The sequence below is a fragment of the Spiribacter salilacus genome, from assembly GCF_009649225.1.
GTDB classification, from domain to species: domain Bacteria; phylum Pseudomonadota; class Gammaproteobacteria; order Nitrococcales; family Nitrococcaceae; genus Spiribacter; species Spiribacter salilacus.
Genome location: NZ_WJPP01000002.1, coordinates 340,839 through 396,805, shown reverse-complemented (window position 1 = coordinate 396,805; position 55,967 = coordinate 340,839). Strand labels below are relative to the sequence as shown.

Below are 55,967 nucleotides of genomic sequence, written 5' to 3'. Positions count from 1 at the left end.
CCGTGGCACTGGAGCGAATGATCCATGGATACTTTATGACAAACAACAAGCGGAGCTTGGTCGTGCAGACTGGCTGATTGTTGCGGGCAGCGGCATTGCCCATCCGCGCTGGTCAGAAACTTTTGGTGGCCCGCCGCCCCTGGTTGAGGCGGCTGCACAACTTAATGATCCTGCGCTCAACGAGTCATTGGCGGTGATTGCGAAACAGACAGCAGCCCCAGTGCTTGCGGTGTTGTTCTATGCGACCGGTGCGGCGGCGCAGGCGTGGCAAAGGCTGTCTTTTGATGTGGCCACCATTCGGGATCATGATGTTTTAGCAAAAATTTCGATCCAGCCCTGTGGGCCGACAGGTTGCTCGGTGGTGCTTTATTCCACAAGCCGCTTTGCGCGTGAAAATACCGGCGTTTATGGTTCTTCATCTAGCGCCGCCCGGGTGGGGGATGCCTCCTCCAGTGCGGATCGTGAGGAAAGTATTATCGATGCGATGCTCGCAGGGCTTGGGCGCATTCCAGGTATGCCGATAATTGAAAAATCGGCTTATCCCTTCGGCCCTCTGTTGCACCGGTGGGGCAACGCCTTTCCGCAGGGCGAGCCGCTCCCGGCGGCTTTATCCATATGCCGTGATGCTCGAGTGGCGTTCTGTGGTGACTATGTGAGTACGCCTGCCAGAATGGGCAGTTATGAATGCGCATTGCTATCTGGTTTTAACGTGGGGCTGCTTATAAGCCCAGCCTTATGTTCAAATTAAGCCTTGTGCTGGCAGCCCTGCTCTGGGTTAGCCTCATCACGGCCTGTGCAAGCAGGACGGAGGAGCCGATGGCTTATGCAGACTCGGCCGCAGAGGGCCGCTTTGTGACGTTGCCGCAAGGGCGCCTGCATGCCATCGTGCGAGGTGAAGGGCCCGATCTCATCATGATCCACGGCGCCAGTGGTAATGCGCGCGATTTCAGTTTTGATCTTGTCGATCGAATGGCAGATGAGTTTCGCGTCATTGCCTTTGATCGGCCGGGGTTTGGATATTCGGATAGTTTTGGCGACGCGCTCAGCCCAATGCAGCAGGCCGAGCTGTTACGCAGTGCAGCGCTTCAGCTTGAGGTGGAAAACCCAATCATCCTTGCCCACTCCTATGGTGGTGCGGTTGCGCTGGCCTGGGCGCTGCAGGCGGAGAGCGAGGTTGCAGGTCTGACGCTTCTAGCCCCAGCCTCGCATCCGTGGCCCGGAGAGCTTGGGCTTTGGTATCGGCTGTCAGCCTCGGCATTGGGGCAGCATGTCATCTTGCCTATGGTGGCCCGACTTGCCCCCCGCGCCTTTATCGAGCGCGCCCTGCCACGTGCTTTTCGCCCCAACCCAGTCCCCGAGGGCTATCTCGATCATTTGGGTGTTGAGCTAACGCTGCGCACCAGCCAGCTGCAGATTAACGCGCAGCAGGTAGACAGCCTCAGAGATCACCTTGTGGCCATGTCCCCGGGGTACCCCGCGTTGTCCCTGCCAATCGAGATCATACATGGCACCGAGGACCGCACGGTGGGCCTGCAATACCATTCCGAACGCCTTGCCGCAGACGTCGAAAGCGCTCATCTCACCCGCGTAGAGGGCATGGGCCACATGCCTCATCACGCTAACCCCGTGCTGGTTGCGAATACGATCCGCCGCACCGCCGAGCGCGCTGGTAGTAAGTGAAGTAACTGGCGCCAAATTCAAGTTACTTGACAAACGCTGTGTGAGTGCTACTACTGTTATTGACGCAAGAACGTCGAATATTTACACCCTTGGGGGGATTTAGATATGAACATTTCAAGAAGGAAGTTTTTGGCTGGTGCATCAGCCTTAGGTGCCGTTTCATTCTTGCCAACGGCTGGGTTGCCATTCATTAAAACTGCTGCGTCGCAGGACGTGAAAACATTGGTATTTGCGGCGGCGGGCACTGTAACGAGTAGTTGGGACCCAACCTCGCATACGGTAGCGCCTCAAATTACCGCAGAGGGTTTCATTTTTAATCGGCTGACTAACTGTCCGATGACTCCTGAGGACCCCAGTGAAATACTGCCAGACCTCGCTGTCGAGTGGCGTTCTGTTGATGAGTTCACGTTAGAGTACAAGCTTCGTCAGGGCGTTAAGTTCCATGATGGAAATGAGCTGACGGCAGAAGATGTAAAAGCAACCTATGAATACGGCAGCGATCCTAGTCGCCCGGCATCGGCATGGTATCCAGGCCGTGTTGATGTTGAAGTTGTAGATCGTTACACCGTTCGCCTCAACACAGAGGCATATGGATATCCAGCATTGAACTTCTGGTATGTCTCATCCTTCTTGCCGATTTTGTCGGCACGGGATATTGCCAATCCAGATCGGCTTCGGTCACGTCCTAATGGCACCGGGCCATTTCGGTATTCGGAAACCCAGGGCGATCGCATTATATTCGAAGCGTTCGATGAATATTATGATGGGAAACCGAATATTGAGACGGTCGTCTGGGCATACGTGCCAGATGCCAACACTCGCGTGTTAGGTCTGTTAAATGGTGAATACCACCTGACTGAGCGGCTAGAACCCGAGCAGTATGTGTCACTAACAGGCGAGTCTGGCATCACGACTGATCGCAGTCTCTCTAGTGAAAATAAGTACCTGCATTTCCGCTGCAATAAACCACCATTTGATAATGAGCTGGTTCGGCAGGCTGCGGTTGCAGCCATCGATCGAGACCAAGTATTACAGTTGGTCGCAGAAGCGGGACAGGCATCAGATTGCCATATCTCGCCAGTTAAATTTGGATATATCGACGTACCGAACTATCCGACATTCGATCCAGCACGTTGTCAGGAGTTACTGGCGGCTGCCGGTTATCCGAATGGGCAAGGGCTGCCTGAAATCGAGTTCATTACTTCGGTCGGTTTTTATCCAAAAACCCGTGAGTATGGAGAACTTGTAACGGCGATGCTTCAGGCGCAGGGCTTCCCAGTCAAGCTCACAACATTAGAGCCAGCGGCTTGGGAAGAGCAGCTGTATAGAGGTTCTGATGGGCAAGGACCTGGGCACATCATCGATGTTGGATGGATTACGGGTTCGCCAGAGCCAGATTTGGTTTTGCGCCCGAATTATCACTCCGATTTTGCGCTCATTAATGGCATCGACGATGCAGAGCTTGATGCTGCTTTGGATAGGCAGCGCGGCGCGGTATCGATTGATGAGCGGCTGAAGTTGCTGCAAGAAGAAACGCTGCCGATGTTGGCAGATAAAGTGCCAGCAATTTCGTTATTCTCGTCGGTCTTCTTACGGGCCATGTCGGATCGAGTGTCTGGCGTTAAGTTCTATCCAAACGGACCGATAGACTTAAGTAAAGCAACGTTGAGCTAAGGCTTAATGCGTTCTGGGGCGCCGCAAGGCGCCTCAGAACATCTTCTACTAGGCCCGTTTTATAGGCTAATTGGTATGGCGTTTGCTATAGAGTTTTTTGTTCGCCGCATCCTTCAAGGCGCGGTCATTGTGTTTCTGGTTTCGTTTGTCATCTTTGCGCTGTTGCGGGTGGTGTCTGGTGACCCGGTTCGCATTATTTTGGGGCCAATGGCCTCATCTGCCGCAATTGAGGAGACAGCGGAGCAATTAGGTCTTAGAGATCCGATTCCAATTCAGTATGGCCGTTTTGTTGCTGGCGTTGTCCAGGGTGATTTTGGTCACTCGTTTATACGTGGTGTGCAGGGCGGTAGCACTGGGGGTAGTCAGGATTCCGAAGGGCTTGATACCGACAACCGCGCGCCAGTATTTGATTTAATTATGACGGCACTGCCCTATACCGCAATTCTAGCGGGTGGGGGTGTGTTTTTGGCGCTATTGATTGCGCTACCCATCGGGATTTTTGCGGGCCGCAATAGTGGCCGATGGCCCGATCGATTCGCTTTGTACGTGAGTTCTCTGTTTATATCGCTGCCCAACATCTGGATTGGGGTTGTTTTAATTTTCCTGTTCTCCACGAAGGCGGGATGGTTACCTGCGATTGGTTACGAAGGCTTGGCTTACGCGATACTGCCGGCAATCGTGATTGCCATTGAGATATCCCCCGTTCTAATTCGGGCAATTTCTGTATCGGTTTCGGATAATTTGCGCGCGCCCTATTTTGCACTTGGTTTGGTGCGGGGGTTGTCGAGTAACTATATGTTTAGAGCGCACGTGTTGAGAAATTCTGCGGTGCCGCTAATGAATCTATTTGGTGCCCAAGTCATTGGAATGCTGTTGGGTGGGCTTTTTGTTGTGGAGTACATCTTTAGCTACCCCGGCATTGGCTTATTGACCATTAACGCGATTTTTCAGCGTGACTTCCCGATCGTTCAAGCCATCTCAATACTGGCGGCTGTTGCGCTGGTCTTGATCAATATGTTTGTCGATTTTTTCTCATCGCTGATTGATCGGCGATTGAAGTTTTAAAAGAGAACTAACAATGACAGACACCGTTAGCAACGCAACAACTGGCATGCGCACCTCACAGAGAATGCTGGCGCATGCATGGGCATTTAAAGAGATGAAATTTGCCCTTGGGGTCTTTTTATTTCTCATCGTGCTGGCTGCAGTAGGCCCCGTCATCATCCCGGCATCAGCTATCGATATGAATGTTGGTCTTCGTTTCCTTCCGCCAATCTTTTTTGAGGGTGGGCAATGGCCGCATATTTTCGGTACTGATCAACTAGGCCGAGATCTATTTCTGCGCTCACTAATCGGGCTACGAAATGCCTTAATGCTTAGCGTGGTCGCGGTCATTTGTATGTTTGTGCTCGGTTGCGGCTTGGGTATCTACGCAGGCTATAAAGGCGGCTGGATCGATACCGTGATCATGCGCATCACCGATGTCCAAATGTCTATCCCTGTCATTATTTTGGCCATTACGGTGCTAGGGATGAGTCGGCCAACGCCATTTAGCATCATTATGGTGTTGGTAATTGCGAGTTGGCCTGTGTATGCGCGTGTTGCTCGTAGCGTGGCACTCGCAGAAAAAGAAAAGGAGCACATCCGCGCTGCAAGGATTATTGGCGCTGGTGATTTGCGGATTATGCTCCGGCACATGGCACCGCAAATTCTGCCACCCATTGCCTTTGTAGCAGTGCTCGATATTGCACGAATGATGATTTTTGAAGCGATTTTTGGGTTTATTGGCATTGGTATTCAGCCACCAACCCCAACCTTTGGGACCATCATCTCTTCGGGTACTCAGTATTTGCTTAATTCGTGGTGGATTACCGTTGCGCCAGGTGTGCTGTTGGCAGTGACGTTAACCAGTCTAAATTTGGTTGGTGGGGTGCTCGAGCGCTCAAGAAACCATGTCTTGCAGGGTGGTAGATAAAATGACGACGCGTGATGTTCTGCAAGTTTCTGGATTATCGATTAGGAATGCCAACCTGCCAAAGGCGGCGCCGGTACTCCAGGATGTCTCGTTTTCAGCGGCGCCTAAGTCTGTGGTGGGGATTATTGGAGAGAGTGGTGCAGGAAAAACGGTGCTTGCCAAGGCGCTAGTTAATTGGGTGGCTTCGCCCTTAGAGATTTCTTCCGGCCAGCTCTTTTTTGAAGGCGTTGATCTACTGAAGCAACCTGCCGAGCGGTTTAATGCCATGCGTGGCCGCGAAATTTCTTACATTGGCGCTGATCCAACCAGTGCGTTGGATCCCACCGTGCCCGTGGGCAGCCAGATCGTGAAAAAGTTGGTCACCGTAAAGCCAACGCTCAGTAAACGAGAAGCCAAAGAGTTTGTGATTGAAACGTTTCAAGCGGTTCGCATCCCATCGGCAAGTAAGCGGTTCAACGATTACCCGTTTCAGTTTTCTGGTGGGATGATGCAGCGTGCGTTGATTGTTGATGCCCTTGTTACCAACCCAAAATTACTCATCGCCGATAATATTACGCAGCCTCTCGATGTTACGGTGGCAGCGCAGATTTTGAGATTGCTCAGACAGCTGCAGCAGGACTTTGAGACGGCGATCGTGTTTGTGACTGCGTCCCTTGGTACCGCGGTCGACATCGCAGACAAAGTCTTGGTCATGAAAGAAGGCCGAGTTGTTGAAAGTGGCGGTACGTCTGGATTGTTGGCAAATCCTCAGGATGACTATACCAAGCAGCTAATTCATCAAGTTCCTGATATATGGGGTGCTGAGCCTTTTCACAGCGAGCAAATTGATGAGCATCCTATTCTGTCGATTCGTGATGTATCCAAAACCTATCAACTGGCAGACCCGGATGTGGTGTTCGGAAAGCAAGCTGTGCAAGCAGTGCGAGGCGTTTCGTTTGATGTTCGCCGAGGTGAGAATTTTGGCGTTATTGGTGAATCGGGTTGCGGAAAATCCACGCTTAGTCGTTTGTTAAGCGCCCTTGAGAGCCCAGATACGGGAGAGGTGTTGTTCAACGGCACATCATTGTCTTCTATGAGTAGCAAGCAACTGCTCAATTGGCGCCAGAAAATGCAATTGATTCTGCAAGACCCTTATAACTCCATTCCAAGTTATATGACCATCGGCGACATCATTGCTGAGCCTTTGCGGATTCATAATCTCGAAAAAGGCAATGCGCTATGGACGCGCGTCAAAGCCGTGATGACAGAAGTTGGGCTAAACCTTGATCTAATACATGACTTACCGGCCGGGCTAAGTGCGGGGCAGCGTCAGCGAGTGAGTATTGCTCGGGCGCTGGTGCTAGAGCCTGAAGTGCTGATATTAGACGAAACCCTTTCCGCGCTAGATCAGGTTGAGCAATCTAAATTGCTGGCGCTATTTGCAGATATCAATCGACGCCGAAGCATCACGTGTATTTACATCTCGCATGATCTGGCAATGGTTAGACGTATTTGTGATCGAATTGGGGTGATGTATTTAGGGAAAGTGGTAGAGCTAGCGGATAATGAAAGTTTGTTTAGTAAGGCCGGCCACCCCTATACCCGCGCGCTTTTGAGCGCTGTGCCGGTACTAGAAGAAAAGCCATTCGAAGAGTCAGTTTATTTGCTTGATGGCGAGCCACCAGACCCCATCAATATTCCTGCAGGGTGCAGTTTTAGAACACGTTGCCCGTTTGCGATTGACCAGTGCGCTCAAGAAGAACCAAACCTAGAAGTTTATGAAGAAAAAGGCAGCGCCGCTGCATGCTACGTCGGTTATGCAAAATTGCCTTAGAGGAAAATATGAAAGAAAACACCCAAGAGCTCCAGGATTTTTTTGTAAAAAAACACGAGACGTTAACAAAGTGGCGGCAACATCTACATCAGTACCCCGAGGTTGGGTTTACTGAGGTTGAAACGAGTGCCTTTATTGCCGAGATTTTACAAAATATGGGGCTGAGCGCTGACCAGGGTATCGGCGGTACCGGTTTAGTGGCCACGCTTGAAGGTGACCGGCCAGGCCCAACGGTTGGTTTGCGGGCAGATATGGATGCATTGCCAATATTGGAGCAGACCGGTCTGCCCTATGCATCAAAGTATGATGGCATTGCGCACTCCTGTGGGCATGATGGGCATATGGTTATGCTGTTGGGCGCTGCTGAGTATTTGGCAAAGACACGCAATTTTCCCGGTACGGTGCGGTTTATTTTTCAGCCAGCAGAAGAAGCGCTTGGGGGCGCGTTGGCAATGCTCAAGGATGGGCTGTTAAAGAAATGGCCGCTCGACCAGGTATTTGCCGTACATAACTGGCCGGGCATACCTGTTGGTCAAATGGCTGTGCAGCCGGGAGCTGTGATGGCATCGTCTGATCTGTTTAGGATTGAGCTTAACGCCAGTGGTTCTCATGCAGCTTTACCTCATCAGGGCACCGATGCAATCGTTGCTGCCGCTACGATGATTTCTTCAATTCAGACTATTACGTCTCGCTCGGTTAACACGCAGCATCCGCTTGTGGTGTCGGTCACCCAAGTGCATGGTGGAGATGCGGTGAATGTTTTGCCTCACCAGGTCATCCTTAAAGGAACAATCCGTACCTTAGATAATGACACGCTTCAGTTTACCCATCAGCGGCTCGCCGCGATTGTGGACAGCACCTCAAGTATGTATGACATTGAATGTACCCTCAGTACCGAAAAAGCGTTCCCAGTCACAATAAACACCCCTAACGAGGCTGCATTTTCAAAAGCAGTCGCGGGAAGCCTTTTAGGTGATGAAAATGTGATCACTGAATATCTGCCAAGTATGGCTTCGGAAGATTTTGCCTACTTACTTGAAGAAGTGCCGGGCAGCTACGCCTGGGTTGGTAATGGCCGAGATGTGCCCTTGCATCATCCGGAGTTTGATTTTAATGACGACATTCTGCCGATTGGCGCAAGTTATCTGGCAAGTCTAGTAACTAACGCCGGCGATTTAGATAGGAGAGAGAAAGATGCGCTTGAAAGATAAAAAAGCCCTACTGATTGGTGCAGCAACAGGTATAGGCCGGGCAACTGCCCTTGATTTTCACCAAAATGGGGCAAGCCTTGTTATTGCCGATATCAACAAATCGGGTGCTGATGCTGTTGCTAACGAACTCGGTGAGAACGTTTCAAGCATCTACTGTGATGTTGGCTCTGAGGAGAGCGTTGCAGAGGTAGTAAAGGAGGCAGAGGCTCGACTTGGCGAAATAAATACGATCGTGGTTTTTGCCGGGCAAATGAAAACAGGCGAAATCAAATCGTTTGCTGCGGCTGATTGGGACAGCCTCTTCCAAGTGAATGTAAGGGGCACGTTCTTTGTTGCTAAGCATGGGTTGCCAGCAATAATTAAAGCGGGTGGCGGCGGCAGCTTTATTACAACATCATCCTTAGCAGGGCTGCGTGGGGCAGCGGGAATGGCAGCGTATGCATCGGCGAAGGGCGCGGTTCTAGCGTTCACAACCGCATTAGCACAAGAAATGGCGCCGCATAATATTCGGGTCAACTCTGTTCTGCCCGGGTGGATTGATACCCCATTTAATGAGTCTGCAATCAAACTAATGGGTGGTGCCGAGAAGCATCAGAGCATTGTTGAACGGCTTGTTCCCTTAGGCCGACAAGGCACCCCCGATGAAGTGGCGCCCATTTATACATTTTTGGCATCGGAAGAATCTCGGTATATTACGGCCAAACAAATGATGGTTGATGGGGGCATGGCTCACTGAGATGAAATCGACACAAAGCGAGTTCGGTGATTTATCGCGAGAAAAGCTCGGCTTGAAGTTAAAAATGGCAAGACGAGCAAAGGGCCTAACCCTCAAAGAGTTAGCGATGCGCTGTGGCTGCTCTGAAAGTCTGTTGTCTAAAGTTGAGAACGGGCATGCGCTTCCGTCAATCAAAATAACTCACCGGCTCGTGCACAACCTAGACACAAACATCACCTGGCTATTCGACGAATCCATTCCGCACAATGAACCAGTGCTTAGAGAAGGCCAGCGGCCTGTGATTACCTTAGATTACTACCCGGGTGATCACGCCGGAATCCGCATCGAGCGAATCATCCCTTACCGCGAAGGCCATATGCTTCAGTCCAATATCCATCATATTGAACCGGGGGCAAAAAGTGGTGAAGCATTTGTGCATGAAGGCGAAGAAACGGGCTACATTCTAGCTGGTGAGGTGGTTCTTGAGCTTGATGATGTGACCTACCACTTACAAAAGGGCGATGCATTTTGCTTCCCCTCTGACATCCCCCACTCCTACAGCAACCCGGGCGCCTGCACCGCTAGCATTCTTTGGACTTGCACACCGCCAACGTTCTGAAGCGTGGAGCGAACCGAAATTGATTGCTACACCCGGGGTCAACGCAATTCACTGAACACTTCAGGGTGTTGTTCCGCAGTTGGACATTGCCCTTGTTATATTGCTTTACCTCCTCGAGCCCCTCGAGAATTTCCGCTCCGATATTGCGCTTACTCACGAGGTATGAGCGTCGGCTGGATGGCCTATGCATACTTCAATCGCCCTTGCGGTTCCGGGACCGGCCGGCCAAGCTCCCTTGCCGTCTCGATCCACTCCTCAATCACCTGCTGAGCGTTCACCACGGCCAGTTCATAGCTTTCGCCGTCCGCCATGCAACCTGGCAACTCCGGAACCTCGACGACAAAGGACTGGTCCTCGTCGCTCCAATAGATGATCAGCTCGTACTTAATTGACATCAGTCTCTCCGGTATTCCCCCATCTATAACCGAGGCGATAAGTAGAGCTCATCACGCCTTGAAATTTCGTGTTGCCATGCCGAGGTTTTAGCACCCATTATGCCGGCGCCACATGGCGGGATCGTGGCCGTCAGGTACGTCGTCACAGGCAGATGAGGCGTCGTATCCCCGCAGCTTGTTATAACGTTTTACCTGGTTGGGTGAGATCACGTCCATGGTTTCTAGATGAGCGGCCAGGTGGGCGTAACGCAGATCGCTGCGTCGTTGGGCGATGGTGTCGAGGTGCTCCCGCAGCCTTTCGGGCGAGAGCTGACCTGACTGAAAAGCTGCTTCTAAAGACGCCTCGGCCTCGATAAACCTCTCACCCGCTTCAATGGCCCGGGTGCGCATCCGTTCATAGATGTCATTGATGGCGTTTTGCTGATTGTCTTCTAGCTCAATTTCATCCGCTAATTCCATCAGGTGAGTTGGCCCTGGAACGCCGTTCAGCTCCGCCGCCAGAGCCAACCCCCAGCCGCCGCCGCGGCGCAACTCGGCCAGATCGTCTTCAGAAAGGCTCTTGATGGCCCGATTCTCCTGGCCGCTATAGGGCGAGTGGGCATGTTGAGCCGACCCCAGACTGGGCGGTGCTATCAACATAAGCGCAATTAGTAAGCGTTGTACCGTCTTCATTACGACTCCTCCCAACCAAAAGGGTTTTGTGTGCTTTGGCCCGGCGGTTTTCGATACGCGAAGCGTATTGTTAAGCCGGGCTAAAGCACACTAAACCGTTCCCGTGAGGCCCACGTTGTTCTTCTCCAACACCCGATCTGCCCGATAGCTCGAGCGCACCAGTGGGCCAGAGACCACTTCCAAAAAGCCCTTTTCCAGACCGATTTCGCGGAAGCGGTTAAATTGCTCGGGCGTTACGTAGCGTTCCACCGGCAGGTGATTAACGGTGGGCCGAAGGTATTGGCCGAAGGTGACGATGTCTACGCCAATGGCGCGCAGGTCATCCATCGTTTTGATGATTTCCTCATCGGTTTCGCCAAGGCCGAGCATTAGGCTGGTTTTGGTCAGCACATCGGGGCGGCGAACTTTGGCATGCGCCAGCACATCAAGGGTTTGCTGGTAGCCAGCGCGGGGGTCTCGCACAGGGTGGGTGAGCCGCTCAACGGTTTCCACATTTTGCGCAAAGACTTCAAGGCCGGTGTCGACAACCGTGTTAATGGCTTCGGTGCTGCCATTAAAATCAGGGGTGAGTGCTTCAACCGCGGTGCTGGGGTTTTGGCGTTTGATCTCTCGAATGCAGGCGGCGTAGTGGCCAGCGCCGCCATCGGGCAGGTCATCGCGGTCTACTGAGGTGAGTACAACGTACTTTAACCCCATCAGTGAAACGGTTTCGGCCGCGCCTGCTGGCTCTTCGGGGTCTAGCCAGCCGCGCGGGTTGCCCGTGTCTACCGCGCAGAAGCGGCAGGCACGCGTGCAGACATCGCCCATGAGCATGATGGTGGCGGTGCCCGCGCTCCAGCATTCGCCCATGTTGGGGCACATTGATTCTTCACAAACGGTGGCTAAGCGGTGTTCGCGCACCGTGTTGCGCACTTTTTGAAAGGTCTCGCCCGTTGGGATTTTTACGCGCAGCCAATCGGGCTTGTCGCCACGGGTGAGGGGCGCCGCGGCCCGGTTGGTTTTCATGCCATTTTTGATGGCGCGCACGCCATTTGGCTTTGAGACTTTTTGGCCGCTAACGACCACCGGTATACCTTTTAGCTCGCTCATTCTGACTCCGCCTATGCTCTGTCAGTCTTTCCCATAAGGGTTGTTCATTACTGAAAACCAGTTGGCATGTGATTTATCGGCCTTTTTGCGCCAAGCTTCCACTTCTTCGCGGCTGAACTCTTCACGCAGTTCATCGTCGCTAACTGAGCGTGGGTCGTCTGCGCAGTCTTGAGCATCTGGCTTAGTTTTCTTTTCGTCTGCCATCAAGCGGGTTTCCATTTTGTCCTGTTATAGTAATAGGAGTATACGCGTTCACATGGGGCTGACTCTATGTCTGGTGAAGCACAACTGACAGTACAGCAGGAACTTGATCTGCGGGGGCTGAATTGTCCGCTGCCGATTTTGCGCACTAAACAAGCACTGCGGGAGTTAACGCCGGGCGATTGTGTGCGTGTTGTGGCCACCGATCCTCATTCTGTGATCGACTTCACGGGGTTTTGTGACACCACCGAGCATGAGCTAATTGCCCATGAGCAGGCCGAAGGTGAATTCACATTTACGATCCGTAAAGGCCCGCACCCTGCCTAAGCTTGGTTAACGCCGACTCTAAGACTACCGCTAAGCGGCGTTTTAAAGACGGCGCTGGGTGATATTTAAGGGCAATCAATTCCATTTTTTCGCGGCGCTCGAGCAGTAAATCGTCGCTGGTGCCAAGATCATCCACCAAACCGAGTTCCAGCGCTTTTTCGCCCAGCCAGTGCTCGCCCGTGGCCACCTTTTCGATGTCGAGGCGGGGTCGATAGCGGGTGATATGCGCCTTAAAGAGTTGGTGCACCTCTTGTAAGGATTCACGGAAATGCGCGCGTCCTTCATCGGTATTGCGACCAAAAACGGTCAGGTCGCGCTTGTTTTCGCCAGCGGTATGCAGCTCAAAGTCAATATCGTGGCGTTTGAGCAGGCCATGAAAGTTTGGCAGCTGCCCCACCACGCCAATCGAGCCAACAATCGCAAAGGGCGCAGCCACAATCCGATCGGCCACGCAGGCCATCAGATACCCACCCGAAGCGGCTACACGGTCTACGCTAATCGTCAGCCGAATGTTCTTATCACGCAGCCGGGCCAGTTGGCTGGCAGCTAAGCCGTAGCCTGGCACCATGCCACCGGGGCTTTCTAAACGCAGGAGCACCTCATCATCACTCCGCGCATTGGCCAATACCGCAGTAATTTCTTCGCGTAGCGAATCGGTGGCCGTGGCGCGCAAATCGCCGTTAAAGTCGAGCACAAATAGCCGGGGTAGGCGGCCTTCGCCCGTTCGGGTTTTGCGCTGTTTTTTGCGCTCACGCCAACGTTTTAAAAAAGAACCTGCCTGCCGGCCAGACTCGGTAATGCGCCGGCCCATTTCTTGGTAGCGCTGATTAAGCGGTGTGACTTCAAGGGATTCTTTGCTTCGGCCCCGGCCGCGCCCAGTGCTGCCGCTGAGCATTCCGATTAAAATACCGGCGGCAATCAGCAAAGTAACAACGCGTGCTAAAAAAGCGGCATAGTCTTGTATAAATTCCATCCCTAAAGTGTACGCGATATGAGTGACGAAGCGACAATGCTGAGCTTACGTGAGCTAGATCAGCACAACCAAGTTCCCAAGGGCACGAGTTTTAGAGCGTTTAAGCGTATCGAGCCACAGCTTACCGAAGGTATTGATTTTGTTCTAATTGACCCCAATAGCCAAAAAGGACAGGCACTGCTCGCCAACGGCAAGGCTTATTCCAGCAGCCGAGTCATTATATTGGTGACTGAGCAGACCTATGCCGCGATGCAGCAGGCTGCTAATCTTTAGCGGTTATGGTCACCTTAAATACGGTTATTGACTGGTTGCGCCCCTGGGAGCCTTCGGCCCCGGTCATCATCGTGTGCGCAGCGGCAATCAGCTTGTATGCAATTGGGATGATGCGGGGGGCTAAGCCCGGGTTTTGGCCTGCGCTGTCTTTTTTTCTGGGTATGGGGCTGATGTATGTGGTAACCCAAACCCAGTTTGACTACTACTCGCAGTACTTGTTTTCAGCGCATCGTTTTCAGCATCTCATCTTGCATCATCTAGGCCCTTTTTTAGTGGCCTTATCAATGCCAGCTGCCGTATTGGCAGCGGGGTTACCGGCATCGGTTAGGGCTTGGCCGCAGGGCCGAGCAGCGCCAGTTTTTTCGGTGTTGCGGGTGCTCTATAACGGGATTCAGCAACCGTTTTTGGCGGCATTTTTGTTTGTGGGCATTTTGTATTTTTGGCTCACGCCCAGTATTCACTTCTACGCCATGCTCAGCCTCGATTTATATTGGCTGATGAACTGGACAATGGCCCTTGATGGGCTGTTGTTTTGGTGGCTAATTTTTGAGCGGGGGCGGGCTGGCGTTACGCCACGCTTAAGCCCTGGTAAGCGTATTTTATTGCTGGGCATGATTATTCCACCGCAAATTGCGCTGGGCGCCTACATCACCTTTAGCCGGCAGAACCTGTTTGATATTTATGATGTCTGTGGCAGAGCGTTTCCAATTTCGCCGCTGTTGGATCAACAAATTGGCGGTTTGATTACCTGGATTCCTGCTTCAATGATGAGTGTGGTTGCCGCGATTATTGTGCTGGCCTTTCGATTGGAGAAAACGCATGCCCGGTCTTAGTCATCTTAAACGCGGTTTGCTGATTGGGTCTTTTGCCTTGGTGTTGCTGCTTAGCGGCTGTATTGGTGGCGACTATGCCACCAAAGGAGTTTACGGCCTGCTGCCTGATCTTAAGTTTGACTTGGTTTCAGAAACGGGCCAACGAATTACTGAGGCTGATTTAAAAGGCTCTACTGTGGTGGTGTTTTTTGGTTTTACGCATTGCCCTGATGTCTGCCCCACGGCAATGGCGCGCTTGGCCGCAGCGCTAGATCGGGTAGATCAGTCGATTGGTGAAGAGGTGAATGTGCTGTTCGTTTCGGTTGATCCGGGCCGTGATTCACCAGAAATGCTGGGTCGATACACCGATTTTTTTAGCGAATATATTATTGGTGCAACTGCTACCGAGCCTGAGCTGCGGGAGATGACCAAACGCTATCGGGCCACATTCGGGTTTGATGAGCCTGATCAGTTTGGTAACTATAACGTCTCGCACCCCAGCGCGATGTATGTATTTGATGGCTCGAGCCGCGCCCGAGCCATCTTCCGGCCTGCCGATACCATTAGCGATATGGCAGAAGACTTACGCCGAATCAGCGGCAGTTAATCTTTAAATAAGTCCTTGTCAGTTACCGCGCCATAACTGGCTGAGCTCACTAACTTGGCAAATTTGCCGAGTACGCCGCGTGGGTAATTGGGCGGACGAGGCTGCCAGCGTGCCCGACGCTCTGCCAGCGTGGCATCGTCTAACTTCACCTCGAGCAAGTTGTGATCTGCATCGATTACCACCGTATCGCCTTCCTCAACCAGTGCGATATTGCCGCCCACCGCAGCCTCTGGCGCAACATGGCCAACCACCATGCCATAGGTACCACCCGAGAAGCGGCCATCGGTAATCAGGCCAACGGCATCGCCTAAACCCCGACCAATAATGGCAGAGGTAGGCGCCAGCATTTCGCGCATGCCCGGGCCGCCTTTTGGCCCCTCATAGCGAATGATCAGTACATCGCCGGCACGAATTTGGTCGCTAAGAATGGCATCCATGGCTAGCTCTTCAGAATCAAACACGCGGGCAGGGCCCTCAATGCGGCGCTGCTTAATGCCGCTGACCTTGGCAACGGCACCTTCGCTGGCCAGATTGCCGCGCAAAACGGCTAAATGCCCTTCGGGGTACATGGGGTTATCGAAGGTACGAATGATGTCTTGATCGCTAGAGGGCTCTGCCGGCACATCAGCGAGCAGCTCTTCGATGGTTTGCCCGGTAATGGTAAGACAATCGCCATGCAGCAGGCCTTTGCTGAGCAGCATTTTCATGACTTGCGGTGTGCCGCCAACATCATGGAATTCGCTCGTCACATAGCGGCCAGAAGGCTTGAGGTCACAAAGCACGGGCACACGGCGACGAATCATTTCGATATCATCGATTGAAAATTCGACTTCGCAGACATTGGCGATGGCTAGCATGTGCAAAACGGCGTTTGTAGAGCCGCCGAGCGCCATGACAATGCTGACGGCATTTTCAAATGCCTTACGGGTCATGATGTCGCGCGGTAGGCGCTGGTGACGAATTGCATCCACTAGTACTTCGGCAGAGCGCGCCGCCACGGTGCGTGCCTCATCATCAATGGCCGATACGGTGGAGGAGCCCATTAAGCTCATGCCCATGGCCTCAAACGCACTCGACATGGTGTTGGCGGTATACATGCCACCGCAAGAGCCAGCGCCTGGGCAGGCGTTCATTTCTACGCCTTTAAGATCTTCATCTGAGAGCTTGCCGGCTGCGGCTTCACCCACCGCTTCAAACGCACTCACAATGGTGAGGTCTTTGCCCTTGTAGCGCCCAGGCTTAATGGTGCCGCCATATACAAAGATGCCAGGAATGTTCAGCCGTGCAATGCCCATCATGGCACCCGGCATATTTTTATCGCAGCCGCCAGTAGCCAAAATGCCATCGAGCCGCTGCCCGTTGCAGACCGTTTCAATCGAATCAGCAATCACCTCGCGTGAGACCAGCGAGAACTTCATGCCCTCGGTGCCCATGGAAATGCCGTCTGAAATGGTGATTGTGCCAAAGCTTACCGGCATGGCGCCGGCTTTACGCAGTGCATCGGTAGCCCGCTCTGCCTGTGCGCCGATGCCCATGTTGCAGGGGGTGATGGTGCTGTGTGCGTTACCAACGCCTACGATGGGTTTTTGGAAGTCTTCATCCTTAAACCCAGCAGCCCGCATCATCGCGCGGTTAGGAGTTCGGGCAAGCCCTTCGGTCACGACGCGGCTGCGGCGGTTATCGGCCATTGGTTATTCCTCGTTTTGTGTAGCGGGCAAATCGTAAAAGAGAAAAATACGAAACTTATGGCGCTGTGGCAAATGCGTGATGCTGCGTATCTGGCATACTGCGGTTTTTTAGAACTTGGGCAATGATGGATAGCCGGCGGTGACAACCCCAAAAAAACGATATCAGTTAGATGTTCAAGAAGCCGGATTTGTGCATGATCCGGCACAAGAAGCGGCCATCGATGCGCTCACCGAGCTGCATGCGCAGTTAGCTCAAACCCCACCCGCGCCCATTGCCAAGGGGCCCGTTAGCCGGTTGTTGCGTAAACGCTCAGCGCCCGCTGCAGTGCCAGGGCTGTATTTATGGGGGGGTGTTGGGCGCGGCAAAACCTATTTGATGGATCTTTTCTACGAGTGCTTGCCCCCGGAGCAACGTCGCCGACTGCATTTTCATCGTTTTATGAAAGCCGCGCATGCCCGCCTGCGCACCCTGCGCGATCAGGAAGATCCCCTAAATGTGTTGGCCAAGGAATGGGCCAGCGAGGCTCGTGTGCTGTGCTTTGATGAATTTTTTGTCAGCGATATCGCCGATGCGATGATTTTATCGGGGTTACTGCACGGTTTAATCGAAAACGGTGTCACCTTAGTGGCAACCAGCAATGTGCCGCCAGCGGATTTATATGCCGATGGGTTGCAGCGTGAGCGCTTTCTACCTGCCATTGCGCTGCTCGAGGAGCACACGCAAGTACTCAATGTGGATGGTGGGGTTGATTATCGACTGCGTCTGCTCAGCCGGGCGCCCGTGTATTATGCGCCGGCCAACGCAGCAGCCGATCAGCAGCTGGCCCAAACGTTTGAGTCGTTATCGCCAGAGCGTGAGCGTGCAGAGCCAGAGCTTGAAATTAATGGTCGTGAAATTAAGGCACGCGGTGTGGGCGATGGTGTGTTGTACGCCAGCTTCAATGCGCTGTGCCAAAGCCCGCGCAGTGCCGATGACTATATTGAGCTAGCCAAGCAATTCCATACGGTGCTGCTTGCCAATGTGCCCATTATGGATCATGACTGCGATGATGCTGCGCGCCGATTTATCGCGCTAGTTGATGAATTTTATGATCGCAGCGTTAAGCTGATTATTTCGGCGGCCGCTGAGGTAGATTTGTTGTATCGCGGGTATCGGCTTGATTTTGAATTTCGGCGCACGCTATCGCGCTTGCAGGAAATGCAGTCGCATGATTATTTGGCGCTGGCCCATCGCCCTTAGCCCATTGCGCATAGGCCATGTGCTACTGCATTAACTGGGTTACATGCCGCTGAACGCCGCGTGATAGCGCACCTAAATCATAACCGCCCTCGAGTATCGAGCAGATATGTCCGCTGCAGCAGTAGTTTGCAACGGCCACGAGCTCATCGGTAATCCACGCAAAATCATCGGCACTCAGCTGTAAATGGGCCAGTGGGTCTTCGGCGGCGGCATCAAACCCGGCAGAAATAATAATAAGCTCAGGATCAAACGCGATCAGGGCATCAGTCGCTTCGCCATGAAATTGCTGTCGATAATTTGCCGAGTCTGTGCCCGCTGCTAATGGCAGATTAAGGATATTGTCAGGCCGGTTATCGCGGCGTGTGCCGGTGCCAGGAAACAACGGATGCTCGTGTAAAGAAAGATAAAACATGCCCGGCTGATCGCTCAGCATGGTCTGTGTGCCATTGCCGTGGTGAACGTCAAAGTCAACCACGGCAACACGTTGAATGCCATGCACTTTTTGGGCATGAAAAGCAGCAATGGCGGCATTATTGAATAGGCAAAAACCCATCGATTCATCGGGCTCAGCATGATGCCCTGGCGGCCGCACCGCGCAAAATACCCGCCGTGCATCACCCGCAACAATCGCATCGATGCCTTGTATTGCAGCACCAGCGGCATGCAAAGCGGCTTCGCCAGAGTCAGGGGAGAGCACGGTGTCTGAATCTAAGTGGGTACGCCCTGTTTTGGGCACCGCTGCGAGCACCCGTTCGATGTACTCAGCGGTATGGACCCGCTCTAGCGCTTCGCGGGTGGCAGGCATGGCAGTGTGCCGCTCGAGTGTAGCAAACGCGGGGGTATCGAGTGCGGCCAGAATGGCGCGCAGGCGGTCGACTCGCTCGGGGTGGTCGTCGCCGGTATTGTGCGCAAGGCAGCTTGGATGGGTAATTAGCCAAGTGCTCACAGGCATTACTCCAAACTTTGGAAGGTCTGGCGCCAGCCTAGGTCAAATGGCCCATCACCGGTTTCGGGGCGCACCTCAACAGAAAAATTGACGGGCTGCCCGGCTTTTATTTCCAGCGTGCCGATGTAAGACACCCAGTCATCGTTCTTCACCTCGCGCATACGAACTTCTATTACCTGCTCATCATCGTCGATGGCAAGGGTACGAACACGGCCACGAATGGGCGAGCCGTCATGCAAAATCGTAATCATCAGCATGCCTTGAGTGCGACTGCGCACAATGCCGTATTCCTGAGCAACGGCATCATTCAACAATCCGGTGGGGATAGCGTTGTAATGAATTTCGAAATCTTCAAAACGCTGCGCCTGCTGAGCGAATACGCTTAGCGGTAAAATCATCAATAGGCAGGCCACGGCGGGGGCAACAAGGGCATAAGGCTTAAACCGCATAATGTGCTCTCCTTACGACTGACAGAAACGGTAAAGGGCAATTTCTCCCAATAAATTGGGCAGTAAGTTACCTGCAAAACTCTGCTGATAGTTATGAGATAACACACGCCGCTCTAGGATGCGAATACCCAGGTCTTCGCATAAGATCTCAAAATCACGAATGGTGCACAGGTGAATGTTTGGCGTTTCATACCAGCCATAAGATAGCGCCCCACTCATCGGCATGCGCCCACGCAGTGCAAGGTGGGCGCGAAGGCGGTAGTAGGCAAAGTTAGGAAAGGTCACAATGCCCTCGCGGCCAACGCGCACCATCTCTAGCAGAAGCTCTCGTGGGCGCTGCACGGCCTGCAAGGTTTGGGTCATGATCACCTGATCAAAAACCTGATCATCAAAATCAGAAAGCCCTTGGTCTAAATCGCTCTGAATTACGTTAACGCCATTGGCAATGCTTTGGGTAATTTTCTCTGGATCAATCTCAAGGCCGTAGCCCGTTGCTTGCCGAGAGTCGAATAAATGCCGCAGCAAAAGCCCATCGCCACAGCCTAGGTCGAGCACGCGGCAGCCTTTACCCACCCAGCTGGCAACAATATCCAAATCGGTACGCAACTTAGATGTGCTCATGCTGCAGCCCCTAAGTTGATGCCACGCATAAACGCAGTAAAAGTATCTAGGTACTGTGGCACCGGCATTAAAAACGCATCATGCCCATGGTCTGCTTCAATTTCGGCATAGCTCACCGATTTATTGGTATCGAGCAGGGCGCGCACAATTTCTCTTGAAGCTGAGGGCGGAAAACGCCAGTCACTGGTAAACGAGGCAACAAAATACCGTGAGCGCGTGTGTGCCAGTGCTTGGCCTAGGTCACCGCCATATTCGGCGGCTGGGTCAAAATAATCCAGCGCTTTGGTCATGAGCAGATAGGTGTTGGCATCAAACCGGTCAACAAATGACTGTCCTTGATAGCGCAGGTAACTTTCTACCTCAAACTCCACATCAAAGTTGTAGCCGTAATCGCCATTGGCCCCACGCTGATCGCGGCCAAATTTCTCGCGCATGGCGGCTTCTGAGAGATAGGTAATATGCCCAAGCATGCGGGCGAGCATTAATCCGCGACGCGGCCGATCGCCGGCTTGTTGGTAGCGCCCCTCGTGAAATTCGGGGTCTGAGCGAATGGCTTGGCGAGCCACCTCATTAAAGGCAATGTTTTGGGCGGATAGTCGGGGTGCCGCGGCAATGGCTACAACATTGGCCACCCGATCAGGCAGGTCAATGGCCCATTGCAGGGCCTGCATACCGCCTAAGCTGCCGCCCGCCACGGCCGCCCAGCGCTGAATACCGAGGTGATCGGCAAGCAGGGCCTGGCTGCGCACCCAGTCACGCACGGTAACCAGCGGAAAGTCAGCCCCATAGGGTTGGCCTGTTGCTGGGTTTAAGCTGGTGGGGCCAGTAGAGCCGTGGCATCCGCCTAAGTTGTTGCTGCACACCACAAAGAAACGCTCGGTATCGAGCGGTTTGCCAGGGCCAATGCAGGCCTCCCACCACCCGGGTTTACGATCATCATCGGCATGGTAGCCGGCGGCATGGTGGGTGCCAGAAAGGGCATGGCAAACCAGTACGGCATTGCTGGCATCGGCATTCAGCGTGCCATAGGTTTCGTACGCCAGCTCAAAGCTCTCTAATGTGTGACCACCGTCTAATTCGAGCGGCGTGTTAAAGGTCACACTTTGCGGGCTTACTAGCCCAACAGAATCAACGGGGTAGGATGTGGCCATAACTACATCATTAACCCAGGTGCAATGCGGTCGAGCGGTGGCATTACCAGCATACGAACCACCTGAATGGCAATAATGGCAGCCAGTGGCGATAGATCAACCCCGGCAATCGGCGGAATGATGGCGCGAAGTGGGCGCATGATGGGTTCGGTTAAGCTCAACACTACGGTCATGGCCGGGTGATAGCCATCTGGGCTAATCCAAGACAGTAAAACGCGCATAAAAATGGCAATGAGATAAATATTGAGCAGCAAACTAATGAGTTCTGCGGGCGTGCGCAAAATCAAATAATCAATCCGTGGCGATACCCCAGCAATTATCATGAGCAGCGCCAGCGCAAGCATTTGTAGCAGCACCATCACCACCAGCGCGGGTAAATCGATACCCCCCCAGCCTGGCACGACGCGGCGGAACGGATGCAAAACCGGTTGTGTGATACGCACTAAAAACTGTGCCAACGGGTTATAAAAATCCGCGCGTGCCCACTGCAGCAAAAAGCGCAGCATGATGGCCATAATGTAGAGGTTAAAGGTGATGTCTACTAAAAACGCCAGCGGGCTTGAGAGATAGCCAGGGCCCATCATTTATTCTGTCTCCTCCAGCTCGTCACCCAATGCATGGGCGCGTTTGGCTGCGGCTTCTAGCGCGCGTGCATAAATGGCTAATAAATTGGCTTGATCAAACTCGTCGATGGCTGCCGCGGTGGTGCCACCGGGTGAGGTAACCCGTCGGCGCAGCTCGGCAGGCTCTTCGCTGCTTTCTAATGCCATTCTTGCAGCGCCCAACGCTGTTTCCAGCGTAAGTAGCCGGGCTGTTTTTGCATCTAACCCCAAAGCCTGCCCTGCGCTTTGCATCGCCTCCATTGTATAAAAAAAGTAGGCGGGCCCGCTGCCAGAAAGGGCTGTAACAGCGTCCATTTGATCTTCTTGAGTCAGCCATACAATGATGCCCACTGCGCGCATCGTTGTTTCCGCTAGCTCGTGCTGCTCAGGCGCAACGGCGGCATTAGCAAAAAGTGCGGTAGAGCCAGTGCGCACCAGGGCAGGGGTGTTGGGCATGGCGCGCACAATGGCCACATCTCCACCTAACCACTCGGCCAAGCTACGGCTGCGAATACCCGCGGCCACCGAAATGACCAAGCTGCCTTGCGCTTGTATTTGTTGGCTTAAATCACGCGCTACTGCAGAAATCATGGCAGGTTTAACGGCCAGAATGACTGCATCTGCCCCACGGGCAGCCGTTGCGTTTTCTTCAAAAACTTGTACGCCAAACTCTTCCGCCAAGCGTTCACGCCGCTCGGTGTCTGGCTCGGCTACGCGCAATGCCGCGGGTGGATGACCATCAATAATCAGCCCGCCGATGAGGCTGCGCGCCATATTGCCACCGCCAATAAATGCGATTACTTGTTCACTCATGGGTCTTCTCCGGCCGTGGTCCAAAGACTGCGGTGCCAATGCGCACAAGCGTGGCGCCCTCGGCAATCGCGGCTTCTAAATCGTTTGTCATGCCCATCGATAGGGTATCAAGGTTCAGGCCTTGCTGGACTAATTCGGCTTGCAGTTCGGCGAGTTGCCGAAATGCTTGCCGTTGTGCTGCAAAATCCACCACTGCCTCGGGCAGTGTCATTAGCCCACGCAGCCGCAGGCCGGGCAGGCTGGCTACCTCATGCGCTAATGGGGTTACCTCATCTGGGGCAACGCCAGACTTGCTGCCCTCGCCACTCACATTAACCTGAATGCAGCAATTTAATGGCGCAAGCTCACTCGGGCGTTGCGCCGAAAGGCGCTGAGCAATTTTAAGCCGGTCAACGGCATGCACCCAGTCAAAGCCCTCGGCCACTGCACGTGTTTTATTCGATTGCAGCGGCCCAATAAAATGCCACTCAATATCGGCATCAGTCAGTGCGTGGCGTTTTTCTTCTGCCTCTTGTAGGTAATTCTCACCAAAGGCGTGTTGCCCGGCAGCAATCGCCGCTTCAATGGCGGCCACGGGGTGTCGCTTGCTCACGGCCAGTAACGAGACACTGCCGGGGGCACGATTCCAGCGCTGCTCAGCCGCCCGTATTTCGGCACGAACGGTATCGAGGTTGCTGGCAATTGTTGTTGCTTGTGCATCATTCATAGCGGTGATGATACGGCGCCTGAGGAAGGCGCGTCGAATCCCATAAACAAGCCCTCGGCTGTAAATCCGATCACTGCAAAATCCGCACGCAGGTCGGCCGGCGTGTTGTGTAGGTATTGCTGCAGCAAATTTAGCGGTGGGCCATTAAAAACGCCGGGGCGATCGGTGCTCAGTGCAATGCGTGAGGGAATGTTGTTTGACTCTAACGTGGCAACGCCGGCAATGGCAGTGTCGGCCACCGCAGGTACCAAAAAGCGTGAAGGCACAGCGCGCGCGGGTAGCCCATATTGCCCGCCAATAATTACTAATCGAGTGTGGCTCGCCTGCCGCTCAGCAAGCCCTAGCGCGGGGCCAATGCCTAAATCTTCGCCTACAATAATCAGGCGTTTTTTGGCTGGGGGCTGCACGGCAGCGCCCTGTAGTGATGAAGTGCTAATCGCCATACCGGGGCGCAAAGTCTGGGGCACCAAGGCGCCGGGCACTAATCCGGCCAGCCATTGCTCATTGGCGTGGCAATCTCTAACCGGTAGACGTAAGCGCTGTCCATTTATGTTTAACCATAGCCATTGCCCGGGCGCGGCGGGTTCGACTGACCAGGGCAGCCTGAGCAACCACCAATCGTCTAAAACCGGCGTGGCGTCAATTAATGTGGTGGGTGTCATCGATCGGCGGATGCAGTATGCACCGGGCGCCCTCCCACAAACGTCCACAGCGCTCGGCCATTAAGCTCCCAACCTAAGAAGGGCGAGTTTTTACCGCGGCTTTTGAGCGCTTTGGGTGTGCACCACCACGGCTGATGTGGGTCTATTACCGCAATATCGGCAACGGCGCCCGCGGCAAGCCGCCCACTTTCTAACCCGAGTAATTCAGCCGGCTTGCTGGTGACGGTTGCCAAGGCAGGCAGCAGGTCTATCACCTCTTCTTCGACTAATCGCAGGATGAGCGACAAAAGTGTATCGAGGCCCGATGCCCCCGCGGCGGTGTTGGCAAACGGGCCCTCTTTGGCATCGGGCTCATGGGGTTGATGATCTGAGCAGATAATGCCAATGGTGCCAGCCTTAAGCGCCTGACGCAGCGCTTGCCGGTCAAAAATGCTGCGTAGTGGTGGTTGCACATGAAAGCGGGTGTCATACCCTACCGCGTCTTGCTCTGTTAAAAAGAGCTGGTGGATGGCCACATCGGCGCTGAGCTCGGGATGGTGCTGTTTGGCCTGATCGAGCAACCTAACCCCTGCTTCGCTAGAAAGTCGGCCAAAATGCACGCGCGCCCCAGACACCTCCGCAACGGGCAGCTGCCGGCCTAAGCCAGCGGTTTCTGCTGCCACTGGAACGCCGGGTAAACCTAAGCGCGTGGCCGTGGCGCCCTCATTTAAACAGCCCTGTGCCAGGTGTGTATCCAGCGGCGTGAGAAGGCAAGGCAGGCCAAAGGTTTTGGCATATTCCAACGCACGACGCAGCACTAAAGTATCTTGAACGGGTTGCCCGCCGTCTGACAAGGCAGGGCAGCCAGCCGCCGCCAACGCCGCGGCACCGGCTAAATGCTCGCCTAACAAGCCCTGAGTCAATGCCCCTAGCGGCACAACCCGCGCCGCATTCGCGCCTTCTGCCCGGTGCTGAATTAAATCGACCACCGAAGCCATATCAATTACGGGTTGGGTATCTGGGGGCATCACTAATGTGGTGATGCCCGCGGCGGCAGCAGCGCGCGCTTCGCTGGCAATGTCCGCCTTGCGCGTAGCGCCGGGTTCACGCAAACGGGCGCTTAAATCAATCAGCCCAGGAATTACCCACAGCCCTTTGGCATCAATGGTGCGCTCGGGTGAAAAATCACCAATAGAAGAGCCTAGGTCAACAATCCGCCCATCAGCAATGGCCACATCGCCAATCTCATCATAGCCAGAGGCCGGGTCAAGGATGCGCCCCTGAGAAATTAACAGCCGGCTCATGCGCTATCTCCCGCTGCTTCTGCCTGAGTGCCCAGCACCATGGCCATTACTGCCATGCGCACGGCAATGCCGTTGGTCACCTGCTCAAGAATGACAGAGCGGGGGCCATCGGCAAGGGCTGAGTCAATCTCTACCCCCCGATTAATCGGCCCGGGGTGCATCACAATGGCATCGGGTTTAGCGCTGCTCAGGCGTGATTCGGTGAGCCCGTAGTGCCGAAAATACTCCGCCTCGCTGGGCAGCAAGGCGCCTTGCATCCGCTCGCGCTGCAGGCGCAGGGCGATTACCACATCGGCATCGCGCAGCCCGGCGCTTAAATCGGTATAAACCTGCACACCTAGCGATTCGATATCGGTAGGCAGCAGTGTGGCGGGTGCCACCACTCGCACCTCGCCTGCGCCCAGCCCGTTAAAGGCATGGATTTGAGATCGTGCAACGCGCGAATGACGGATATCGCCCACAATCGCAATGCGCAGCGGCTCAAAATCGCCTTTATGCCGGCGAATCGTAAAGGCATCTAACATGGCTTGGGTGGGGTGAGCATGCCAGCCATCACCGGCATTAAGCACCGCAACGCCTGGGTTGACGTGGCTTGCAAAAAACTCCGCTGCCCCGCTGGCGCTGTGCCGAATCACAAACATGTCAGCCTGCATGGCCTGCAGGTTCTGCAGCATATCGAGCAGGCTTTCGCCTTTGACCGTGGTGGTGCCCACATCCACATTCAGCACATCGGCCGATAAGCGCTTGGCGGCCAGCTCAAAAGTGGTGCGGGTACGCGTGCTAGATTCAAAAAATAAGTTAATTACGGTGCGCCCACGTAGCAGAGGCACTTTTTTAACGGATTTATCGATAACGCCAAAAAACGACTCGGCGGTATCTAAAATCTGCGTGAGCAGTGTGGAAGAAAGCCCCTCGGTGGTCAGGAAATGCTGAAGCCGACCCTGCTCATCGAGCTGTACGCTCATTCACGCGCCTCCTCGATGACTAAGTGCAGCGGTGCCGGGCCGCGCAATTTAACGCGTTGCCGCGGGGGTAATTCAATTGAGCCGCCGCAGACATCGGCGCTAATGGGTAGCTCTCGACCGGGGCGCTCGAGTAATACCGCCAGGCGCACGGCCGCGGGGCGGCCATAATCAAAAATCTCATTCAGTGCTGCACGAATCGTGCGCCCCGTGTAGAGAATATCGTCAATTAAAATAACTACTTGGTTATCGATATCTAGCGGCATACGGGTGGGCCGAACTTGGGCCTGTAAGCCGGCGCGGTCGAGATCGTCGCGATAAAATGCAATATCGACAGCGCCAGGTTCGCCGGCTAAGCCGAGTCGCTCCTGCAGCAAGTTGGCCAGCCAAGCGCCGCCCTGATGGATGCCGACCAAACAGCATCGCTCGGGTTGCTCTTGCTCAACCAGCATGGCAACGCGCTCAGCAAGGGTGTCGATCAGTGTTTCTACATTCGGCAATTCGATGGTCATATCGGCTGCTCACTTAACCAAGTTTCTAGAATGATACGCGCCGCTTCGGCATCAAGCACGTCAGATTGTGCACCACGCTCACGCAAGGCTTCTGCTGCGGCGTGACTGGAGAGCCGCTCATCAATGCAATGCACGCTGCGGCGGGTGTGTTCAGCCAATCGGCCGGCAAAGCGCTGGGCAAGCCGTGTACTCTCAGAGGCACTGCCATCGGCATGGCGGGGCACCCCCACAATTAATGCGCGGGGGTTCCATTGTTTAACTAAATCGGTCAGCACATTCCAATCGGGGTCACCTGCCTGGCAGCGCAACACATCCAATGCACGGGCATGGCGGGTAATAGATTCGCCCACAGCCACCCCCAGGCGGCGCAGCCCTGGGTCAAACCCGAGGTAAGTGCCGTTCGATGGCATCGAACAACAACCCAGCCAAGTTAGTGCCCTGTTGGGCGTCAATTTCTCGCACACAGGTGGGGCTGGTCACGTTCACCTCCGTCAGATACCCACCAATTACATCCAGCCCTGCAAACAAAATGCCGTGTTGAGCCAGATAGGGTTTAACCTGCTCCACAATCCAATGCTCTCGGTCGGTGAGTGGTGAGGCAACGCCGCGCCCGCCCGCCGCCAGATTGCCGCGGCTCTCACCCGCTGCGGGTAAACGGGCCAGAGCGAAGGGCGCGGGTGTGCCGTCGATCACTAAAATTCGCCGATCGCCTTCGGTAATTTCGGGTAAATACCGCTGCGCCATCACATAACGGGTGCCGCGGGCAGAGAGCTGCTCAATAATCACGCTAATGTTGGGGTCACCGGCGTGCACTACAAAGATTGCCTCGCCACCCATGCCATGCAGGGGTTTGAGTACCGCCCGGCCTTGCACGTTAATAAATGCCTTAAGGGCATCGGCTTTCATTTCGACCACGGTGGGGGTGCAGCATTCGGGAAAGTTCATAATGCCCAGTTTTTCTTGCACATCGCGCAGGCCTGCAGGGCGGTTCACCACCAATACGCCGGCCTTTTCGGCTAAATCCAAGATTTGTGTGGCATACACATACGCGCTATCCACGGGGGGGTCTTTGCGCATTAAAATGACATCCAGATTGGCCAGCGGCTCTTCATCGCGCTCGCCCAGCGTAAACCACTGGTCGTTATCATCTTGTACGGTTAGTACCGCGCCATCGCCGTAGGGGGTGCCATCGCGCAGCGAAAGATCCGCTAGGGTCAGATAACGAATCTCCCAGCCGCGCCGCTGCGCCTCGAGCAACATCGCAAGCGTGGTGTCTTTATAGGGAGTGATGCCCTCGATCGGATCCATAATCACCCCAAGGCGATAGGTCATACTCATCCTCCTTTATTGCCATTAAAACGCGCTGACTTGCCCATCACCGCGCGTATCTGAGCCGCCGCAGAGTACCCCTTCGGCATTCCGCCAGATGATTTGGCCGCGCCCAAATCCGCCATCATCAGCACCAATTTCAACCACATGCCCCCGCTCAATAAGCTCACGTACTACATGCCGCGGCATGGCTTGCTCTACCCGAATATGACGGCCCTGCATCCACTGCCAGCGCGGCGCATCGAGAATGGCCTGAGGGTGAAGCCGGTACACTAAATGATTCAGCATCACCTGCACATGACCCTGCGGTTGCATGTAGGCGCCCATTACCCCAAATGGCCCCACGGCATTGCCCTGATGCGTTAAAAAGCCGGGCATGATGGTGTGATAGGGCCGTTTACCGGGGGCCACACAGTTGGGGTGCTCAGGATCTAAACTAAACCCGCAGCCGCGATTATGCAGAGCCACGCCAGTACCCGGCACCAATAAGCCACTACCAAAGCCTTGATAATTAGACTGAATAAAGCTGACCATCATGCCGCTGGCATCGGCTGTGGCCAGATAAACCGTCTCTCCACCGGCGGGTGCGCCGGGGGCAGGGTCCCCGGCTTGATCGGTAATCAGTTGCCGGCGTGCGGCCAGATAGTCTGGCGCTAGCATTGCCTTGGGGCTAACTGGCATGGCCTGCGGGTCGGCCACATAGGCCAGCGCATCCGCAAAGCCTAGCTTCAGCGCCTCAATTTGATAATGCAGCCCTAGCGGATCTTCTCGATGCGCGGGTAAATCCATCTGATCTAACAGCCCTAATGCCTGCAGCGCCGCAATGGCTTGGGTATTAGGCGGAATCTGCCAGACCTCATGGTTTTTGAAGCCGATACTGATGGGCTCCACCCAATCGCTATGATGGGCTGCTAGATCATCACCACGCAGCCAGCCCCCCGTTTCCTGTGCAAACTGGTCTATAGCCTCTGCAATGCGGCCGGTATAAAACGCATCAGACTGACTTGCAGCAATTTGCCGTAGTGTGTCGGCATGCCCCGGGCTACGCCAGCGCTGCCCGGCAACCGGCTCAAAGCCCGCCGGAAAAAACGTCTCCCACCACGCCTGATGAGCTGGGCCTGTGCAATCGGCAAAGGTGGTTTTAGCCGCCCGCCAAAACTCAGCTACCACCGGTGAGAGGGGGTAGCCAGATTCCGCATAATGAATCGCTGGCTCAAAGAGCTGCGCATACGGCAGTTGCCCAAAGCGTGCATGTAAATCAGCCCAAGCACGCGGTGTGCCAGGCACGGTAACCGGCTGCCAGCCGCGCGGGCCGAGTTTGGTTTGATCGGGTTTCAGGCCAAGTGCATCGCGCGTAGCCGCTGCTGGCATACGCCCAGAGCCGTTTAAGCCATGCAGCTGATTTTGATGCCACACCAGGGCAAAGGCATCGCCACCAATGCCATTTTGCGTGGGCTCTACAACGGTTAGCGCGGCGGCCGTAGCAATAGCGGCATCCACCGCATTGCCACCAGCGCGCAATATTGCCAAGCCGGCTTGCGAGGCAAGCGGTTGCGAGGCCGCCACCATGCCATTTTGGGCATAAACGGGCTCGCGCGAGCGTGCGTAAGGAGAATACGTCATCACATTAGTATACGCTTGGCAGTGGGAGTTAGCAGATCAGGCGGTTTTTTTATTATGCGTAACGAATATGACTTTACGAAGGGCAAACGCGGCCCTGCGATCCCATCATCTGGCAAAACGCGAATTACGATTATGCTTGATGACGACATTATTGAGCATTACCGTGCTGAGGCCGAGATGCGGGGCGTAGGCTACCAGACCGCAATTAATGAAGCGCTCCGAGCAACTTTAGATACGGATAATGCTCCGCTAACTGCGAATAAGTTGCGGCAGCTTCTTCGTGAGGAGCTGCGGCAGGATGACGGTGAGCGGCTAAGATTTGGGGGCTGAAGTGCACCGGGCCGATTCCAGCGCATTCTGCCACCGCCAGCGGTATTGGCAGCGCCGGCACTGACAGGCCGGCCATTGATTGCGCTGCCCAGCCAAGCGGCACGGGTAGCGAGGCGGCAACCTCTGATACCCGCGAGCGTGAACCCCGCATTTGGTTCTCGCTGAGCTACGCGTTTTAGGGTTTTAGCCAAGTAAGCCCTTTACGAGTTAACCGATAGCGCTGCGTGGGGCTAGTTGGTGTATCGGGCTGCGTTCGCTCAATCCAACTGTCTTGGAGTGCCGGATACAGATAGTTTTTTCGAAAGGTGGGTCTGTGCGAGAGATTCAATGCTTGCATGATCTCTTTGGTGCTCAGCGCATTAGTACTGATGGCTTTTAATAAGGCAGCTACTGGGTCGGTTACTAGGTCGGTTACTGGGTCGCTTGTGCCCGCTTCTTCGACTGCCTCTTTAATCGCGTTAAGCATAAATTCAATAAAAGGCGTTGCATCGGCGTGTTGGTCTGCCAGGGCTAAGCTTTGGTAGTAATCGTTCTGCCGGTCTCTGACAACACTTTCGATGGGTAGGTAAGCGAGTATTGGTTTCCAGTGCTTAAGGATCAGGGTTTGCCAAAGGCGCCCGATGCGCCCATTGCCGTCGGCAAATGGATGAATGAATTCGATTTCGTAATGGCAAATACAGCTGGATACCAGCGGATGCTCTGCGGTATTTTTTAACCATGCCAGCAGATTGGCAATCAGTGTGGGTACACGGTCGGCCGGTGGCGCCATGTGAACTAACTGCTCGCCGCGAAAAATACCGACATCACCGCTACGATAGTGCCTGGCTTCGTTAACGAGGCTTTGCATTAATGTTTTATGCGCTGCTAAGAAATCATGTTTTTCACTCGCGCGCCAAGTTGGCATGGCTTCATAGGCGGCAAACGCATTCTGTACCTCTTGAATTTCACGCGGGTGGCCCAGTATTCGTTTACCTTCGATAACGGCAGTAACCTGCTCCAGTGTTAGCGTATTATTCTCGATTTCCAAAGACGCCTGAATGCTGCGAATACGGTTGGCACGCCGCAGGCGGGGTGTGAGCGCTTGCTCGGCTAATGCGGTATAGCGGCCCATCATTTCGCTAATTTCAGCAATATCACTGACCATTGCCGGTGTAACGGTATAGGGCGGTTGATAATCCGCTGGCTTAACCATAATCGCCTATTACTGTTTGGATAACGGCCAAAGCGGCTACCGGTGCGGTGTCGCTGCGCAGAATGCGTGGGCCTAAGCGAATGCGCGGCCAGCCTAAGGCCGCAACCTGGCTGATCTCTTCGGGCGCCAGGCCGCCTTCGGGGCCGATTAGTGTGGCCAGTTCGGCTTTAAAGGTTAGGCTGCTGGCGGGTTGGTCGCCCTCAGTGTCAAAGATAATGCCGGGTAGGTTGGCAACCTCGCTTAGGGCCGCTTCAAGTGTGCATGGCGGCTCAACTTGGGGGATGCGGTTGCGGCCGCATTGCTCACAGGCAGCAATGGCCACGGCCTGCCAGTGGCGTTGTTTTTTTGCCCAGCGATCGGTATCGAGTTTTACCACGCAGCGCTCGGTGATAACGGGAATGATGCGGGCAACGCCCAATTCAGTGGCCTTTTGCACAGAATAATCCATGCGCTCGCCCCGGCTAATGCCTTGTAGCAGTGTGACGGCCACCGGAGATTCGGCTTCGCGAGGGTGGTGAGACTGCACTTTCACGCGAGCGTCTCGACGACCTAAAGACAGTAATGTGGCCTGATATTCGCCACCGGTGCCGTCAAAAAGCACAAGCCCGTGGCCACTGCGTAGCCGACGGGCTTGAATATGTTTAACCGCCGTATCGGGAAGGTTAAATTCCTCCCCAATAGGCGGAATGCCTGTTACATACAGGCGTGTGGCAAACTCAGTAGCGATAATGCCCTGGCTTGAATGGGCCATTAACCTCAACACCAATGTACTTGGCTTGCTCGTCGGCAAGCGTGGTTAGCTTGGCGCCAATCTTCTCAAGATGCAGACGTGCCACTTCCTCATCAAGGTGCTTCGGTAATACGTACACTTCGTGCGCATACTCGCCCTTGTTGTTGAATAGCTCAATCTGAGCTAGCACCTGATTGGTAAAGCTAGCAGACATCACAAAGCTGGGGTGGCCCGTTGCACAGCCTAAGTTCACTAAGCGGCCTTCGGCCAGCAAGATGATTTTTTTGCCATCAGGAAAGGTAATGTGATCAACCTGAGGCTTAATGTTCTCCCACTGATACTGGCGCAAGCTGGCCACATCAATTTCGTTATCAAAATGCCCAATGTTGCAAACAATGGCCTCGTTTTTCATGGCGGCCATGTGGTCGTGATTGATCACGTTGTAGTTGCCCGTGGCACTCACAAAAATGTCAGCCTGGCTGGCGGCATCGTCCATGGTAACCACGCGATAGCCTTCCATTGCCGCTTGTAGGGCGCAAATGGGGTCGATTTCGGTAACCCATACGGTGGCGCCTAGTGCCTTTAAGCTCTGTGCACAGCCCTTACCCACATCACCATAGCCCGCGATGATGGCAATTTTGCCAGCAATCATCACATCAGTGGCCCGCTTGATGCCATCAACCAGTGACTCACGGCAGCCGTAAAGGTTGTCGAATTTCGTTTTGGTAACGGAGTCGTTCACGTTAATGGCAGGAAAGGGCAGCTCGCCAGTTTGCTGCATTTCGTAAAGCCGCTTCACACCGGTGGTGGTTTCTTCGGTTACGCCCTGAATGGCGGCTTGGGTGCGGGCATAAAAACCTGGCTTTTCTTTAAGGCGACGACGAATAGCAGCAAATAGCGCACGCTCTTCGTCGCTGCCGGGGTTATCGAGCACTGAAGGGTCTTGCTCAGCCTTGGTACCCAACGTAACGGCCATGGTGGCATCGCCACCGTCATCCAAAATCATGTTGGGGGTGCCATCAGGCCACTCGAGAATGCGATGGGTGTACTCCCAGTACTCATCTAAGGTTTCGCCTTTGTAGGCAAATACCGGCGTGCCGGTTTCTGCGATGGCAGCGGCGGCATGATCTTGGGTGGAGTAGATGTTGCAGCTGGCCCAACGCACCGTGGCGCCAAGGGCTTGCAGCGTTTCGATGAGCACGGCGGTTTGAATAGTCATATGTAATGACCCGGCAATCCGTGCGCCTTTAAGCGGCTGTTCGGCCGCGTATTTTTCACGCAGGGCCATTAGCCCTGGCATTTCAGTTTCTGCAATCGCAATTTCGCGACGGCCCCAAGGGGCCAGGCCGGCATCTGCAATGATGGACTCGTTAGCAAGTCGGGTATCAACGACAGCGTTCATGGCTTCACTCCATGTGTTGCGGTCGAGCGCCGTTGTGATTAATGCCCCGCGAAACGAGCCTCCCCATAATCGGACAACCGATGTAGGTGCAGCGCTCCTCGCCACGCGGGGCGGGTATTCAAATTTAACTGGGGATTATAACCCGGCGTCGGCCCGAAGGGCATCCGCTTTATCGGTGCGCTCCCAAGTAAAGCTATCTTCTTCTCTGCCAAAATGGCCGTAAGCCGCCGTGGCTCGGTAAATGGGCCGCACCAAATCGAGCATTTTAATAATCCCGTAAGGGCGTAGATCAAAATGCTGGCGCACAAGTTCAACCAGCCGCGCTTCGGAAATTTTGCCGGTACCAAAGGTGTCGATAAAAATCGACATAGGCTCGGCCACACCAATGGCGTATGACACCTGAATTTCGCATTTATCGGCTAAGCCGGCGGCCACAATGTTTTTGGCCACATAACGGCAGGCATAGGCTGCAGAGCGATCTACCTTAGACGGATCTTTACCCGAGAACGCGCCGCCGCCGTGGCGAGACATACCGCCATAGGTATCAACAATGATTTTACGGCCCGTTAGCCCGCAATCGCCCACCGGCCCACCAATCACAAACTTACCGGTGGGGTTAATGAAATAGCGGGTTTTCTCGCTAATCCACTCCGCCGGTATGACGGGGCGGATGACTTCTTCCATCAACGCTTCGCGAATATCCGCTTGGCTGACCGTTTCATCATGCTGGCTAGAGATTACGATGGTATCAACGGCAATCGGCTCGCCATTTTCGTAAATAAAACTGACCTGGCTTTTGGCATCGGGGCGCAGCCATGGCAGCACACCCCGACGGCGAATGTCGCTATGCCGCTTAACCAGTCGGTGTGCATAGGTAATGGGTGCTGGCATGAGCACGTCGGTTTCACGACAGGCATAGCCAAACATCATGCCCTGATCGCCCGCGCCCTGTGATTCGGGGTCTTCCCGGTCTACCCCTTGGTTAATATCGGGGCTTTGTTTTCCGATGGCATTGAGTACTGCGCAAGTGGCGCCGTCAAAGCCAACTTCAGCACTGTTATAGCCAATGTCTAAAATGGTGTCTCTGACCAGATCTTCAAGATCAATCCAGGCACTGGTGGTGATTTCGCCGGCCACGATCACCATGCCCGTTTTAACCATGGTCTCGCAGGCCACGCGGGCTTGCGGATCATCGGCGATAATCGCATCCAATACCGTATCGGAGATTTGATCGGCTACTTTGTCGGGATGACCCTCAGAAACAGACTCTGAGGTAAACAGGTATTGACTCGCCATTGCTGCTAACAAACTCCATTGAGCGCAAAGTTGACCGCCGATTGTAGCGTCCTTAGCAGTGGTTGTCGCGTTGTCATCAGCAACTTAAGTTGCCTGCGCCGCGTAAGTTCTGGACAATTGCGCACTTGTTCGACTGGAGATCTCAACTCATGCCAACTCGCCGTGACCTTGCCAATGCCATACGCGCGCTTGCGATGGATGCCGTTCAGCGTGCTAACTCGGGGCATCCTGGCGCCCCCATGGGAATGGCGGATATTGCAGAGGTGTTGTGGAACGACTGCCTACGCCACAACCCCGCCAACCCCAATTGGCCAGAGCGCGATCGCTTTGTGCTCTCTAACGGGCATGGCTCAATGTTGATTTATGCCGCGCTGCACTTAAGTGGCTACGATCTGCCGCTTGAGCAACTTAAAAACTTTCGGCAGCTACACTCCGCCACCCCGGGTCACCCCGAGTATGGCGATACGCCGGGCGTAGAGACCACCACCGGCCCGCTGGGCCAAGGCATTGCCAATGCCGTTGGCATGGCATTGGCAGAACGGGTGCTGGCCGCGCAATTTAATCAACCCGGCTACACCATTGTCGATCACCATACCTATTGCTTTTTAGGCGATGGGTGCTTGATGGAGGGCATCTCTCATGAGGTGTGCTCCCTAGCCGGCACGCTCGGCTTAGGCAAGTTAATTGCGATTTACGATGACAATGGCATCTCCATTGATGGCGATGTGAGCGGTTGGTTTACGGATAACACGCCCAAGCGCTTTGAAGCTTATGGTTGGCAAGTCATTGCCGATGTGGATGGGCATGACCCGGCAGCCATTAAAGCGGCGCTAGACGCGGCAAAAGCCGAGCCGAATCGCCCCACTCTGATTTGTGCCAAAACGGTGATTGGTTTTGGGGCGCCCAATATGGCGGGTACGCATGATGTGCATGGCGCACCGCTGGGCGAGGCGGAAATTGCCGCCGCGCGTGAAAAGCTGGGCTGGTCGCATGAGCCGTTTGTGATTCCGGATGACATTTACGCCGATTGGGATGCCCGCAGCCGAGGTGCGGCACAGGAGTCATCTTGGCAGGCGGCGTTTGAAGCATACGCAGAGGTCTATCCCGAGCAGGCCGCAGAGTATCAGCGGCGGATGGCCGGTGATTTACCAGCGGATTTTTCAGCCTCTGCGCAGGCCATGATTGCCGAGCTGCAAGCCGCTGGCAAGGCCGATGCCAGCCGCAAGCACTCTCAGGCAGTGCTCAATCAAATTGGGCCGCAATTGCCAGAGCTGCTGGGTGGCTCAGCCGATTTGACGGGGTCAAATAACACCTGGTGGAGCGGTTGCGAGATGGTCGATGGCCAATCGCCCGGTGGTAATTATCTCTCCTACGGCGTTCGTGAATTTGGCATGAGTGCGATGATGAATGGTATGGCGCTGCATGGCGGGTTTATCCCTTACGGTGGCACCTTTTTGGTGTTTTCCGATTACGCGCGCAACGCCGTGCGAATGGCCGCGTTAATGGGAGTGCGGAGTATCTTTGTGTACACGCATGACTCCATTGGCTTGGGCGAAGATGGCCCCACCCATCAGCCGGTGGAACATTTGCCGGCGCTGCGTTTAATTCCTAACCTAGAGGTATGGCGCCCGGCAGACGTCACTGAAACCGCGGTGGCTTGGCAATCAGCGGTAGAACGCCAAGATGGCCCCACCGCCTTGGCCCTGTCGCGTCAAAAACTCCCGCATCAAAGTCGTAATACGCAGCAATGCGAAGATATTGAAAAGGGCGGTTACATATTGCATGAGCCAGCAACCACGCCAGAGGCCGTGGTGATGGCTAGCGGTTCTGAAGTGGGCATGGCCATGGACGCGGCTGCCGCATTAGAGGCTCAAGGTCATGCGGTGCGGGTGGTTTCAATGCCTTGCATTGAGCGATTTATGGCGCAGCCTGCGGCCTATCAATCAGCCGTGTTGCCCAGTGAGCTCACTGCCCGCGTGGCGGTAGAAGCCGCGCTGCCGAATAGCTGGCAGGGTTTGGTAGGCACCACCGGTGCGCTGGTGGGGTTAAACGGATTTGGGCATTCAGCACCGGCGGATGCGGTGTATGCCCACATGGGCCTGACCGTTGAGGCGGTCACTGAGGCTCTTAAAACGCAAATGAATGGAAACTAAGAGAAGAACAGGAGCATAAGTAATGGCGATTAAGGTTGGCATCAACGGCTACGGCCGCATCGGGCGCAATGTGTTGCGAGCACTGTATGAGGCGGGCCGCAGCGATGAAATCCGCGTTGTTGCAATTAACGATTTAGGCGATGCAGAAACCAACGCGCACCTGACCCGCGTGGATACGGCGCATGGCCGCTTCCCGGGTACGGTTGAGGTCAGCAATGGCAATCTGGTGGTGAATGGCGATGAGATTCGGGTATTAGCCGAGCGTAATCCGGCCGACCTCCCTTGGGGTGAAATGGGTGTGGATATCGTTATGGAGTGCACCGGGCTTTTTGCGAGTCGCGAAAAGGCCTCGGCCCATTTGGCCGCGGGTGCTAAAAAAGTGCTGATTTCGGCACCGGCGGGTAAAGATGTAGACGCCTCGGTGGTGTATGGCGTGAACCACGATGTGCTGCGCGCCGAGCATCAAATTGTATCGAATGCCTCGTGCACCACTAACTGTTTAGCACCGCTGGTCAAGCCGCTGCATGAGGCGATTGGGCTTGAGCAGGGTCTAATGACCACCATTCATGCCTACACCAACGATCAGGTGCTTACCGATGTGTACCACTCAGATTTGCGCCGTGCCCGCAGTGCCACGATGTCGCAAATTCCCACCAAAACGGGTGCAGCGGCCATGGTCGGTTTGGTCATGCCAGAGCTTGATGGCCGCTTAGATGGCTATGCCATGCGGGTGCCAACCATTAATGTCTCGATTGTGGATTTGTCCTTTATTGCCGCGCGCGATACCTCGGTTGAGGAGGTGAACTCTTTGCTTAAGACCGCCGCCGAGGGCCCACTGAAAGGCGTGCTCGCGTATAGCGATGGCCCGTATGTGTCAGTCGACTTCAATCACGATGCGCATTCCTCAACTTACGATGCCACCTTAACTAAGGTGGGTGGGCGCTTAGTGAAAGTCTGTGCGTGGTACGACAACGAGTGGGGCTTTTCTAATCGGATGCTCGATACCGCCTTGGCAATGATGAAGGCGAGCTAATGACGATTAGGACATTAGACGAGGTGGCCCTTGAGGGCCGCCGGGTTTTAGTCCGGCAGGATTTAAATGTACCGATTCGCGATGGCGTGGTTACCGATGACTCTCGCCTGCGGGCTGCATTGCCCACGTTGCAGCAATTACTGGCCGCCAATGCCAAAGTGCTTGTGATGAGTCATTTAGGCCGGCCCAAGGCGGGGCAATTTGATCCAGAGGCGTCGCTAGCCCCCGTTGCGGTAAGGCTTGGCGAGCTATTAGGGCGCCAAGTGCCGGTGATTCGTGAATGGCTAGACGATACACAGGATTTGGCGCCGGGCCAGCTTGTGCTGTGCGAGAACGTGCGCTTTAACGCCGGCGAAACGGAGAATGACGAGGCTTTATCTCAACGCATGGCGGCCTTATGCGATGTGTTTGTGATGGATGCCTTTGGCACTGCGCATCGGGCGCATGCCTCCACCCATGGTGTGGCCCGGTTTGCGCCTGAAGCCGTGGCGGGGCCCTTGCTGGCGGCAGAGCTGGCGGCTTTAGGCAAGGCGCTAGAGGCGCCGGCACGGCCAATGGTGGCAATTATCGGTGGCTCGAAGGTGTCTACCAAGCTGACGGTGTTAGAGCAGCTAACGGGCAAGGTCGATCAGCTGATTGTGGGTGGCGGTATTGCCAATACCTTTATTGCTGCGGCTGGTTATCCGGTGGGCAAGTCTTTAATGGAGCAAGACCTAGTAGCCACTGCCGATGCGCTCATCAAGCAGGCGCAAGCAGCCGGCAATGAAATTCCCATTCCTGAAGATGTGGTGGTTGCCACTGAGTTTTCTGAAAACGCAAAGGCGATGGTTAAGCCGGTTGATGCGGTGGCCGCCGATGAGATGATTTTGGATGTGGGCCCAAAAACCGCGGCAGCCTATGCCGATCGGCTGCGTCAGGCTGGCACAATCGTATGGAATGGGCCGGTGGGTGTGTTTGAGATTCCTGCTTTTAGCGGGGGTACTAAAGCCCTAGCTTTGGCCATTGCCGAGAGCCCTGCATTTTCTATTGCCGGCGGTGGAGACACCTTAGCGGCAGTTGCCCAATATGGGGTGGCTGACCAAATTTCTTATATTTCTACCGGCGGCGGTGCATTTCTTGAGTTTCTTGAAGGCCGAGAATTACCTGCCGTGGCGGTGTTAGACCGATAACGAAGAGGTTTTTGATGACGCGTCAAACCAAAATTGTGGCCACATTAGGCCCTGCCACCAGTACGGAAGATTCACTAGAGCAATTAGTGGCAGCCGGGGTTGACTTGGTACGCCTTAATCTTTCGCACGGTGATCATGCTGAGCACCGCGCGCGGGCCGAGCTGGTGCGCGCAGCCGCGAAGGCAGCGGGCCGCACGGTGGGCATACTGTGTGACTTGCAGGGGCCAAAAATTCGCATTGAGCGGTTTGCCGAAGGGCCGATTGAGCTTGAAGAGGGCGCGGCGTTTTTTATCGACCCCGCGTTTGATGCTGACGGTGGTCATATTGAGGGCGTGGGCGTGGCCTATGCGGGGCTACCGCAAGATGTTGCCCCGGGCGACACGCTGTTATTAGCCGATGGGCTGGTGCAATTGCGTGTTGAGCGGATCGACGGCACCCGTATTCATACCATCGTGGAAACGGCGGGTCGGCTATCCGATCGTAAGGGCATTAATCGGCTCGGTGGTGGCTTGTCGGTACGCGCGCTTACCGAAAAAGACCGTGCCGATATCAAGCTGGCGGCTGAGCTAAATGCAGATTATTTAGCGGTTTCATTTCCGCGTGATGGCGCCGATATTGAAGAGGCGCGTGCGTTGCTGCGTGAGGCCGGCGGTCATGCTGGCATTGTGGCAAAGATTGAGCGTCACGAAGCCGTGGCTGCAATCACCGAAATCATGCAAGCGGCCGATGCGGTGATGATTGCGCGGGGTGATTTAGCCGTTGAAATTGGTGATGCAGAGCTGCCTGGCGTGCAAAAGCGCATCATGCGGTTTGCGCGCAAAAACGATTGCGTGGTGATTACGGCCACACAAATGATGCAATCGATGGTCGATAACCCCATGCCAACGCGTGCCGAGGTGCTGGATGTGGCCAATGCGGTGCTCGATGGTACCGATGCGGTTATGCTGTCTGAAGAAACGGCGGTGGGTCATTATCCGGCCGAAACCGTGGCTGCAATGGCGCGTGTTTGCGTGGGTGCGGAGGGTTATGCCGATGAGGCATCTGCCCCGGCGGGCATCGCACCAGAAACGCAGTTTGACCGCATTGACGAGGCCATCGCAAAAACCGCAATTACCGCGGCCAATACGCTGGGTGTCAAAGCAATCGCGGCATTAACTGAATCGGGCGCCACGGCGCTGTGGATGTCTCGGATGGCCACGGGCATTCCGATTTATGCGCTTTCAGAGCAGCCAAGAACATTAAGCCGCGTTACGTTGTATCGTGGGGTTTATCCGATTAGCTTTGATCCTACGATGCGCGATCACGACGCAGTGAATCGTGAGTCGGTGGCCGAACTGCGTGCGCTGGGCGCTGTTGACGGAGATGATCTGGTGCTCATCACTAAGGGTGATTTGGCTGGCGTGCGCGGTGGCACCAACGCCATGAAGGTGGTGCGCGTTTCAGATCAAATTACGGGCTAGTTAGGCGGCTTTCCGCCTCCCGATAGCGGGCGGCGGTTTGCTCGATAACAGACTCGGGTAAATGCGGCCCGGGCGCCGTTTTATCCCAATCCAGCGTTTCAAGATAATCGCGCACAAATTGTTTATCAAAGCTCGGTGGCGAGCTGCCGGGCTGCCATTGATCGGCGGGCCAAAAGCGGCTGGAATCAGGAGTTAGCGCCTCATCAATCCAAATGAGTTGGCCGGCCTTATCAAGCCCAAATTCAAACTTCGTATCAGCAATGATAATTCCCCGCGCGCTGGCATAGTCTACCGCCTCAGCAAAGATCGCTAAGGTCACATCGCGCACGCGCGCAGCAAGTGCGGTGCCCAGCGCTTCTGTCATCACCTCAAAGGCCACATTTTCATCATGATCACCCACCGCCGCTTTGGTGGCCGGGGTAAAAATGGGGGTGGGCAGGCGATCAGCCTGACGCAGCCCGGCGGGCAGAGAGATGCCGCAAACCTCGCCCGTGCGCTGGTAGTCTTTCCAACCCGAGCCAATCAGATGCCCGCGGGCCACCGCTTCAAAGGCCAGCGGTTCAACACGACGCACCACCATGGCACGGCCTGCCACTTGAGCGCGCTCAGTAGCGTCTGGCAGTATCGCTTCTAGCGGAATGTCTAGGCACTGGTTGGGCAGATGATGCCCGAGCTTATCAAACCAAAACTGAGATACGCGGGTTAAAACCGCACCCTTGCCGGGGATCGGATCTGGCAAGATCACATCAAAAGCGGATAGCCGATCGGTAGTCACCACCAATAACGTTTCATCATCTACCGCGTAGATATCTCTGACCTTGCCGCGGCTCAGTAAGGGTAGGCTGGTGAGATGGCTTTCATATAAACGCTCAGGGGTCACAGTTAATTCCTTCATGCAGGCGATTTTTTAATTTTTGCAAAGGCGGCCAGCGCAGCTTGACGGCTGGCTTTAAGGTCTACAATGGGCCACGGGTAATGAACGCCCAGCGTGACGCCCGCTTTAGCGAGTACATCGGCAGGCGCCTCAAAGGGTGCATGCCGGTGCTTGGCCGGCAGTCGGCTTAATTCGGGTATCCAGCGGGCAATATACGCCCCTTCGGCATCAAAGCGCTCGCTTTGGCGAATGGGGTTGAAGATACGAAAATAAGGCGCGGCGTCAGCACCGCTGCCCGCTACCCACTGCCAACCTAGGCTATTACTCGCTAAATCTGCATCCACCAAGGTATCCCAAAACCAGGCTTCGCCTTGTTGCCAAGGTAGGCGAAGATTTTTAACCAAGAACGACCCCACCACCATGCGCACGCGATTATGCATCCATCCGGTGTGCCAGAGCTCACGCATGCCCGCATCCACTAAAGGGATGCCGGTATTGCCGCGCTGCCAAGCTTTGAGTAATTGGTGGTCGGGATCATCGGCCCAAGGGAAGTCAGCAAACCGCGGGTTGAGTGGTTCGTCTGGAAAACTGGGGTGATGAAAGAGCACATGATGCGCAAATTCACGCCAGCCAATCTCCGCTAAAAAGGTTTTAACATCATCGCTCTCATGCGCTGGGGCGGCATGCCAAATCTGCCGTGGGCTGATTTCGCCAAAGTGCAAATGCGCCGATAGCCCAGAGGTGCCGTTGATGGCGGGAAAGTCACGATCGGTGTCGTAACGGTGAACGGGCTGCTCAACAAACGCATGCAAACGGGCTTGAGCGCCGGCCTCACCCGGTTGCCAGTAGGCCGGAAAGTCCGTATCCCAGCGAATGGTGGGCAGTAGCGCTAAGTCATCAACATGCAGTGGTGAGTTGAGTGCAGGCCCCGTCAATGGGGGAATGGGCAGTGGCTGCGCGGGTGTTGATTCGCGCTGAGCCGCTCGCCAAAAGGGTGTAAATGCCCGATAAGGCCCACCGGTGCCGGTTTTTACGGTCCATGGCTCGCGCAGCAGCGCAGCATTATGACTGCTTACCTCAATGCCATCGGCCTGCAGTTGCGCTTTAATCGCCCGGTCTCGCTCGATAATGGCCGGATCGTACAGGCGGTTCCAGTGCACCGCCTCAGCATCAGTTTCACGGATCAACGTCTGCAAGGCGTTAAGGGCGGGCCCTCGATGAATTTGCAGGCTAATGCCCTGAGCCTGCAGCGCAGCGCCAAGCGCCTGCAATGAGTGATGTAGCCACCAGCGGCTGGCTGCGCCCTCGGCCCACGGCCCCGCTTCTTCTGGCGAATGGATGTACACTGCAATCACAGGCCGGCCTTGATGGGCCGCTGCGCTTAGCGCGGGGTTATCTGATAACCGAAGATCTCGCCGAAACCAGCAAATTGCCGGGCGCATGGGCTTTTGTCCTATCGCTCAATGGCCTTACGATTGTACCCAGCTAACAGCGAAACGGACAGATAATGAACAGAGTGATCATGATTACCGGTGCCAGTGCCGGCATTGGCCGCGCATTGGCCATCAAGCTAGCCCGTGCTGACTTTCAGGTTGTGCTTTCGGCACGCCGAGAGGAAACGCTACTGGAGGTGGCCCAGGCCCACCCCGACTTGGCTGACAAACTCCATGCTTACCCCTTGGATGTGACCGACCTTGAGGCCTGTAAGCGTGTGTTTGCCCAGGTTGAAGCGGAAGTGGGCGAAATTGACACCTTTATTTTAAATGCGGGCGATTATGACCCGATGCCGCTGGATGATTTTGATCCGGAGATTTTCCGCCGTTTAATCGAGGTCAATTACCTGGGCGCTGTGAATGGGCTGGCGGCGGCTTTGCCCGCCATGCGCGCCCGCGGGCGGGGGCAGATATTGCTGACGGCAAGCCTTTCAGCCTACCGGGGTTTGCCACAGGCGGCACCCTACGGGGCCAGCAAGGCGGCGGTGTTGAATATGGCGGAGTCTTTGCGCCCCGCGCTCGATGGCAGCGGTGTTGGACTTAGAGTGATTAATCCGGGTTTTGTGAAAACACGGCTGACCGAAAAAAATCGCTTTGCCATGCCGCAGCTCATTACGCCAGAGGAAGCAGCCGATTACATTATTAAAGAGCTGGATCGAGATGCCTTTGAGATTGTATTTCCCAAACGCTTTGGCTACACGCTAAAAGCGCTTCGGCTGCTGCCGTATCGGCTGTATTTTTGGCTCACCCGGCGCATGGTGCAAAAATGAGTGCGCTTGATCGATACGCCGCGTTTTTTGCTGAGCTCACGCCGGCAGATCTTGCTCGGTTTGATCAGTTTTTTACCCCCGATGCTATTTTTTCTGATCCGTTTAATAAGGTGCAGGGCGTTGCTGGGGTGCAAGCCGTATTCGAGCACATGTATACCCAATGTGCCGAGGCGCGATTTGAAGTTTTAGAAGTAATTAGCGCTGAGCAGGTGGGGTATTTGCGCTGGCGCTTTCATTTCCAGTTAAAGCGCGATAAGGCCATGCGTCGGCCAATTGAAGGGGTCTCTCGTGTGGTAATCGCCCACGATGGCCGAGTTTCTGAGCATGTGGATTATTGGGATGCCGCGGGCGAGCTTTACACGCAGTTTCCGGTAATTGGCGGGTTGATGCGCTGGTTACGCCGCCGGCTTGCTGTGCCCGCTGTCGGCGGCGTGGGCTGACTCGGCGTCAATCACCCGTGCTCGGGTGGCGGCCTGCGCGGCCCGATCGTGGGGGAAGTTCCACATCAGGCTAACCGCCGCCACTTTAAAGGCGATTGGGATAGCGCCATAAAAAAGCGCCAGCGCAAAGGTGCCACTACGATCATCAATATTTGTGGCATCAAACCCACTGAGTTCAAGGAGCGGAAAGGCAATGCCCACGGCTAGCGCAAGTGCAAGCTTTGTGGCCATATTCCAAATGCCAAAATACAAGCCGGTACGTTGCCCACCGCCCGCTGCCGTATCTAAATCGACCAAATCAGCCTGAATGGCCGCAGGCAGTGCCATATCGACCGCTACGCCAACGCCAGACAGTAAGCAGATCGCCAGAAATGCCCAGGTATCACCCGGGCCTAAAAAGGGCACAGCAATAAAAATGAGTGATGTCCACAGCATCGATAGCGCCCAAGCGCGATGTTTGCCGATACGCCGTGAAATCCAAAGCCAGCCCGGCAGAGCAACAATGCCGGCGATGAAATAGGCCAGTAATAAAATGCCTGTCCACGATTCGGCCAACAGCACATGCGCCACAAACAAGGTGAACAGTGCGGCCGGCAAGCCGTTGGCCATGCCATTCATTAAATAGGCGAGTAGCAGACGTAAAAAAGGGCGATTAGCCCGTAGTAACTGCCAACCGGCGTGCCACCCAATGGGGTGCGGAGTGACGGGCCGCTCCGGCACGGTGCGCAGCGTTAGCAACATAATCGGCGGCAGTACAATTACTAAAAACCACGCAAGACTGGATAGGGTGGCGGCATCCGCCTGGCCCGTACCCATAATGGCCGGCCAGGCAATTGCCACTAAGGTGCCAAACAGGGCAAAGCCCTCGCGGCTTGCGGTTAAATTGGCACGTTGGTCATAGTCGGTAGAAAGCTCTGCACCCCAAGCGGTGTAGGGCAGAGAAATCATCGTCCAGCCTAGGTAAGCGGCCAGCCCCCAGAGCAATAAATAGCTAAGCGTGACACCTTCTGGTGGCTGAAACAGGGCCCAAGCGCTAACTAGCAAAATGGGGGTGCCGGCAGCAATTAAGGGGCGTCGCCGCCCCCAGCGAGTGTTAATTCGATCGCCAAGGCTACCAATCAGCGGGTCGGTAATCACATCCCAGAGTCTGGCAACTAAAAGCGCCACACCCACGGCCGTTAAGCCGAGGGTTTGCCCGTAAAAGCCGGGCAAAAACAAATACATGGGAATACCCATGACCGCTAGCGGCAGGGCCGGCAGCCCATATAGCAGGGTGCGGCTGAGTTTGCGGGTCACGGCCGTTGCATAACAAGGCGCATCACATCAATCGATTCGGTACGAAAACCCGAGTAGCAATAGCCTAAATAATATCGCCACATATTCACAAATCGGTTATCAAAGCCAAGCCGATAGATTTCAGGTAACGCCTTAACAAAGCGGGCATCCCACTGCAGCAAGGTATCGGCGTAGTGCTGCCCTAAGCTTGTTTTTTCGGTAACCACCATGTGGGCTTTGCGTGCCTCATCTACTAGCCGCTTTACGGTGGGCAGCATGCCACCGGGAAAAATGTAGCGCTGTATAAAATCGGGGCTGCGGCGGTATTCTTCAAACCGATGTTCTTCGATCGTAATGCCATGTAAGCCGATGGTACCGCCGGGTTTAACCCGATCGTGCAGCATACGGAAATACGCCGGCCAATAGGCCTCACCAACGGCTTCGAGCATTTCAATGGATACCGCATGGTCAAATTGCCCGCGTGTATCGCGATAATCCTGCAAGCGCAGATCGACTTGGTCAGACAAGCCCGCATCGGCAACTCGGCGGCGCGCCCAGGCGAGCTGCTCGGTAGACAGCGTGAGCCCGGTTACCCGCAAGCCCCGCTGTGCGGCCTCTAGGGCAAACCCGCCCCAGCCGCAGCCAATTTCTAGCACATGCTCACCGGGCTTGGCATCGATGGCATCGAGCAGTTGGCGGTATTTTACGCGCTGCGCATCTGCCAATGGCTGCTCTGGATACTCAAAGATGGCGGCCGAGTAGGTCATGGTTTCATCAAGCCAGTGGCGATAAAACTCATTACCTAAGTCGTAATGCGCCGAGATATTACGCCGACTGCCGCGCTGGGTGTTTTTACGCCGGCGATGATGCAAAAACAGCCGCAACCGGCCCACCCATGATGGCTCCATGCGTTGTTGATAGGCATCTTCATTGCGCTGCATGAGCTCAAGTAAATGCGCAATATCGGGCGTGCTCCATTCGCCGGCCATATAGCTTTCTGCAAAACCAACCGAGCCGCGCGTTAGAATTCGCGCCACCATCCGCAAGGGGCGATGCAGTCGCATAACACCGGTTGGCCCGGGTTCTGCGCCCTGAATAACAAAGGGCTCGCCCGAGGGTAGTTGCCCTTCCATGCGGCCGCGACGAAGCCGGCTAATCCAGCTCAGTAAAATGCGGCTGCCTAAGGGCAGGGGTGAAGGCAATTCAATTAATGCCTGTTGCGAATCCGTCATCCGCTAATCTCCGTACCGGGTGGTTTTGGTTTGCGATGGAACCGCCCACCACGCAGCCAAATCTTGAGTGCTTGCCAATGAATAGCAAAGATCACTTTTAAAGTCATTAAGGGTACCGTGCTGAACAGCCGGAGCAACCCTTTATCGCCGCCCCCCACGCGCTCTGCGGTTTGTACCGCAATCAATGCGGGTGTGTCGGCCTCGGCGGTTTCGTGCCAGTTTACCGTTACGCCATATCGAGCGTCAGGCGGCAAGATTCGAAACCGATAATGCCCCTGTTTTGGCAGAAATGGCGATACATGAAACACCTTGTCGGCTTTGTCTCGAATAGGCGGCTCCATGGGCTGGCCGGCTTCGTGCAGCAAATACCCATGCCATTCGTTAAAGGTGTTGCGCACCTCGGCTAACACCGCCCGCAAACTGCCATCGGCGTGATAGCAAAACCAAACAGATAGGGGGTTAAACACATAGCCTAAAATGCGTGGGTAGCAGAGCAATAGTACTCGCCCGCCCGCTAAATCGATGCCCGCTTTGTGCAGGTGCTGATCAATCCATGGGCGTAAGGCTGAGCCATCTTTGGGGCCATGATCACGATCGTAAAGGCTAACCAAATTAAACCGGTTATGAGAGAAAAGCCGGTGGGTTTTTGCGGCTTCATCTAGCCGATCAATATCGGCTAGCACACTAAAAATGCGATAGCGAAATTGGTATTTCGGCGCAATACGCCGCTCGTGAAACAGGCTGCCTTTATACAGCGCTAATGCCGAATCCGCCGTGCTCATGCGCGAATGCGTGCACTCAGGGTCACGCCAAGTTGTTCGGCAACGCGCACGGCGCTGGAGAAGGCATCTTCATGAAAGCCATAGCGATGATAGCTGCCGCAGTACCAAATACGATCAGCCCCTTGAATGTGTGGCAACTCACTTTGCGCGGCTACCGCGGCCTGATCAAATACCGGGTGGGCGTAGGTTTCTTGGGCGATCACCGATTCAGCTTTTGGGGCGTGAAGCGGGTTAAGCGTCACAAACGCATCCGTTTGTGTGGGCAGGCTCTGCAGCCGGTTCATCCAGTAAGTGACAGATACGGGCCGATCACCCGTTTCTTTTAAAGTGGTGAGATGATTCCAAGAAGACCATACGGCTCGGCGCTTAGGCATGAGTGATGCATCGGTATGCAGATAGGCTTCATTATCTTGATAGCCAAAGGCGCCTAAGATGCGCGCTTCTGCCTCGCTTGGGGCATCGAGCATGGCCAATGCCTGATCGCCATGAGCTGCAATAATCACGGCATCAAACTGGCCTAGCGTTCCATCAGGCCCGGCTAATTGAACGCCGCCATCGGCAAGGCGGGTAACCTGCTTAACCGGTGTGCCAGTGTGAATGTGGGTAATGTCTGGCCGCATGCGTTTTAAATACTCACGGCTCCCACCGCTGACCGTTTCCCACTGTGGCCGATCATTAAGCTGAATGAGCCCATGGTTAAAGAAAAAGCGCAAAAACGAACGCGCGGGAAAGCGCAGCATCATGTCTTGCGGGCAAGACCAAATGGCCGCGCTCATCGGTAGCAGGTAGTAGCGGCGAAACGCCTGCCCCATGCGCCACTGATCAAGAAGCTCGCCTAAGCTTTGCTCAGGGGTGTTGTTTTCTGCCAAATAGGCATTCGCCTTTTTATTAAAGCGCAAGATATCTCTGACCATGCCCAAAAACTGAGGGCGCAGTAAATTACGGCGCTGGGCAAATAGGGTGTTAAGCCCGCTGCCGGCGTATTCCAGATCGATATCGGTGGCGGCAAAGGCAAATGACATATCCGATGGCTGTGTGGGCACATCGAGCGCTTTAAACAGAGCAGTTAGGTTGGGGTAGTTGGGCTCATTGTACACGATAAACCCCGTATCTACCGGAATATTGCCTTCAGGCAGCGGGCATTCAACGGTGTTGCTATGACCGCCTAAGCGCGGCGCTGCCTCAAATAAAGTGACCTCGTAGTCACGAGATAACAGCCAGGCGGCACCCATGCCGGCCACACCGGCACCAATAACAGCAATAGAGCGAATAGTCATCTCTCCTAGTATACAGGGTTGGTCTGCGGTGAGTGCCGCGGTATCTTGACCCTAATTCATCAATAGCTAATGAGGCCCTGTAGTGAGTCAATCTGAACGTGATTTTGTTCCCTTATCAATCGCGATTTTGACGGTATCAGATACGCGTGGCGAGGCTGACGATCGCTCTGGCGATACGCTGGCTGAGCTTGCTACGGCCGCTGGCCATCAAATTGTTGCACGACGCATCGTGATTGATGATCGTTACCAAATTCGTGCAGCGGTGTCGGAATGGATTGCTGATTCAAACGTTCAGGTGGTGCTGAGCACGGGAGGCACGGGTTTTACTGATCGTGATGTTACGCCGGATGCGTTGCGCGTGCTATTTGATCGGGAGATTCCCGGTTTCGGTGAGCTTTTTAGGCAGATATCACGCGAAAAGATTGGCACTTCGATGCTGCAGTCACGCGCCATTGCCGGTTTAGCAAACGATACGCTGATTGCGGTATTGCCCGGCTCGCCAGGAGCTTGCAAAGATGGTTGGAATGGCATTTTAGCCAGTCAACTGGATGTGCGGCATCGGCCGTGTAACTTAGCGGAGCTTGCGTTAGGTGTCTGAAGTGGTGGGGCAGTTTAAACCGCGTCCTCGCGGTGAAACGCGGCGGCGCATATTAAATATTGCTGCCGATTGGCTTCAGCAGCGGGGCTATCACGGCTTTAGCTTTGCGCAAATTGCCGATGAGCTTGAAATTCGTAGCGGCGCGGTGCATTACCACTTTCGTGGCAAAGCCGACTTGGTGGAAGCGGTGTTTGCGCGCTATCGCGAGGAGTTTGCGTGGTGGTGTGGCCAGTTGCCAGAAGGCCCGCGCCGATCGGTGGATTGGGTGGAGCGCTTTTTGGATTTGGAAGCAAAAAATATCGAGCGCGGCCGGGTTTGTCCGTTGGGTTTGGCGGGCGTTGAATTTGCTAGCTTGCCGGCGGCCGCTTGTCGTGAGGCCGAAGCGCTACGTGATGATTTGCGTACTTGGTTAACCGATACGCTACACACCGGTCGTGCCAACGGAGAGTTGGCCTTTAGCCCAGAGCCCCAAGACATGGCACAGCTGCTGATGGCCTCTGCGCAGGGCGCGATTCAGCTGGCACGGCTGCAGAGCCCGGGCGACTTTCTTAAGGTGCGCCGAGCCCTGCTAGCCAGTCTGGGCGCCACCGCAGCGCATTAGCTTCTGGTAAGCTTAGCGTATGCAAAATTTGACCATCGCTCCTTCGATTTTAGCGGCTGACTTTGCCCGGCTTGGCGCCGAGGTAGAGCAGGTGCTTTCTGCCGGCGCCGACTGGGTGCATTTTGACGTAATGGATAACCATTACGTGCCCAACTTAAGCTTTGGGCCGGTGATTTGCTCAGCCTTGCGCAACTACGGCATTACCGCACCCATTGATGTGCATTTGATGGTGCGCCCGGTTGATCGAATTATTCCAGATTTTGCCAAAGCGGGTGCGTCGCTGATTAGCTTTCATCCAGAAGCTAGCGATCATATCGATCGCAGCCTTCAGCTAATTCACGACCAAGGCTGCCAAAGCGGGTTGGTTTTTAACCCCGCCAGCTCGCTGGATTGCTTGCGCTACGTGATCGATAAAGTGGATTTAATTTTGATTATGTCGGTAAACCCTGGCTTTGGTGGTCAGCAGTTTTTGCCCTCTGCGCTTGATAAGCTGCGTGAGGCAAGAGCCATTATCGATGCCTCTGGTCGCCCCATTCGCTTAGAAGTTGATGGCGGCGTTGGGCCTGGCAATATCGATCAGGTGGTGGCCGCTGGGGCAGATACGGTGGTGGCCGGCTCTGCCATTTTTGGGCAGCCAGACTACGCGGCTGTTATTAACCAAATGCGCGCTGCCGCAGCTAACGTGGTTTAACCGATGCAAAACGTGGCCGCTGTGTTATTTGATTTGGATGGCACGCTGGTAGATAGCGCGCCTGATTTAACCACCGCAGTCAACCGAATGCTGGCCGATCGGCAGCGCAGCCCTATGCCTGAAGCGCGGGTGCGAGAGTGGATTGGCAACGGGGCGCGCAAGCTGGTTGCCCGGGCGCTAGCTGGGCAGCGCCACATCGCATCAGAGCCAGCAGAAACCGAAGACGCATTGGCGCAGTTTTTTGTGCATTACACCGATTGTTTGGTAGATAAAAGCGTGCTTTACCCGGGCGTGCGTGCGGGCTTAGAGCGGTTAAAAGCGCTGGGCCTGCCGCTGGGCGTTGTCACCAATAAGCCAGGCCGTTTTACCGACCCTTTACTCAAGGCAATGGATTTGGCCGAGTTTTTCCCGGTGGTGGTTAGCGGCGATACGCTCACAGTCAGAAAGCCTGACCCTGCGCCGCTGTTGCATGCGGCCTCCGCATTAAACGTGCCTATTGAGCACTGCGTGTATGTGGGTGACTCGTTGGCAGACCGGGGTGCTGCTGATGCGGCAGGCGCCTTATTAGTACGTGTGCCCTATGGTTATCCGGGTGAAGAATCTGCCTTTGCGGGCCACCCACAGCGGTTAACGATGCGGGTAGATGAGTTGGCCGAGCAGATTAACGGGATTTTTGCGGCATGACGCCCGAGCAAATCACACAGCATCAAGCCGCTGGTTTTAACCGAGTCCCTTTAGTTCGTGAACTGTTGGCAGATTTTGATACCCCTCTTTCCACCTATTTAAAGTTATCGGGCGGTGCCGGTAGTTATCTGTTTGAGTCGGTTCAAGGCGGTGAGCAATGGGGCCGATACTCCATTATCGGCCTGCCCTGTCGGCGCCATCATCGAGTGCATGGCCTGCGTATTGATACTTGGGAAGATGGCCAATGTATTGCCAGTCAAACGGTTGAAGACCCACTGGCGTGGGTGGAAGAACAACATAATGCGGTGCAAGCCGCGCCGGTGGATGATATGCCCGCACTGCCGCGGTTTTTAGGTGGGCTGGTGGGTTATTTTGGCTACGACACCATCCGTTATATTGAACCGCGGCTTGCTCACTGCCCCAATCCAGACCCACTCGATGCGCCAGACATCTTATTGATGGAATCAGAAGAGGTGCTGGTTTTTGACAACCTTGCCGGGCGGCTTTATTTGATTGTTAATGTAGACCCCGCCCAGCCGCAGGCACTTATCCAAGGGCAGGCGCGGCTCGATGCACTAGCCACAAAATTGCGAACTCAAGCGCTAAGCTACCCACCGCTGGCCCCAGCGCGTGAAGTAGTAGAGGAAGACTTTAGCAGCAGCATTAGTCGCAGCGATTATGAGCACATTGTTGAGCGCATTCGGCAGTACATTATTGATGGCGACTGTATGCAGGTGGTGCCCTCTCGGCGCATGAGTGCCGAGTATAAAGGACAGCCACTGGATCTTTATCGCGCCCTGCGCTGCACCAACCCCTCGCCCTACTTGTTCTTTTTGGATTTTGGCGATTTTCAGGTGGTGGGGTCATCCCCTGAAATTTTGGCCCGGCTTGAGGGCGGCGAGGTAACCGTGCGGCCAATTGCGGGCACGCGCCGTCGGGGCGCAACGCCAGCTGAAGATCAAGCCTTAGAAGAAGAGCTGCTTGCCGACCCTAAAGAGCGCGCCGAGCACTTAATGTTGATTGATTTGGGTCGTAACGATGTGGGGCGTGTTAGCAAAACCGGCACCGTGCGCGTAACTGATCAAATGACGATTGAGCGTTACAGCCATGTCATGCATATCGTCTCAAATGTGACTGGCCAGCTGCGCGATGGCTTGGGGCCCATGGATATCCTACGGGCCACTCATCCGGCCGGTACGCTATCAGGCGCACCCAAAATACGGGCGATGGAAATTATTGATGAGGTTGAGCCCATTAAACGGGGTGTTTATGGCGGCGCGGTGGGCTATTTATCTTGGTCGGGCAATATGGATACGGCCATTGCGATTCGCACCGCCGTGATTAAAGACGGGCAAGTGCACCTGCAGGCCGGCGGCGGCGTAGTGCACGACTCAGACCCCGCCGCCGAGTGGGAAGAAACCGTCAATAAGGGCCGCGCGCTGTTCCGCGCCGTAGCAATGGCAGAAAAAGGGCTAGATCGTGACTAGTGCACTGGCGCTGGGCCAAGCAATTGCTGAGGGGCTAATTGACCCACGCGAGCTCACGCAAACTGCATTGAGCGCGGCTAACGGCGCAGACAATGTCTTCATTACCTTGCTTAAAGAGCGCGCAGAAGCCGAAGCACATGCAGCGGCGTTGCGGCAAAAAGCCGGGTGTCTGGTTAGCCCGCTTGATGGCGTGCCGTTTGCTTGGAAAGATCTTGTGGATATTAAAGGTACGGTAACCACCGCAGGATCGGGCCTTTTGGCTCGGCATCGTACACCGGCAATGGCTGATGCACCGCTGGTTAATCGGTCTGCAATGGCAGGCTTGGTCAGTATTGGTAAGGTCAATTTAACTGAGCTTGCGTTTTCTGCGCTCGGTTTAAATCCCACTTACGGTACGCCGATCAATCCGGCCGATGCGCGTACACCGAGAGTGTCTGGCGGCTCGAGCTCAGGTTCTGCCGTTGCCGTTGCTAAGGGAATCGTGCCCGCAGCGATGGGCTCAGATACCGGTGGATCGTTGCGCGTACCGGCAGCGTTTAATGGGTTGGTTTCTTATCGACCGAGCTGCGCGCGCCACGATGGGGTAGGTATTACCCCATTAGGAAAAAGCTTTGATGTGCCGGGCGTACTGGCTACCTCGGTGGCCGATTGCTTTGCGATTGATGATTGTATGCGGGTTGGGCAGGTACAAACGCGCCAGACACTACAACCCAGCAGCATTCGATTGCTGGTGGACGAGGCCGTGCTTGATGAATACGTTACCGACCCGGCGGTTCGGCGTAATTTGTTAACGAGCGTCGAGCAATTAGCAGAACAAGGCGTGGCGGTGTCTTATGGCCGCGTTCCGGCCGTTGGGCAGGTGATTGATTTAATTGCCAAATACGGCTGGCTGGGTGGAGCCGAGGGCTGGGTTGAATATCGCTGGCTTGTTGAAGCAGATACCGCCGGTGAGATGGATCAGCGCGTCAAGCAGCGTTTGCTGGCTGCATCGCAGATGAGTGGAGAGAAAGTGATTAGCCTGTATCGTCAGCGAGTCGCGTTAATTCAGGCCGTTGAGCAAGAGCTGGAAGGTGCATTGTTGGTGCTTCCCACGGTGGGCCATGTGGCACCGCCCATAGCGCCATTAGAGGCTGACCCGGCGTATTTTGCCGATATTAATCTAAAAACCCTGCGCCTAACGATGGTGGGTAGCTTCCTTGATATGCCCACCTTAGCGCTGCCAACGGGCCTTAATAGTGAACGACAGTTCACAAGCCTCCAAATCAGTGCACCGCAGGGCGATGATGAGCGCTTAGCCGCCTCAGCGCTGACGCTTTTTTCGGAGCCGATGGTAGAGTGACCTATGCCTAAGATTCTAATGATCGACAATTACGATTCGTTCACCTACAACCTCGTGCAGTATTTGGGCGAGCTAGGGGCCGAGGTGATGGTGCATCGAAATGATGCCATCGATATCGCCACAATAGAGCGTTTGGGGCCAGAGCGAATTGTGATCTCGCCGGGGCCGTGTACGCCTAACGAGGCGGGTGTGTCGCTGGAGGTGATTCGGCATTTTGCCGATAAGCTGCCAATACTCGGAGTGTGTTTGGGGCATCAGGCAATGGGGCAGGCCTTTGGGGCGGATGTGGTGCATGCTAAATCGGTTATGCACGGCAAGACCTCGTGGGTGCATCACAACAATCAAGGCGTGTTTGCGGGGTTGCCGCAGCCAATGGAGGCTACGCGCTATCATTCATTGGTGTTGGCAGCCGAAACGCTGCCGGCCTGTTTTGAGATAACGGCGTGGACGGAATATGCCGATGGCAGCGTAGAAGAGATTATGGGCATACGGCATACGCAGCTGCCGCTAGAGGGCGTGCAGTTTCACCCCGAATCGATACTGACCCGCGCAGGCCATGATTTACTGCGTAATTTCTTGGCAGTACCGGCCATGGCAGCGTGACTGAGGAGCCAACAATGGAAATGCCTGCAGCCATTCGTAAGGTAATGGCGCATGAAGATTTAACCGATGCCGAAATGACCACGGTCATGCAGCGCATTATGAGTGGTGAGGCCACGCCGGCACAGATTGGCGGCTTTTTAATTGGCCTTGGCATGAAAGGCGAAACGGTGCCTGAGATTACAGCCGCTGCCCGCGTCATGCGAGAGCTAGCAACGCAGGTAAAAGTGACGGCGCCGCATTTGGTAGACACCTGTGGCACGGGCGGTGATGGTCAGGGCACGTTTAACATCTCCACGGCAACAGCCTTTGTGGTGGCGGCTGCGGGTGGGCATGTGGCTAAACATGGCAATCGCTCAGTGTCTTCTTCTTCCGGTAGCGCTGATGTGCTTGAAGCTGCAGGGGCGTGCCTTGAGCTAACGCCTGAGGCGGTTGCAACCTGTATTGAAGAGGTGGGTGTTGGGTTTATTTTTGCACCCCGCCACCATCAGGCCATGCGCCATGCTATTGGGCCGCGGCGGGAAATGGGGGTGCGTACCGTATTTAATTTGCTGGGCCCGCTGACCAACCCAGCCGGTGCGCCTAATCAGTTGCTCGGCGTTTTTGCTACACGATGGGTTCGGCCGATGGCAGAAGTTCTGCAGGCGCTAGGCAGCCAGCGCGTAATGATTGTGCACTCAGAAGATGGCTTGGATGAGATCAGTATCGGTGCGGCAACACAGGTGGCAGAGCTCAAAGACGGGGTGATTACTGAGTATCGTTTGCAGCCCGAAGACTTCGGCATGCAGCAGGTAGATCTCTCAAGCCTGCGGGTAGATTCCGCTCAGCAAAGCTTAGAGATGATCCAAGCGGTATTTGATGGGATGCCCGGCCCAGCGACAGACCTGTTGGCCTTAAATGCGGGTGCTGCAATTTATGTGGCGGGCATTGAGGGTACGCTTGCCGCCGGAGTTGCACGGGCACAATCGCTCCTTGCCAGCGGAGAGGTGCGAGCACAACTGACGCAATTTATTGCATTAAGCCGTGAGCTTGGGGGTGTGGCATGAGTACGGCTGCCGATGCCCCCGATATCCTAAAGCGCATTGTTGAGCAGAAGGCACAGCGCGTAGCAGCGCAAAAACAGGCAATGCCTTTGGCCGAGGTTGAGAGCGCCGCTCAGGTTGCAGATCCTGTGCGCGGATTTAAAGCAGCACTCGATCAGCGCATTGCAGCGGGTCATGCGGCGGTGATTGCGGAGGCCAAGAAAACCTCACCGAGCAAAGGGCTGCTGCGCGCCGATTACAACCCGGCTGAGATTGCGCAGCAATACGCCGCGGCGGGGGCAGCTTGCCTTTCTGTATTAACGGAGCAGGATTTCTTTAAAGGCAGTGATGCGCATTTTCGTCAGGCGCGAGCAGCCTGCAATTTGCCCTTAATTCGTAAAGACTTTGTGTTCG

The 55,967-nt window shown here is 55.0% G+C and carries 60 protein-coding genes and 1 riboswitch (2 of these 61 cut by a window edge); of the genes, 30 read left to right on the top strand and 30 right to left on the bottom strand.

The window, feature by feature from the left end; translation table 11 throughout:
* From GH984_RS04900 to GH984_RS04860, 9 genes are all read left to right on the top strand, one after another.
* A protein-coding gene (locus tag GH984_RS04900; protein ID WP_153719076.1) for an NAD(P)-binding protein crosses the window boundary here: on the top strand, window positions 1–748 show its 3' portion. It extends 431 nt beyond the left edge of the window; the window shows 748 of its 1,179 coding nt (coding positions 432–1,179); its start codon lies beyond the left edge, outside the window; the stop codon is at window positions 746–748.
* A 68-nt stretch (window positions 749–816) separates the two neighbouring features.
* Entirely contained in the window at window positions 817–1,680 is an 864-nt protein-coding gene (locus GH984_RS04895; RefSeq protein ID WP_172973169.1) for an alpha/beta fold hydrolase, read from the top strand.
* Between the two features lie 105 nt (window positions 1,681–1,785).
* Complete coding sequence (locus tag GH984_RS04890; protein ID WP_153719074.1) at window positions 1,786–3,354, top strand: ABC transporter substrate-binding protein; 1,569 nt, start codon at window positions 1,786–1,788, stop codon at window positions 3,352–3,354.
* Window positions 3,355–3,429: 75 nt separating this feature from the next.
* Window positions 3,430–4,419: an ABC transporter permease gene (locus GH984_RS04885; protein ID WP_153719073.1), complete on the top strand. Its 990-nt coding sequence runs from the start codon at window positions 3,430–3,432 to the stop codon at window positions 4,417–4,419.
* A 13-nt stretch (window positions 4,420–4,432) separates the two neighbouring features.
* A complete protein-coding gene (locus GH984_RS04880; protein ID WP_153719072.1) occupies window positions 4,433–5,329 on the top strand; it encodes an ABC transporter permease in 897 nt (298 codons plus the stop codon).
* A 1-nt stretch (window position 5,330) separates the two neighbouring features.
* Window positions 5,331–7,142, top strand: coding sequence for an ABC transporter ATP-binding protein (locus tag GH984_RS04875; RefSeq protein WP_153719071.1), 1,812 nt, complete (start codon window positions 5,331–5,333; stop codon window positions 7,140–7,142).
* An 8-nt stretch (window positions 7,143–7,150) separates the two neighbouring features.
* On the top strand, window positions 7,151–8,353 hold the full coding sequence (locus tag GH984_RS04870) for a M20 aminoacylase family protein (protein ID WP_153719070.1): 1,203 nt from the start codon (window positions 7,151–7,153) through the stop codon (window positions 8,351–8,353).
* Window positions 8,337–9,089, top strand: a complete 753-nt coding sequence (locus tag GH984_RS04865; protein WP_216643622.1) for an SDR family NAD(P)-dependent oxidoreductase — start codon at window positions 8,337–8,339, stop codon at window positions 9,087–9,089. The genes GH984_RS04870 and GH984_RS04865 overlap by 17 nt, the downstream gene beginning before the upstream one ends.
* Window position 9,090: 1 nt before the next feature.
* The gene (locus GH984_RS04860) at window positions 9,091–9,687 is read left to right on the top strand and encodes a cupin domain-containing protein (protein ID WP_153719069.1); all 597 of its coding nucleotides are present in this window, start codon (window positions 9,091–9,093) and stop codon (window positions 9,685–9,687) included.
* A gap of 182 nt (window positions 9,688–9,869) precedes the next feature.
* On the opposite strand, the gene GH984_RS04855 is transcribed toward GH984_RS04860, so the two are convergent.
* From GH984_RS04855 to GH984_RS04840, 4 genes are all read right to left on the bottom strand, one after another.
* Window positions 9,870–10,082: a type II toxin-antitoxin system HicB family antitoxin gene (locus tag GH984_RS04855; RefSeq protein WP_153719068.1), complete on the bottom strand. Its 213-nt coding sequence runs from the start codon at window positions 10,080–10,082 to the stop codon at window positions 9,870–9,872.
* 87 nt (window positions 10,083–10,169) lie between these two features.
* Window positions 10,170–10,754 carry a hypothetical protein gene (locus GH984_RS04850; protein WP_153719067.1) on the bottom strand — a complete coding sequence of 195 codons (585 nt, stop codon included), beginning with the start codon at window positions 10,752–10,754 and terminating at the stop codon, window positions 10,170–10,172.
* Between the two features lie 90 nt (window positions 10,755–10,844).
* Complete coding sequence (gene lipA, locus GH984_RS04845; RefSeq protein ID WP_153719066.1) at window positions 10,845–11,843, bottom strand: lipoyl synthase; 999 nt, start codon at window positions 11,841–11,843, stop codon at window positions 10,845–10,847.
* Window positions 11,844–11,864: 21 nt separating this feature from the next.
* The gene (locus tag GH984_RS04840; RefSeq protein WP_253939121.1) at window positions 11,865–12,062 is read right to left on the bottom strand and encodes a hypothetical protein; all 198 of its coding nucleotides are present in this window, start codon (window positions 12,060–12,062) and stop codon (window positions 11,865–11,867) included.
* A gap of 51 nt (window positions 12,063–12,113) precedes the next feature.
* On the opposite strand from GH984_RS04840, the gene GH984_RS04835 reads away from it, so the two are divergent.
* On the top strand, window positions 12,114–12,371 hold the full coding sequence (locus GH984_RS04835; protein WP_153719065.1) for a sulfurtransferase TusA family protein: 258 nt from the start codon (window positions 12,114–12,116) through the stop codon (window positions 12,369–12,371).
* Here GH984_RS04835 and sohB read toward each other — a convergent pair.
* The gene (gene sohB, locus GH984_RS04830) at window positions 12,340–13,344 is read right to left on the bottom strand and encodes a protease SohB (protein WP_153719064.1); all 1,005 of its coding nucleotides are present in this window, start codon (window positions 13,342–13,344) and stop codon (window positions 12,340–12,342) included. The genes GH984_RS04835 and sohB overlap by 32 nt on opposite strands.
* 18 nt (window positions 13,345–13,362) lie before the next feature.
* On the opposite strand from sohB, the gene GH984_RS04825 reads away from it, so the two are divergent.
* From GH984_RS04825 to GH984_RS04815, 3 genes are read left to right on the top strand one after another with little or no spacing between them, the layout of a single operon-like run.
* Window positions 13,363–13,617, top strand: coding sequence for a hypothetical protein (locus GH984_RS04825; RefSeq protein WP_153719063.1), 255 nt, complete (start codon window positions 13,363–13,365; stop codon window positions 13,615–13,617).
* Between the two features lie 5 nt (window positions 13,618–13,622).
* On the top strand, window positions 13,623–14,450 hold the full coding sequence (locus tag GH984_RS04820; RefSeq protein ID WP_153719062.1) for a cytochrome c oxidase assembly protein: 828 nt from the start codon (window positions 13,623–13,625) through the stop codon (window positions 14,448–14,450).
* On the top strand, window positions 14,437–15,036 hold the full coding sequence (locus GH984_RS04815) for an SCO family protein (protein ID WP_153719061.1): 600 nt from the start codon (window positions 14,437–14,439) through the stop codon (window positions 15,034–15,036). The genes GH984_RS04820 and GH984_RS04815 overlap by 14 nt, the downstream gene beginning before the upstream one ends.
* On the opposite strand, the gene ilvD is transcribed toward GH984_RS04815, so the two are convergent.
* Window positions 15,033–16,724 (bottom strand): dihydroxy-acid dehydratase, encoded by a 1,692-nt coding sequence (ilvD, locus tag GH984_RS04810; RefSeq protein ID WP_153719060.1) that lies wholly within the window; start codon window positions 16,722–16,724, stop codon window positions 15,033–15,035. The genes GH984_RS04815 and ilvD overlap by 4 nt on opposite strands.
* A 139-nt stretch (window positions 16,725–16,863) precedes the next feature.
* Here ilvD and zapE point away from each other — a divergent pair, with 139 nt between their 5' ends.
* The gene (gene zapE / locus GH984_RS04805) at window positions 16,864–17,964 is read left to right on the top strand and encodes a cell division protein ZapE (RefSeq protein ID WP_369691943.1); all 1,101 of its coding nucleotides are present in this window, start codon (window positions 16,864–16,866) and stop codon (window positions 17,962–17,964) included.
* A 22-nt stretch (window positions 17,965–17,986) separates the two neighbouring features.
* Here zapE and GH984_RS04800 read toward each other — a convergent pair whose 3' ends face one another.
* The 14 genes from GH984_RS04800 to GH984_RS04735 are packed head-to-tail and all read right to left on the bottom strand — an operon-like array spanning window position 17,987 to window position 29,623.
* Window positions 17,987–18,916, bottom strand: a complete 930-nt coding sequence (locus GH984_RS04800; protein WP_153719059.1) for a histone deacetylase family protein — start codon at window positions 18,914–18,916, stop codon at window positions 17,987–17,989.
* Window positions 18,916–19,359 carry a DUF4426 domain-containing protein gene (locus tag GH984_RS04795; protein WP_153719058.1) on the bottom strand — a complete coding sequence of 148 codons (444 nt, stop codon included), beginning with the start codon at window positions 19,357–19,359 and terminating at the stop codon, window positions 18,916–18,918. The genes GH984_RS04800 and GH984_RS04795 overlap by 1 nt, the downstream gene beginning before the upstream one ends.
* Window positions 19,360–19,371: 12 nt before the next feature.
* Entirely contained in the window at window positions 19,372–19,980 is a 609-nt protein-coding gene (gene metW, locus GH984_RS04790; protein ID WP_153719057.1) for a methionine biosynthesis protein MetW, read from the bottom strand.
* Window positions 19,977–21,131, bottom strand: a complete 1,155-nt coding sequence (gene metX, locus GH984_RS04785) for a homoserine O-succinyltransferase MetX (RefSeq protein WP_153719056.1) — start codon at window positions 21,129–21,131, stop codon at window positions 19,977–19,979. Before metX ends, metW begins: the two co-directional genes overlap by 4 nt.
* A 2-nt stretch (window positions 21,132–21,133) precedes the next feature.
* On the bottom strand, window positions 21,134–21,715 hold the full coding sequence (locus GH984_RS04780; protein ID WP_253939120.1) for a YggT family protein: 582 nt from the start codon (window positions 21,713–21,715) through the stop codon (window positions 21,134–21,136).
* Window positions 21,716–22,546, bottom strand: a complete 831-nt coding sequence (gene proC, locus GH984_RS04775) for a pyrroline-5-carboxylate reductase (RefSeq protein ID WP_153719055.1) — start codon at window positions 22,544–22,546, stop codon at window positions 21,716–21,718.
* Window positions 22,539–23,252 carry a YggS family pyridoxal phosphate-dependent enzyme gene (locus GH984_RS04770; RefSeq protein ID WP_153719054.1) on the bottom strand — a complete coding sequence of 238 codons (714 nt, stop codon included), beginning with the start codon at window positions 23,250–23,252 and terminating at the stop codon, window positions 22,539–22,541. The genes proC and GH984_RS04770 overlap by 8 nt, the downstream gene beginning before the upstream one ends.
* A complete protein-coding gene (locus tag GH984_RS04765) occupies window positions 23,249–23,914 on the bottom strand; it encodes a hypothetical protein (RefSeq protein ID WP_153719053.1) in 666 nt (221 codons plus the stop codon). The genes GH984_RS04770 and GH984_RS04765 overlap by 4 nt, the downstream gene beginning before the upstream one ends.
* Complete coding sequence (locus GH984_RS04760) at window positions 23,911–25,197, bottom strand: dihydroorotase (protein WP_153719052.1); 1,287 nt, start codon at window positions 25,195–25,197, stop codon at window positions 23,911–23,913. The genes GH984_RS04765 and GH984_RS04760 overlap by 4 nt, the downstream gene beginning before the upstream one ends.
* On the bottom strand, window positions 25,194–26,162 hold the full coding sequence (locus GH984_RS04755) for an aspartate carbamoyltransferase catalytic subunit (RefSeq protein ID WP_153719051.1): 969 nt from the start codon (window positions 26,160–26,162) through the stop codon (window positions 25,194–25,196). The genes GH984_RS04760 and GH984_RS04755 overlap by 4 nt, the downstream gene beginning before the upstream one ends.
* Window positions 26,159–26,665 carry a bifunctional pyr operon transcriptional regulator/uracil phosphoribosyltransferase PyrR gene (pyrR, locus tag GH984_RS04750; protein WP_439959280.1) on the bottom strand — a complete coding sequence of 169 codons (507 nt, stop codon included), beginning with the start codon at window positions 26,663–26,665 and terminating at the stop codon, window positions 26,159–26,161. Before pyrR ends, GH984_RS04755 begins: the two co-directional genes overlap by 4 nt.
* A 2-nt stretch (window positions 26,666–26,667) precedes the next feature.
* Window positions 26,668–27,081: a Holliday junction resolvase RuvX gene (gene ruvX, locus GH984_RS04745; protein WP_153719049.1), complete on the bottom strand. Its 414-nt coding sequence runs from the start codon at window positions 27,079–27,081 to the stop codon at window positions 26,668–26,670.
* Window positions 27,050–28,003: a glutathione synthase gene (gene gshB / locus GH984_RS04740; RefSeq protein ID WP_153719048.1), complete on the bottom strand. Its 954-nt coding sequence runs from the start codon at window positions 28,001–28,003 to the stop codon at window positions 27,050–27,052. The genes ruvX and gshB overlap by 32 nt, the downstream gene beginning before the upstream one ends.
* 21 nt (window positions 28,004–28,024) lie before the next feature.
* The gene (locus tag GH984_RS04735; RefSeq protein WP_153719047.1) at window positions 28,025–29,623 is read right to left on the bottom strand and encodes a gamma-glutamyltransferase family protein; all 1,599 of its coding nucleotides are present in this window, start codon (window positions 29,621–29,623) and stop codon (window positions 28,025–28,027) included.
* A 54-nt stretch (window positions 29,624–29,677) separates the two neighbouring features.
* Here GH984_RS04735 and GH984_RS04730 point away from each other — a divergent pair, with 54 nt between their 5' ends.
* The gene (locus GH984_RS04730) at window positions 29,678–29,953 is read left to right on the top strand and encodes a BrnA antitoxin family protein (RefSeq protein ID WP_153719046.1); all 276 of its coding nucleotides are present in this window, start codon (window positions 29,678–29,680) and stop codon (window positions 29,951–29,953) included.
* A gap of 175 nt (window positions 29,954–30,128) precedes the next feature.
* On the opposite strand, the gene GH984_RS04725 is transcribed toward GH984_RS04730, so the two are convergent.
* The 4 genes from GH984_RS04725 to metK form a co-directional block, all read right to left on the bottom strand.
* On the bottom strand, window positions 30,129–31,145 hold the full coding sequence (locus tag GH984_RS04725; protein WP_153719045.1) for a Fic family protein: 1,017 nt from the start codon (window positions 31,143–31,145) through the stop codon (window positions 30,129–30,131).
* Window positions 31,138–31,896 carry a 16S rRNA (uracil(1498)-N(3))-methyltransferase gene (locus GH984_RS04720; RefSeq protein ID WP_153719044.1) on the bottom strand — a complete coding sequence of 253 codons (759 nt, stop codon included), beginning with the start codon at window positions 31,894–31,896 and terminating at the stop codon, window positions 31,138–31,140. The genes GH984_RS04725 and GH984_RS04720 overlap by 8 nt, the downstream gene beginning before the upstream one ends.
* Window positions 31,862–33,277 (bottom strand): adenosylhomocysteinase, encoded by a 1,416-nt coding sequence (gene ahcY, locus GH984_RS04715; RefSeq protein ID WP_153719043.1) that lies wholly within the window; start codon window positions 33,275–33,277, stop codon window positions 31,862–31,864. Before ahcY ends, GH984_RS04720 begins: the two co-directional genes overlap by 35 nt.
* 17 nt (window positions 33,278–33,294) lie before the next feature.
* A riboswitch (S-adenosyl-L-homocysteine riboswitch) is annotated at window positions 33,295–33,383 on the bottom strand.
* A gap of 29 nt (window positions 33,384–33,412) precedes the next feature.
* A complete protein-coding gene (gene metK, locus GH984_RS04710) occupies window positions 33,413–34,573 on the bottom strand; it encodes a methionine adenosyltransferase (protein ID WP_153719042.1) in 1,161 nt (386 codons plus the stop codon).
* Window positions 34,574–34,722: 149 nt separating this feature from the next.
* On the opposite strand from metK, the gene tkt reads away from it, so the two are divergent.
* Genes tkt through pyk form a run of 4 tightly spaced genes read left to right on the top strand, consistent with a single transcriptional unit; the run spans window position 34,723 to window position 40,388 of the window.
* Window positions 34,723–36,726 (top strand): transketolase, encoded by a 2,004-nt coding sequence (tkt, locus tag GH984_RS04705; RefSeq protein WP_153719041.1) that lies wholly within the window; start codon window positions 34,723–34,725, stop codon window positions 36,724–36,726.
* 22 nt (window positions 36,727–36,748) lie between these two features.
* Entirely contained in the window at window positions 36,749–37,759 is a 1,011-nt protein-coding gene (gap, locus tag GH984_RS04700) for a type I glyceraldehyde-3-phosphate dehydrogenase (protein WP_153719040.1), read from the top strand.
* Entirely contained in the window at window positions 37,759–38,928 is a 1,170-nt protein-coding gene (locus tag GH984_RS04695) for a phosphoglycerate kinase (RefSeq protein WP_153719039.1), read from the top strand. Before gap ends, GH984_RS04695 begins: the two co-directional genes overlap by 1 nt.
* Window positions 38,929–38,942: 14 nt before the next feature.
* Complete coding sequence (gene pyk / locus GH984_RS04690; protein ID WP_153719038.1) at window positions 38,943–40,388, top strand: pyruvate kinase; 1,446 nt, start codon at window positions 38,943–38,945, stop codon at window positions 40,386–40,388.
* Here pyk and GH984_RS04685 read toward each other — a convergent pair.
* Entirely contained in the window at window positions 40,378–41,268 is an 891-nt protein-coding gene (locus GH984_RS04685) for a phosphoribosylaminoimidazolesuccinocarboxamide synthase (protein WP_439959278.1), read from the bottom strand. The genes pyk and GH984_RS04685 overlap by 11 nt on opposite strands.
* 11 nt (window positions 41,269–41,279) lie before the next feature.
* Window positions 41,280–42,704 carry a cryptochrome/photolyase family protein gene (locus GH984_RS04680; protein ID WP_153719036.1) on the bottom strand — a complete coding sequence of 475 codons (1,425 nt, stop codon included), beginning with the start codon at window positions 42,702–42,704 and terminating at the stop codon, window positions 41,280–41,282.
* Between the two features lie 65 nt (window positions 42,705–42,769).
* Between GH984_RS04680 and GH984_RS04675 the strand changes: the two genes are divergently transcribed.
* On the top strand, window positions 42,770–43,525 hold the full coding sequence (locus tag GH984_RS04675; RefSeq protein ID WP_153719035.1) for an SDR family NAD(P)-dependent oxidoreductase: 756 nt from the start codon (window positions 42,770–42,772) through the stop codon (window positions 43,523–43,525).
* Window positions 43,522–43,965: a nuclear transport factor 2 family protein gene (locus GH984_RS04670; protein WP_153719034.1), complete on the top strand. Its 444-nt coding sequence runs from the start codon at window positions 43,522–43,524 to the stop codon at window positions 43,963–43,965. The genes GH984_RS04675 and GH984_RS04670 overlap by 4 nt, the downstream gene beginning before the upstream one ends.
* Here GH984_RS04670 and GH984_RS04665 read toward each other — a convergent pair.
* The 4 genes from GH984_RS04665 to GH984_RS04650 are packed head-to-tail and all read right to left on the bottom strand — an operon-like array spanning window position 43,921 to window position 48,531.
* Entirely contained in the window at window positions 43,921–45,261 is a 1,341-nt protein-coding gene (locus GH984_RS04665) for an MFS transporter (protein ID WP_369691939.1), read from the bottom strand. The two genes, GH984_RS04670 and GH984_RS04665, sit on opposite strands and share 45 nt — an antisense overlap.
* Window positions 45,258–46,472, bottom strand: a complete 1,215-nt coding sequence (locus GH984_RS04660) for an SAM-dependent methyltransferase (protein ID WP_153719033.1) — start codon at window positions 46,470–46,472, stop codon at window positions 45,258–45,260. Before GH984_RS04660 ends, GH984_RS04665 begins: the two co-directional genes overlap by 4 nt.
* Window positions 46,469–47,254 carry a DUF1365 domain-containing protein gene (locus tag GH984_RS04655; RefSeq protein WP_153719032.1) on the bottom strand — a complete coding sequence of 262 codons (786 nt, stop codon included), beginning with the start codon at window positions 47,252–47,254 and terminating at the stop codon, window positions 46,469–46,471. The genes GH984_RS04660 and GH984_RS04655 overlap by 4 nt, the downstream gene beginning before the upstream one ends.
* Complete coding sequence (locus GH984_RS04650; protein ID WP_153719031.1) at window positions 47,251–48,531, bottom strand: NAD(P)/FAD-dependent oxidoreductase; 1,281 nt, start codon at window positions 48,529–48,531, stop codon at window positions 47,251–47,253. Before GH984_RS04650 ends, GH984_RS04655 begins: the two co-directional genes overlap by 4 nt.
* Before the next feature lie 82 nt (window positions 48,532–48,613).
* On the opposite strand from GH984_RS04650, the gene moaB reads away from it, so the two are divergent.
* The 9 genes in view from moaB to trpC are tightly spaced (at most 19 nt apart) and all read left to right on the top strand, a layout consistent with a single transcriptional unit that may run on beyond the window.
* Window positions 48,614–49,129: a molybdenum cofactor biosynthesis protein B gene (moaB, locus tag GH984_RS04645; RefSeq protein ID WP_369691938.1), complete on the top strand. Its 516-nt coding sequence runs from the start codon at window positions 48,614–48,616 to the stop codon at window positions 49,127–49,129.
* The gene (locus GH984_RS04640; RefSeq protein ID WP_153719030.1) at window positions 49,122–49,730 is read left to right on the top strand and encodes a TetR/AcrR family transcriptional regulator; all 609 of its coding nucleotides are present in this window, start codon (window positions 49,122–49,124) and stop codon (window positions 49,728–49,730) included. Before moaB ends, GH984_RS04640 begins: the two co-directional genes overlap by 8 nt.
* Window positions 49,731–49,749: 19 nt before the next feature.
* A complete protein-coding gene (gene rpe, locus GH984_RS04635) occupies window positions 49,750–50,421 on the top strand; it encodes a ribulose-phosphate 3-epimerase (protein ID WP_153719029.1) in 672 nt (223 codons plus the stop codon).
* Between the two features lie 3 nt (window positions 50,422–50,424).
* The gene (locus GH984_RS04630) at window positions 50,425–51,105 is read left to right on the top strand and encodes a phosphoglycolate phosphatase (protein ID WP_153719028.1); all 681 of its coding nucleotides are present in this window, start codon (window positions 50,425–50,427) and stop codon (window positions 51,103–51,105) included.
* Window positions 51,102–52,592: an anthranilate synthase component I gene (trpE, locus tag GH984_RS04625; RefSeq protein ID WP_153719027.1), complete on the top strand. Its 1,491-nt coding sequence runs from the start codon at window positions 51,102–51,104 to the stop codon at window positions 52,590–52,592. The genes GH984_RS04630 and trpE overlap by 4 nt, the downstream gene beginning before the upstream one ends.
* Window positions 52,585–53,931: an amidase family protein gene (locus GH984_RS04620; RefSeq protein ID WP_153719026.1), complete on the top strand. Its 1,347-nt coding sequence runs from the start codon at window positions 52,585–52,587 to the stop codon at window positions 53,929–53,931. The genes trpE and GH984_RS04620 overlap by 8 nt, the downstream gene beginning before the upstream one ends.
* 3 nt (window positions 53,932–53,934) lie before the next feature.
* Complete coding sequence (locus GH984_RS04615) at window positions 53,935–54,534, top strand: anthranilate synthase component II (RefSeq protein WP_253939119.1); 600 nt, start codon at window positions 53,935–53,937, stop codon at window positions 54,532–54,534.
* 14 nt (window positions 54,535–54,548) lie between these two features.
* On the top strand, window positions 54,549–55,577 hold the full coding sequence (trpD, locus tag GH984_RS04610) for an anthranilate phosphoribosyltransferase (protein ID WP_153719025.1): 1,029 nt from the start codon (window positions 54,549–54,551) through the stop codon (window positions 55,575–55,577).
* Window positions 55,574–55,967: the 5' portion of an indole-3-glycerol phosphate synthase TrpC gene (gene trpC / locus GH984_RS04605; protein WP_153719024.1), read on the top strand. 410 nt of this gene lie beyond the right edge of the window; the window shows 394 of its 804 coding nt (coding positions 1–394); its start codon is at window positions 55,574–55,576; its stop codon lies beyond the right edge, outside the window. Before trpD ends, trpC begins: the two co-directional genes overlap by 4 nt.

Coding starts and splice junctions, on each gene's coding strand:
- GH984_RS04895 (WP_172973169.1), top strand. CDS start 817: ATGGCTTATGCAGACTCGGCCGCAGAGGGCCGCTTTGTGACGTTGCCG.
- GH984_RS04890 (WP_153719074.1), top strand. CDS start 1,786: ATGAACATTTCAAGAAGGAAGTTTTTGGCTGGTGCATCAGCCTTAGGT.
- GH984_RS04885 (WP_153719073.1), top strand. CDS start 3,430: ATGGCGTTTGCTATAGAGTTTTTTGTTCGCCGCATCCTTCAAGGCGCG.
- GH984_RS04880 (WP_153719072.1), top strand. CDS start 4,433: ATGACAGACACCGTTAGCAACGCAACAACTGGCATGCGCACCTCACAG.
- GH984_RS04875 (WP_153719071.1), top strand. CDS start 5,331: ATGACGACGCGTGATGTTCTGCAAGTTTCTGGATTATCGATTAGGAAT.
- GH984_RS04870 (WP_153719070.1), top strand. CDS start 7,151: ATGAAAGAAAACACCCAAGAGCTCCAGGATTTTTTTGTAAAAAAACAC.
- GH984_RS04865 (WP_216643622.1), top strand. CDS start 8,337: ATGCGCTTGAAAGATAAAAAAGCCCTACTGATTGGTGCAGCAACAGGT.
- GH984_RS04860 (WP_153719069.1), top strand. CDS start 9,091: ATGAAATCGACACAAAGCGAGTTCGGTGATTTATCGCGAGAAAAGCTC.
- GH984_RS04855 (WP_153719068.1), bottom strand. CDS start 10,082: ATGTCAATTAAGTACGAGCTGATCATCTATTGGAGCGACGAGGACCAG.
- GH984_RS04850 (WP_153719067.1), bottom strand. CDS start 10,754: ATGAAGACGGTACAACGCTTACTAATTGCGCTTATGTTGATAGCACCG.
- lipA (WP_153719066.1), bottom strand. CDS start 11,843: ATGAGCGAGCTAAAAGGTATACCGGTGGTCGTTAGCGGCCAAAAAGTC.
- GH984_RS04840 (WP_253939121.1), bottom strand. CDS start 12,062: ATGGAAACCCGCTTGATGGCAGACGAAAAGAAAACTAAGCCAGATGCT.
- GH984_RS04835 (WP_153719065.1), top strand. CDS start 12,114: ATGTCTGGTGAAGCACAACTGACAGTACAGCAGGAACTTGATCTGCGG.
- sohB (WP_153719064.1), bottom strand. CDS start 13,344: ATGGAATTTATACAAGACTATGCCGCTTTTTTAGCACGCGTTGTTACT.
- GH984_RS04825 (WP_153719063.1), top strand. CDS start 13,363: ATGAGTGACGAAGCGACAATGCTGAGCTTACGTGAGCTAGATCAGCAC.
- GH984_RS04820 (WP_153719062.1), top strand. CDS start 13,623: ATGGTCACCTTAAATACGGTTATTGACTGGTTGCGCCCCTGGGAGCCT.
- GH984_RS04815 (WP_153719061.1), top strand. CDS start 14,437: ATGCCCGGTCTTAGTCATCTTAAACGCGGTTTGCTGATTGGGTCTTTT.
- ilvD (WP_153719060.1), bottom strand. CDS start 16,724: ATGGCCGATAACCGCCGCAGCCGCGTCGTGACCGAAGGGCTTGCCCGA.
- GH984_RS04800 (WP_153719059.1), bottom strand. CDS start 18,916: ATGCCTGTGAGCACTTGGCTAATTACCCATCCAAGCTGCCTTGCGCAC.
- GH984_RS04795 (WP_153719058.1), bottom strand. CDS start 19,359: ATGCGGTTTAAGCCTTATGCCCTTGTTGCCCCCGCCGTGGCCTGCCTA.
- metW (WP_153719057.1), bottom strand. CDS start 19,980: ATGAGCACATCTAAGTTGCGTACCGATTTGGATATTGTTGCCAGCTGG.
- metX (WP_153719056.1), bottom strand. CDS start 21,131: ATGGCCACATCCTACCCCGTTGATTCTGTTGGGCTAGTAAGCCCGCAA.
- GH984_RS04780 (WP_253939120.1), bottom strand. CDS start 21,715: ATGATGGGCCCTGGCTATCTCTCAAGCCCGCTGGCGTTTTTAGTAGAC.
- proC (WP_153719055.1), bottom strand. CDS start 22,546: ATGAGTGAACAAGTAATCGCATTTATTGGCGGTGGCAATATGGCGCGC.
- GH984_RS04770 (WP_153719054.1), bottom strand. CDS start 23,252: ATGAATGATGCACAAGCAACAACAATTGCCAGCAACCTCGATACCGTT.
- GH984_RS04765 (WP_153719053.1), bottom strand. CDS start 23,914: ATGACACCCACCACATTAATTGACGCCACGCCGGTTTTAGACGATTGG.
- GH984_RS04760 (WP_153719052.1), bottom strand. CDS start 25,197: ATGAGCCGGCTGTTAATTTCTCAGGGGCGCATCCTTGACCCGGCCTCT.
- GH984_RS04755 (WP_153719051.1), bottom strand. CDS start 26,162: ATGAGCGTACAGCTCGATGAGCAGGGTCGGCTTCAGCATTTCCTGACC.
- ruvX (WP_153719049.1), bottom strand. CDS start 27,081: ATGCCATCGAACGGCACTTACCTCGGGTTTGACCCAGGGCTGCGCCGC.
- gshB (WP_153719048.1), bottom strand. CDS start 28,003: ATGACCTATCGCCTTGGGGTGATTATGGATCCGATCGAGGGCATCACT.
- GH984_RS04735 (WP_153719047.1), bottom strand. CDS start 29,623: ATGACGTATTCTCCTTACGCACGCTCGCGCGAGCCCGTTTATGCCCAA.
- GH984_RS04730 (WP_153719046.1), top strand. CDS start 29,678: ATGCGTAACGAATATGACTTTACGAAGGGCAAACGCGGCCCTGCGATC.
- GH984_RS04725 (WP_153719045.1), bottom strand. CDS start 31,145: ATGGTTAAGCCAGCGGATTATCAACCGCCCTATACCGTTACACCGGCA.
- GH984_RS04720 (WP_153719044.1), bottom strand. CDS start 31,896: ATGGCCCATTCAAGCCAGGGCATTATCGCTACTGAGTTTGCCACACGC.
- ahcY (WP_153719043.1), bottom strand. CDS start 33,277: ATGAACGCTGTCGTTGATACCCGACTTGCTAACGAGTCCATCATTGCA.
- metK (WP_153719042.1), bottom strand. CDS start 34,573: ATGGCGAGTCAATACCTGTTTACCTCAGAGTCTGTTTCTGAGGGTCAT.
- tkt (WP_153719041.1), top strand. CDS start 34,723: ATGCCAACTCGCCGTGACCTTGCCAATGCCATACGCGCGCTTGCGATG.
- gap (WP_153719040.1), top strand. CDS start 36,749: ATGGCGATTAAGGTTGGCATCAACGGCTACGGCCGCATCGGGCGCAAT.
- GH984_RS04695 (WP_153719039.1), top strand. CDS start 37,759: ATGACGATTAGGACATTAGACGAGGTGGCCCTTGAGGGCCGCCGGGTT.
- pyk (WP_153719038.1), top strand. CDS start 38,943: ATGACGCGTCAAACCAAAATTGTGGCCACATTAGGCCCTGCCACCAGT.
- GH984_RS04680 (WP_153719036.1), bottom strand. CDS start 42,704: ATGCGCCCGGCAATTTGCTGGTTTCGGCGAGATCTTCGGTTATCAGAT.
- GH984_RS04675 (WP_153719035.1), top strand. CDS start 42,770: ATGAACAGAGTGATCATGATTACCGGTGCCAGTGCCGGCATTGGCCGC.
- GH984_RS04670 (WP_153719034.1), top strand. CDS start 43,522: ATGAGTGCGCTTGATCGATACGCCGCGTTTTTTGCTGAGCTCACGCCG.
- GH984_RS04660 (WP_153719033.1), bottom strand. CDS start 46,472: ATGACGGATTCGCAACAGGCATTAATTGAATTGCCTTCACCCCTGCCC.
- GH984_RS04655 (WP_153719032.1), bottom strand. CDS start 47,254: ATGAGCACGGCGGATTCGGCATTAGCGCTGTATAAAGGCAGCCTGTTT.
- GH984_RS04650 (WP_153719031.1), bottom strand. CDS start 48,531: ATGACTATTCGCTCTATTGCTGTTATTGGTGCCGGTGTGGCCGGCATG.
- rpe (WP_153719029.1), top strand. CDS start 49,750: ATGCAAAATTTGACCATCGCTCCTTCGATTTTAGCGGCTGACTTTGCC.
- GH984_RS04630 (WP_153719028.1), top strand. CDS start 50,425: ATGCAAAACGTGGCCGCTGTGTTATTTGATTTGGATGGCACGCTGGTA.
- trpE (WP_153719027.1), top strand. CDS start 51,102: ATGACGCCCGAGCAAATCACACAGCATCAAGCCGCTGGTTTTAACCGA.
- GH984_RS04615 (WP_253939119.1), top strand. CDS start 53,935: ATGCCTAAGATTCTAATGATCGACAATTACGATTCGTTCACCTACAAC.
- trpD (WP_153719025.1), top strand. CDS start 54,549: ATGGAAATGCCTGCAGCCATTCGTAAGGTAATGGCGCATGAAGATTTA.